This window comes from Tessaracoccus sp. (assembly GCF_016714275.1).
Taxonomy (GTDB): domain Bacteria; phylum Actinomycetota; class Actinomycetes; order Propionibacteriales; family Propionibacteriaceae; genus Arachnia.
Genome location: NZ_JADJNP010000001.1, coordinates 169,474 through 225,360, shown reverse-complemented (window position 1 = coordinate 225,360; position 55,887 = coordinate 169,474). Strand labels below are relative to the sequence as shown.

55 protein-coding genes and 2 pseudogenes (2 of these 57 cut by a window edge) are annotated in these 55,887 nt (G+C 67.5%); 31 read left to right on the top strand and 26 right to left on the bottom strand.

What is annotated here, in order from left to right; all coding sequences use genetic code 11:
• Window positions 1-381, bottom strand: partial view of a rhomboid family intramembrane serine protease gene (locus tag IPJ61_RS01090; RefSeq protein WP_297102174.1) — the 5' portion only. The gene continues 210 nt to the left of window position 1, outside the view; only the first 381 of its 591 coding nucleotides appear in the window; its start codon is at window positions 379-381; the stop codon falls past the left edge of the window.
• A 17-nt stretch (window positions 382-398) separates the two neighbouring features.
• Window positions 399-1,112: a FadR/GntR family transcriptional regulator gene (locus tag IPJ61_RS01085; protein ID WP_297102172.1), complete on the bottom strand. Its 714-nt coding sequence runs from the start codon at window positions 1,110-1,112 to the stop codon at window positions 399-401.
• Between the two features lie 108 nt (window positions 1,113-1,220).
• On the opposite strand from IPJ61_RS01085, the gene IPJ61_RS01080 reads away from it, so the two are divergent.
• From IPJ61_RS01080 to IPJ61_RS01060, 5 genes are all read left to right on the top strand, one after another.
• The gene (locus IPJ61_RS01080; RefSeq protein WP_297102171.1) at window positions 1,221-2,423 is read left to right on the top strand and encodes an aminotransferase class V-fold PLP-dependent enzyme; all 1,203 of its coding nucleotides are present in this window, start codon (window positions 1,221-1,223) and stop codon (window positions 2,421-2,423) included.
• Window positions 2,424-2,442: 19 nt separating this feature from the next.
• Window positions 2,443-3,750: an ABC transporter substrate-binding protein gene (locus IPJ61_RS01075; protein WP_297102169.1), complete on the top strand. Its 1,308-nt coding sequence runs from the start codon at window positions 2,443-2,445 to the stop codon at window positions 3,748-3,750.
• A gap of 3 nt (window positions 3,751-3,753) precedes the next feature.
• A complete protein-coding gene (locus IPJ61_RS01070; RefSeq protein WP_297102167.1) occupies window positions 3,754-4,698 on the top strand; it encodes a carbohydrate ABC transporter permease in 945 nt (314 codons plus the stop codon).
• A complete protein-coding gene (locus IPJ61_RS01065) occupies window positions 4,695-5,531 on the top strand; it encodes a carbohydrate ABC transporter permease (RefSeq protein ID WP_297102165.1) in 837 nt (278 codons plus the stop codon). Before IPJ61_RS01070 ends, IPJ61_RS01065 begins: the two co-directional genes overlap by 4 nt.
• A gap of 136 nt (window positions 5,532-5,667) precedes the next feature.
• Complete coding sequence (locus tag IPJ61_RS01060; RefSeq protein ID WP_297102163.1) at window positions 5,668-7,677, top strand: thioredoxin domain-containing protein; 2,010 nt, start codon at window positions 5,668-5,670, stop codon at window positions 7,675-7,677.
• Window positions 7,678-7,692: 15 nt separating this feature from the next.
• On the opposite strand, the gene IPJ61_RS01055 is transcribed toward IPJ61_RS01060, so the two are convergent.
• A complete protein-coding gene (locus tag IPJ61_RS01055; protein ID WP_297102161.1) occupies window positions 7,693-8,139 on the bottom strand; it encodes a MarR family winged helix-turn-helix transcriptional regulator in 447 nt (148 codons plus the stop codon).
• A 79-nt stretch (window positions 8,140-8,218) separates the two neighbouring features.
• Window positions 8,219-8,902 carry a PAQR family membrane homeostasis protein TrhA gene (gene trhA, locus IPJ61_RS01050; protein WP_459251243.1) on the bottom strand — a complete coding sequence of 228 codons (684 nt, stop codon included), beginning with the start codon at window positions 8,900-8,902 and terminating at the stop codon, window positions 8,219-8,221.
• Window positions 8,903-9,168: 266 nt separating this feature from the next.
• On the opposite strand from trhA, the gene IPJ61_RS01045 reads away from it, so the two are divergent.
• Both IPJ61_RS01045 and IPJ61_RS01040 read left to right on the top strand, forming a co-directional pair.
• The gene (locus IPJ61_RS01045; RefSeq protein WP_297102157.1) at window positions 9,169-9,969 is read left to right on the top strand and encodes an isoprenyl transferase; all 801 of its coding nucleotides are present in this window, start codon (window positions 9,169-9,171) and stop codon (window positions 9,967-9,969) included.
• Between the two features lie 13 nt (window positions 9,970-9,982).
• Window positions 9,983-10,543, top strand: a complete 561-nt coding sequence (locus IPJ61_RS01040) for a DUF4245 domain-containing protein (RefSeq protein ID WP_297102155.1) — start codon at window positions 9,983-9,985, stop codon at window positions 10,541-10,543.
• 1 nt (window position 10,544) lies between these two features.
• On the opposite strand, the gene IPJ61_RS01035 is transcribed toward IPJ61_RS01040, so the two are convergent.
• Together IPJ61_RS01035 and xseA are read right to left on the bottom strand one after the other, a co-directional pair.
• A complete protein-coding gene (locus tag IPJ61_RS01035; protein ID WP_297102153.1) occupies window positions 10,545-10,742 on the bottom strand; it encodes an exodeoxyribonuclease VII small subunit in 198 nt (65 codons plus the stop codon).
• Window positions 10,735-11,964: an exodeoxyribonuclease VII large subunit gene (gene xseA, locus IPJ61_RS01030; RefSeq protein WP_297102151.1), complete on the bottom strand. Its 1,230-nt coding sequence runs from the start codon at window positions 11,962-11,964 to the stop codon at window positions 10,735-10,737. Before xseA ends, IPJ61_RS01035 begins: the two co-directional genes overlap by 8 nt.
• Window positions 11,965-12,002: 38 nt before the next feature.
• Here xseA and IPJ61_RS01025 point away from each other — a divergent pair, with 38 nt between their 5' ends.
• Together IPJ61_RS01025 and IPJ61_RS01020 are read left to right on the top strand one after the other, a co-directional pair.
• The gene (locus IPJ61_RS01025; RefSeq protein WP_297102149.1) at window positions 12,003-12,836 is read left to right on the top strand and encodes a Cof-type HAD-IIB family hydrolase; all 834 of its coding nucleotides are present in this window, start codon (window positions 12,003-12,005) and stop codon (window positions 12,834-12,836) included.
• A gap of 10 nt (window positions 12,837-12,846) precedes the next feature.
• Window positions 12,847-13,815 (top strand): 4-hydroxy-3-methylbut-2-enyl diphosphate reductase, encoded by a 969-nt coding sequence (locus tag IPJ61_RS01020; protein ID WP_297102147.1) that lies wholly within the window; start codon window positions 12,847-12,849, stop codon window positions 13,813-13,815.
• Between the two features lie 4 nt (window positions 13,816-13,819).
• Here the strand turns inward: IPJ61_RS01020 and ilvA are convergent, their stop codons facing one another.
• From ilvA to IPJ61_RS00990, 6 genes are all read right to left on the bottom strand, one after another.
• The gene (gene ilvA, locus IPJ61_RS01015; RefSeq protein WP_297102145.1) at window positions 13,820-15,088 is read right to left on the bottom strand and encodes a threonine ammonia-lyase IlvA; all 1,269 of its coding nucleotides are present in this window, start codon (window positions 15,086-15,088) and stop codon (window positions 13,820-13,822) included.
• Window positions 15,085-15,435: a hypothetical protein gene (locus IPJ61_RS01010; protein WP_297102143.1), complete on the bottom strand. Its 351-nt coding sequence runs from the start codon at window positions 15,433-15,435 to the stop codon at window positions 15,085-15,087. The genes ilvA and IPJ61_RS01010 overlap by 4 nt, the downstream gene beginning before the upstream one ends.
• 62 nt (window positions 15,436-15,497) lie before the next feature.
• Window positions 15,498-16,136 (bottom strand): hypothetical protein, encoded by a 639-nt coding sequence (locus tag IPJ61_RS01005; protein ID WP_297102140.1) that lies wholly within the window; start codon window positions 16,134-16,136, stop codon window positions 15,498-15,500.
• A gap of 254 nt (window positions 16,137-16,390) precedes the next feature.
• Window positions 16,391-16,843, bottom strand: a complete 453-nt coding sequence (locus IPJ61_RS01000) for a hypothetical protein (protein WP_297102139.1) — start codon at window positions 16,841-16,843, stop codon at window positions 16,391-16,393.
• Entirely contained in the window at window positions 16,794-16,976 is a 183-nt protein-coding gene (locus tag IPJ61_RS00995) for a hypothetical protein (RefSeq protein ID WP_297102138.1), read from the bottom strand. The genes IPJ61_RS01000 and IPJ61_RS00995 overlap by 50 nt, the downstream gene beginning before the upstream one ends.
• Before the next feature lie 118 nt (window positions 16,977-17,094).
• A complete protein-coding gene (locus IPJ61_RS00990; protein WP_297102136.1) occupies window positions 17,095-18,615 on the bottom strand; it encodes a DNA recombination protein RmuC in 1,521 nt (506 codons plus the stop codon).
• A 78-nt stretch (window positions 18,616-18,693) separates the two neighbouring features.
• Here IPJ61_RS00990 and IPJ61_RS00985 point away from each other — a divergent pair, with 78 nt between their 5' ends.
• The 4 genes from IPJ61_RS00985 to efeB all read left to right on the top strand — a co-directional run bounded on the left by IPJ61_RS00985 (window position 18,694) and on the right by efeB (window position 23,404).
• On the top strand, window positions 18,694-19,947 hold the full coding sequence (locus IPJ61_RS00985; RefSeq protein ID WP_297102134.1) for a M18 family aminopeptidase: 1,254 nt from the start codon (window positions 18,694-18,696) through the stop codon (window positions 19,945-19,947).
• Between the two features lie 168 nt (window positions 19,948-20,115).
• Entirely contained in the window at window positions 20,116-20,967 is an 852-nt protein-coding gene (efeU, locus tag IPJ61_RS00980) for an iron uptake transporter permease EfeU (RefSeq protein WP_297102132.1), read from the top strand.
• On the top strand, window positions 20,964-22,136 hold the full coding sequence (gene efeO, locus IPJ61_RS00975) for an iron uptake system protein EfeO (protein WP_297102130.1): 1,173 nt from the start codon (window positions 20,964-20,966) through the stop codon (window positions 22,134-22,136). The genes efeU and efeO overlap by 4 nt, the downstream gene beginning before the upstream one ends.
• Window positions 22,133-23,404 carry an iron uptake transporter deferrochelatase/peroxidase subunit gene (gene efeB, locus IPJ61_RS00970; RefSeq protein WP_297102128.1) on the top strand — a complete coding sequence of 424 codons (1,272 nt, stop codon included), beginning with the start codon at window positions 22,133-22,135 and terminating at the stop codon, window positions 23,402-23,404. The genes efeO and efeB overlap by 4 nt, the downstream gene beginning before the upstream one ends.
• On the opposite strand, the gene IPJ61_RS00965 is transcribed toward efeB, so the two are convergent.
• From IPJ61_RS00965 to IPJ61_RS00950, 4 genes are all read right to left on the bottom strand, one after another.
• On the bottom strand, window positions 23,394-24,254 hold the full coding sequence (locus tag IPJ61_RS00965) for an iron ABC transporter ATP-binding protein (protein WP_297102126.1): 861 nt from the start codon (window positions 24,252-24,254) through the stop codon (window positions 23,394-23,396). The two genes, efeB and IPJ61_RS00965, sit on opposite strands and share 11 nt — an antisense overlap.
• On the bottom strand, window positions 24,251-25,282 hold the full coding sequence (locus IPJ61_RS00960; RefSeq protein WP_297102124.1) for an iron chelate uptake ABC transporter family permease subunit: 1,032 nt from the start codon (window positions 25,280-25,282) through the stop codon (window positions 24,251-24,253). Before IPJ61_RS00960 ends, IPJ61_RS00965 begins: the two co-directional genes overlap by 4 nt.
• Window positions 25,283-25,285: 3 nt before the next feature.
• Window positions 25,286-26,293 (bottom strand): ABC transporter permease, encoded by a 1,008-nt coding sequence (locus tag IPJ61_RS00955; protein ID WP_297102122.1) that lies wholly within the window; start codon window positions 26,291-26,293, stop codon window positions 25,286-25,288.
• Window positions 26,294-26,383: 90 nt separating this feature from the next.
• Window positions 26,384-27,400 carry a siderophore ABC transporter substrate-binding protein gene (locus IPJ61_RS00950; protein WP_297102120.1) on the bottom strand — a complete coding sequence of 339 codons (1,017 nt, stop codon included), beginning with the start codon at window positions 27,398-27,400 and terminating at the stop codon, window positions 26,384-26,386.
• Between the two features lie 373 nt (window positions 27,401-27,773).
• Here IPJ61_RS00950 and ychF point away from each other — a divergent pair, with 373 nt between their 5' ends.
• Both ychF and IPJ61_RS00940 read left to right on the top strand, forming a co-directional pair.
• Window positions 27,774-28,847: a redox-regulated ATPase YchF gene (ychF, locus tag IPJ61_RS00945; RefSeq protein ID WP_297102118.1), complete on the top strand. Its 1,074-nt coding sequence runs from the start codon at window positions 27,774-27,776 to the stop codon at window positions 28,845-28,847.
• Window positions 28,848-29,266: 419 nt separating this feature from the next.
• Window positions 29,267-29,518 (top strand): hypothetical protein, encoded by a 252-nt coding sequence (locus IPJ61_RS00940; RefSeq protein WP_297102116.1) that lies wholly within the window; start codon window positions 29,267-29,269, stop codon window positions 29,516-29,518.
• A gap of 267 nt (window positions 29,519-29,785) precedes the next feature.
• Here IPJ61_RS00940 and IPJ61_RS00935 read toward each other — a convergent pair whose 3' ends face one another.
• Complete coding sequence (locus IPJ61_RS00935) at window positions 29,786-30,472, bottom strand: hypothetical protein (RefSeq protein ID WP_297102114.1); 687 nt, start codon at window positions 30,470-30,472, stop codon at window positions 29,786-29,788.
• A 50-nt stretch (window positions 30,473-30,522) separates the two neighbouring features.
• On the opposite strand from IPJ61_RS00935, the gene IPJ61_RS00930 reads away from it, so the two are divergent.
• Complete coding sequence (locus tag IPJ61_RS00930; RefSeq protein ID WP_297102113.1) at window positions 30,523-30,966, top strand: GNAT family N-acetyltransferase; 444 nt, start codon at window positions 30,523-30,525, stop codon at window positions 30,964-30,966.
• Between the two features lie 39 nt (window positions 30,967-31,005).
• Here IPJ61_RS00930 and IPJ61_RS00925 read toward each other — a convergent pair whose 3' ends face one another.
• Window positions 31,006-31,506, bottom strand: a complete 501-nt coding sequence (locus IPJ61_RS00925) for a GNAT family N-acetyltransferase (RefSeq protein ID WP_297102111.1) — start codon at window positions 31,504-31,506, stop codon at window positions 31,006-31,008.
• 427 nt (window positions 31,507-31,933) lie between these two features.
• On the bottom strand, window positions 31,934-32,332 hold the full coding sequence (locus IPJ61_RS00920) for a hypothetical protein (protein ID WP_297102109.1): 399 nt from the start codon (window positions 32,330-32,332) through the stop codon (window positions 31,934-31,936).
• Window positions 32,333-32,560: 228 nt separating this feature from the next.
• On the opposite strand from IPJ61_RS00920, the gene IPJ61_RS00915 reads away from it, so the two are divergent.
• Window positions 32,561-33,010 (top strand): GNAT family N-acetyltransferase, encoded by a 450-nt coding sequence (locus IPJ61_RS00915; protein WP_297102107.1) that lies wholly within the window; start codon window positions 32,561-32,563, stop codon window positions 33,008-33,010.
• Between the two features lie 63 nt (window positions 33,011-33,073).
• Here IPJ61_RS00915 and IPJ61_RS00910 read toward each other — a convergent pair whose 3' ends face one another.
• Complete coding sequence (locus IPJ61_RS00910; protein WP_459251242.1) at window positions 33,074-33,385, bottom strand: VOC family protein; 312 nt, start codon at window positions 33,383-33,385, stop codon at window positions 33,074-33,076.
• A complete protein-coding gene (locus IPJ61_RS00905; protein ID WP_297102103.1) occupies window positions 33,333-33,509 on the bottom strand; it encodes a VOC family protein in 177 nt (58 codons plus the stop codon). Before IPJ61_RS00905 ends, IPJ61_RS00910 begins: the two co-directional genes overlap by 53 nt.
• A 54-nt stretch (window positions 33,510-33,563) precedes the next feature.
• Here IPJ61_RS00905 and IPJ61_RS00900 point away from each other — a divergent pair, with 54 nt between their 5' ends.
• Window positions 33,564-33,797, top strand: coding sequence for a ribbon-helix-helix domain-containing protein (locus tag IPJ61_RS00900; RefSeq protein ID WP_297102101.1), 234 nt, complete (start codon window positions 33,564-33,566; stop codon window positions 33,795-33,797).
• On the opposite strand, the gene arr is transcribed toward IPJ61_RS00900, so the two are convergent.
• From arr to IPJ61_RS00885, 3 genes are all read right to left on the bottom strand, one after another.
• Complete coding sequence (gene arr, locus IPJ61_RS00895) at window positions 33,790-34,215, bottom strand: NAD(+)--rifampin ADP-ribosyltransferase (RefSeq protein ID WP_297102100.1); 426 nt, start codon at window positions 34,213-34,215, stop codon at window positions 33,790-33,792. The two genes, IPJ61_RS00900 and arr, sit on opposite strands and share 8 nt — an antisense overlap.
• Before the next feature lie 38 nt (window positions 34,216-34,253).
• Window positions 34,254-35,636: an MATE family efflux transporter gene (locus tag IPJ61_RS00890; protein WP_297102098.1), complete on the bottom strand. Its 1,383-nt coding sequence runs from the start codon at window positions 35,634-35,636 to the stop codon at window positions 34,254-34,256.
• A gap of 84 nt (window positions 35,637-35,720) precedes the next feature.
• Window positions 35,721-36,473, bottom strand: a complete 753-nt coding sequence (locus tag IPJ61_RS00885; RefSeq protein ID WP_297102096.1) for a hypothetical protein — start codon at window positions 36,471-36,473, stop codon at window positions 35,721-35,723.
• A gap of 107 nt (window positions 36,474-36,580) precedes the next feature.
• Here IPJ61_RS00885 and IPJ61_RS00880 point away from each other — a divergent pair.
• A pseudogene (locus IPJ61_RS00880) lies at window positions 36,581-37,698 on the top strand (TIGR03364 family FAD-dependent oxidoreductase).
• A gap of 148 nt (window positions 37,699-37,846) precedes the next feature.
• Here IPJ61_RS00880 and IPJ61_RS00875 read toward each other — a convergent pair.
• Window positions 37,847-38,050: a cold-shock protein gene (locus tag IPJ61_RS00875; RefSeq protein WP_297102095.1), complete on the bottom strand. Its 204-nt coding sequence runs from the start codon at window positions 38,048-38,050 to the stop codon at window positions 37,847-37,849.
• Between the two features lie 126 nt (window positions 38,051-38,176).
• Window positions 38,177-38,596 carry a GNAT family N-acetyltransferase gene (locus tag IPJ61_RS00870; RefSeq protein WP_297102093.1) on the bottom strand — a complete coding sequence of 140 codons (420 nt, stop codon included), beginning with the start codon at window positions 38,594-38,596 and terminating at the stop codon, window positions 38,177-38,179.
• Between the two features lie 135 nt (window positions 38,597-38,731).
• On the opposite strand from IPJ61_RS00870, the gene cysE reads away from it, so the two are divergent.
• The 12 genes and pseudogenes from cysE to IPJ61_RS00810 form a co-directional block, all read left to right on the top strand.
• The gene (cysE, locus tag IPJ61_RS00865; protein WP_297102091.1) at window positions 38,732-39,550 is read left to right on the top strand and encodes a serine O-acetyltransferase; all 819 of its coding nucleotides are present in this window, start codon (window positions 38,732-38,734) and stop codon (window positions 39,548-39,550) included.
• A 275-nt stretch (window positions 39,551-39,825) separates the two neighbouring features.
• Window positions 39,826-40,443: a 50S ribosomal protein L10 gene (gene rplJ, locus IPJ61_RS00860; protein ID WP_297102089.1), complete on the top strand. Its 618-nt coding sequence runs from the start codon at window positions 39,826-39,828 to the stop codon at window positions 40,441-40,443.
• A 53-nt stretch (window positions 40,444-40,496) separates the two neighbouring features.
• Window positions 40,497-40,886: a 50S ribosomal protein L7/L12 gene (gene rplL, locus IPJ61_RS00855; RefSeq protein ID WP_297102087.1), complete on the top strand. Its 390-nt coding sequence runs from the start codon at window positions 40,497-40,499 to the stop codon at window positions 40,884-40,886.
• Between the two features lie 254 nt (window positions 40,887-41,140).
• Entirely contained in the window at window positions 41,141-44,614 is a 3,474-nt protein-coding gene (gene rpoB / locus IPJ61_RS00850) for a DNA-directed RNA polymerase subunit beta (RefSeq protein WP_297102085.1), read from the top strand.
• A gap of 80 nt (window positions 44,615-44,694) precedes the next feature.
• On the top strand, window positions 44,695-48,636 hold the full coding sequence (gene rpoC, locus IPJ61_RS00845; protein WP_297102083.1) for a DNA-directed RNA polymerase subunit beta': 3,942 nt from the start codon (window positions 44,695-44,697) through the stop codon (window positions 48,634-48,636).
• 285 nt (window positions 48,637-48,921) lie between these two features.
• A complete protein-coding gene (gene rpsL / locus IPJ61_RS00840) occupies window positions 48,922-49,293 on the top strand; it encodes a 30S ribosomal protein S12 (protein WP_077340453.1) in 372 nt (123 codons plus the stop codon).
• Complete coding sequence (rpsG, locus tag IPJ61_RS00835) at window positions 49,293-49,763, top strand: 30S ribosomal protein S7 (RefSeq protein ID WP_297102080.1); 471 nt, start codon at window positions 49,293-49,295, stop codon at window positions 49,761-49,763. Before rpsL ends, rpsG begins: the two co-directional genes overlap by 1 nt.
• Before the next feature lie 118 nt (window positions 49,764-49,881).
• Window positions 49,882-51,928, top strand: a pseudogene (fusA, locus tag IPJ61_RS00830) (elongation factor G).
• Window positions 51,929-52,180: 252 nt separating this feature from the next.
• Window positions 52,181-53,380 (top strand): elongation factor Tu, encoded by a 1,200-nt coding sequence (gene tuf / locus IPJ61_RS00825; RefSeq protein WP_297102078.1) that lies wholly within the window; start codon window positions 52,181-52,183, stop codon window positions 53,378-53,380.
• A gap of 94 nt (window positions 53,381-53,474) precedes the next feature.
• A complete protein-coding gene (locus tag IPJ61_RS00820; RefSeq protein WP_297102076.1) occupies window positions 53,475-54,041 on the top strand; it encodes an RNA polymerase sigma factor in 567 nt (188 codons plus the stop codon).
• On the top strand, window positions 54,020-55,177 hold the full coding sequence (locus IPJ61_RS00815) for a hypothetical protein (RefSeq protein WP_297102074.1): 1,158 nt from the start codon (window positions 54,020-54,022) through the stop codon (window positions 55,175-55,177). The genes IPJ61_RS00820 and IPJ61_RS00815 overlap by 22 nt, the downstream gene beginning before the upstream one ends.
• A gap of 263 nt (window positions 55,178-55,440) precedes the next feature.
• A protein-coding gene (locus IPJ61_RS00810) for a hypothetical protein (protein WP_297102072.1) crosses the window boundary here: on the top strand, window positions 55,441-55,887 show its start. Its footprint extends 468 nt past the window's final position; only the first 447 of its 915 coding nucleotides appear in the window; the start codon lies at window positions 55,441-55,443; its stop codon lies beyond the right edge, outside the window.

Genomic DNA, 55,887 nt, shown 5'->3' with positions numbered 1-55,887 from the left:
GGTCAGGTAGCCGAAGATCACGCCGGACGCGCCCGCGGTGATGCTCCCGGGCGGGGCAAGGAGCCACGCGGTGAGCCCGGACACGACGACCGAGATCAGCGTCGTCGCGACGAACCGGCCGGCGCCGCTCAGGTAGGTCAGCACGCCGAGCACGAGGAACGGCACGCTGTTGGAGATCAGGTGCGGCCAGCCGAAGTGCAGTAGCGGTGCCCAGAGGATGTTGGGCAGCTCGCTGAGTTGCCGCGGCTGGATGCCGAACGAGTCGAGGGCGTTCAGTGTCACGGCGTCCAGGGCCTCGAGGGCCCACATGACGGCCAGGATGCCGCCGACGACGAGCACGGCCGTGCCGAGCGTGGGACGGGCGGTCGCGGAGGTGCTCATTCCTCCAGTGTGCCCGATCAGAAATGTTGGAAAAGGACGGGCCCGGGACGGATCCCCTCCAGCCATGAGCGCGTCACGCGCACGTGGTGCATGGCCAGCGCCCGGGCCCCCTCCGGGTCGCGCCGCCGGATGGCCGCCGCGATCTCGATGTGGGCGTCGTCGCTCACGCCTTTCAGGTGGTGGTGGGCGGAGTCCTCGAAGATGCGGTAGTCGCGGCCACGCCGTCGGATGGTGTCGAGCAGCGCCGCCAGTACCTCATCGCCCGCGGCCTCGCTGATCTGGGTGTGGAACTGCGTGTCCAGGAGCTGGGCGCGGTCCGACGGCTCGCACTCGGCCAACTCGCGGGCCACGCGCAAAAGCTCGGCGGCCTCGTCGTCGCTCATCCGCGCGGCGGCCTGGGCGGCGACGTGACCCTCGAGGACCTCGCGAAGCGTGAACAGCTCGAGGTATCGCTCCAGGGGCAGCAGCGGGGCCACCATCTCCAGCCCGGACATCATCTGGCGCGCGGACATGTCGGAGACGGCTGCGCTGCTGCCCGGGCGCGCCACCAGCGCTCCGGCCACCGTGAGCATGCGCTGCGCCTCGCGCAGGGAGCTTCGTGACACCCCGAACCGCTCGCACAGCTCGGCCTCGCTGGGGAGGGGGGCTCCGGTGGCCAGCTCACCGGTCGCGATCAACTGACACAACCCCCGGCGTGCGGTCTCGACCGCGGAGACCGATGTCCTCTGCATGTGGCAATGATGCCGTATGTAACGATTGTCAGACAGAATGGACGAACTTCGACCCAGGTCTGGCGGAAATGACATATCTCCGTCAGGATTGTCCGACGAGGAGGACACGTGCAGCACACCCCAACGATCGATGACCCGCAGCCGCGGTGGTCCCTCGACGCCCAGGTACGGCACCTCAACCACGGCTCGTTCGGCGCCGTGCCCGTTGCCGTACAGGAAGAGCAGGACCGGTTGCGGCGGCTGATGGAGTGGAACCCCGTGCGGTGGTTCGCGGGCCTACCGGAGAGGATCGCTGCCGCGCGGGTCGAGATGGCGGAGCTGTTGCGCGTCGACCCCGCAGCGCTCGCCTTCGTCGCCAACGCCTCTGCTGGTGCCTCGGTCGTCTACCAGTCGTTCCTGGCACGAGGTCCGATCGACGTGCTGCTCACCAACCACGGCTACGGCGCCATCAGCATGGGCGCGCAGCGGCTCGCTGCGCGGACCGGCGGGCGAAGCCACACCGTCGATATCCCGCTCGCCGCGACCGCGGCCGAAGTCCTCTCCATGCTGACCGCCGCCCTGGACGCGGAGCGCCCGACGCTGCTGGTCGTCGACCAGGTGACCTCAGCCACCGCGCGCGCGTTCCCTGTGGACGAGGTGTGCCGGGCGGCGCGCGAGCGCGGGGTGCGAACGCTCGTCGACGGCGCGCATGCGCCCGGCGTGCTGGCCGACCCGGTCTGCCGCGAGGCCGACTACTGGGTGGGCAACCTGCACAAGTTCGGCTGCGCGCCGCGCGGGGCCGCGGTGCTCGTCGCCCGCGCCGGCGGCGAGGAACTCTTCCCGGTGATCGACTCCTGGGGCGCGAAGGAGCCGTTCCCCGCTCGCTTCGACCACGGGGGCACGCAGGACCTGACACCCTGGCTGACCGCGCCGTTCGCGTGGCGACACCTCGACGAGACGGTTGGTTGGGCGGTGGTCCGCGAGCGTTCTCGACGCGTCCTCGATGAAGGAGGCGCCGTCGTCGCGCAGGCCCTCGCCGCGATCGTCGACGACCCGCTGCCCGACGTCGGTCAGCCCGTCGGCCCGATGCGGCTGTTCCGCCTTCCCGGCGGACTGGGTCGCACCCGCGAGGAGGCCGACGCTCTGCGCGTCCCGTTCTGCGACACGACCGGCGCGGCTGTGTCGTTCACCAGTTTTGGCGGCTCCGGGTACCTCCGGCTGTCGTCACACGTGTACACGTCCGTGCATGACTTCGTCCACGTGGCCACGGTGGGGGTCCCCCTGCTCCACCAATGGTCGACAACCCAACTCGGGGGGAAACACGCATCATGATCGATCCAAAGGAGGAACGATGCGCAAGAAGCTAGTCGCGGCAGTCGCGACGGTGTCGGCACTTGCCCTGACGTTGTCCGCGTGCGGCAGCGGCGGGAGCGGCGACAACGGCTCTGCGGCGGGCGGCGACGTCACGCTGCAGATGGTCGAGAGTCTCACCAACCCCGGCCGCACCGAGGTGATCCAGAAGCTGCTCAAGGACTTCGAGGCAGCGAACCCCGGCATCAAGGTGAACCTCGTCTCGCCGCCGAGCGAGCAGGCAGACCAGAAGATCCAGCAGATGCTGCAGTCCGGGTCCGGCGTCGACGTTCTGGAGGTGCGCGACCTCACCGTCGGCCCGTTCAGCAACAACGGCTGGCTCTACGACATGGCGAACGAGACCAAGGCCTGGTCCGGGTTCGAGCAGCTCACCGACCAGGCCAAGAACGTCGCGGTCAACGCCGACGGCAAGTCCTGGTTCATCCCCTACGGCTTCTACGGGCTCAGCCTGTTCTACCGCACCGACCTGGTGAAAGAGGCGGGCTTCGACGGCGCGCCGAAGTCGTGGGATGACCTGATCACCCAGGCGGCCACCATCCAAGACCCGTCGAAGAACCGCTACGGCTACGCCTTCCGCGGCGGCAAGAACTCCGCGGGCCAGCTGATGAGCATCCTGCAGGCGTGGAACGCCGACAACCTCGACGTCACCAACGCCTACAAGGTGTCCAGCGGGGCGACGATCTTCTCGACGCCGGAGTCGCAGACCGCGCTCGACCGCTACATCGAGCTCTTCAAGACCGGCTCGCCCGAGTCCTCGGTCGCTTGGGGCTTCACCGAGATGGTCGAGGGCTTCACCAACGGCTCCACCGCGTTCCTGCTGCAGGACCCCGAGGTGATCGCCGTCGTCAAGGAGTCCTCGTTGACCGAGGATCAGTGGAGCGTAGGGACGAACCCCGTCGGCCCGACGGGCAAGGCCGCCTGGCCCATGGCAACCGCGGGGTGGGGCGTGACCGAGGCGTCGCAGCACAAGGCCGAGGCCGTGAAGCTGGTGCAGTTCCTCTCCGGCGATGCGTCGACGACGTTCGCCAAGGAGAACTCGCTGGTTCCGATTCAGAGCGCCGCGGGCGAGGATCCGTTCTTCAGCGAGGGTCCGTGGGCCGCGTATGTCGAGATGACGTCGAACCCCGACGTGTGGATCTCCGTCGAGGAGCCGCGCGGCGTCTCCTGGTGGACCGAGTGGATGCAGCGCTCTGAGGCCGACCTGCAGCAGGTGCTGATCGGCAAGAAGACGACCGCCGACCTTCTCGCGGGCTGGGATCAGTACTGGACCGAGAAGTGGGCCGGGTGACCGATGTCCACGGCCGCTAAGGCCGCCACGGGGACGGGCGGCACCACCGCCCGTCCCCACAAAAGGCGGCAGTTCAACTGGCGTACGGCGCTGACCATCTTCGCCTACCTGTCGCCAGCCTTCCTCTTCGTCATCATCTTCACCTATTACCCGCTGTTCGTGGGCGGCCGCATGGCGTTCCATCAGTGGACCCTCTGGGACCTGACGAACACGCCCTTCGTGGGCCTCGGCAACTTCGCGACGCTGATCGCGGATCCGCTGTTCCCGAAGGTGATGCTGAACTCGGTGATCTGGGTGGTCGGGTCGCTTGTTCCGCAGTTCGTGTTCGGCTTCCTCATCGCGCTGGCACTCAAGAAGAGGTTCCGGTTCCGGGGGCTTTACCAAGCTCTCGTGTTCTACCCGTGGGCCGTGTCCGGCTTCCTGATCGGCATCCTCTTCCGCTGGATGTTCAACTCGGAGTTCGGGGTCTTCAACGACATGTTGATGCGCAGTGGCATCACGCAGTCACCCATCCCGTGGCTCGCCAATCCCGACCTGGCGCTGGTCTCGGTGATCCTCGCCAACGTCTGGTACGGCGTCGCCTTCTTCGCGATGATGATCCTCGCCGCGCTCCAGTCGGTGCCCGACGAGCTGCACGAGGCCGCGGCGCTCGACGGCGCGGGTCGCCTCGGCACTCTCTTCCGCGTCACCATTCCCACCATCCGCACGACGCTCGTGCTGACGGTGCTGCTGCGGGTCATCTGGATCTTCAACTTCCCGGACATCATCTACGCCATGACCGGCGGCGGTCCCGCGAACCAGACCCAGATCGCCACCACCTGGATGATCCAGTTCACCCAGCAGGGCGACTACGGTCTGGCTTCGGCGCTCGGCTTCATCGTCATGGGCGTGCTCGTGACGTTCACCGCGGTCTACCTCACGCTGCTGTCGAAGGAGCGGGCCTTATGATCAACAAGATTCCCGCCTGGCTGTCCGCAGTGAAGGTGGCCGGCCTCGCGGTCTGGCTGCTGATCACGCTGTTTCCGCTCTACTGGATCCTGATCACGTCGTTCAAGCCGGCGAGCCAGATCGCGGAGTACCCGGTGCGGTACTGGCCGAAGGAGTTCTCGTTCGAGAACTACGAGAAGCTTTTCGGGCAGATGATGTTCGGCCATGCGATAGCCAACAGCGTCGTCGTTTCGCTGTCCGCTGCCGCCGTCGCGACGCTGATCGCCCTGCTCAGCGCCTACATCCTTTCCCGCTTCCAGTTCCGAGGAAAGGGCGCCGTCATGCTGGCGTTCCTCGTGACGCAGATGATTCCCGCGTTCATCGCGCTGGGTCCGCTGTATCAGATGTTCACCAACCTCGGCCTTGTCGACAGCCGATTCGGGCTCGTGCTGATCTATATCGCGATGACGATCCCGTTCTCGTCGATCATGCTGAGGGGCTTCTTCGACAATGTCCCGGACTCCTTGGAGGAGGCCGCGATGGTCGACGGCTGCTCGCGGATGACCGCGCTGTGGCGGATCATCGTGCCCGTCATGGGGCCTGGCATCATCGCGACGTTCATCTTCAACTTCGTCAACGTCTGGAACGAGCTCTTCCTCGCGGTCACATTGATCAACAGCAACGAGCGCAGGACGATCCCGACGGCGCTGAATGGCTTCATCTCGAGTTTCGCCATCGAGTGGGGGCCCATGGCTGCCGCGGCCGTGCTGACGATCATCCCGACGATGGCGCTGTTCGCCTTCGCGAGCCGTTGGATCGTCGAGGGCCTGACCTCCGGTGCAACCAAGGGCTAGGACCTGACCTTCACATCAGGTCCCAGGGCCTGTTACGGAAGCGGTGGCCGTAGCGAGCAGGGTAGTAGGCCATCTTCCGCTTTCGTAACAGGTCCTCGTTGGTTCGCCGGGACGGCAGGCCGGTAGGTTAGCCCGCATGGTCAACCGCCTGAGCGCCTCCGACAGCGACTACCTCCGACAGCACGCACACCAGCAGGTCGACTGGTGGGAGTGGGGCGACGACGCCCTTGCCAGCGCGCGGGACCTCGATTGCCCGATTCTGCTGAGCGTCGGTTACGCGTCGTGCCACTGGTGCCACGTGATGAGCCACGAGTCGTTCGACGACCCGGCGATCGCGGAGTTCATCAACACCCACTTCGTCGCCATCAAGGTCGACCGGCAGCAGCGCCCGGATCTCGACGCCGTGTTCATGACCGCAACTCAGGCCATGAACAACGGCGCGGGGGGCTGGCCGATGACCGCGTTCCTCACACCCGAGGGCCGGCCGTTCTTCACGGGAACCTACTTCCCGCCGCAGCCTGCGGGCGGGCAGCCGTCGTTCCGCCAGGTGCTGGAGGCCATGGCCGAGGGCTGGCGCGTCCGGCGCGACCAGCTGCGCGGCTCGGCCGACTACCTGGTGCAGGTCCTGACGGCGCGCGAGGACGTGGGGCAGACGGAGAGGCCCGATCTGGTGGCCGCCGTCGACGCGGTAGAGGCCGGTTTCGACCTCATCCACGGCGGCTTCGGCACCGCCCCGAAGTTTCCCGCCCCGACCCTGCTCGACGCGCTGTTGGTCAAGGGTGACCCTCGCACGCTCGAACTTGCCCAGCGCACGCTGGAGAGCATGGCTCGCGGCGGCATCTACGACCAGGTCGGCGGTGGCTTCCATCGCTATTCCGTCGATCCGGGCTGGGTCGTCCCGCACTTCGAGAAGATGCTCTACGACAACGCGCTGCTGCTCGGCACCTACGTTCGTGGCTGGCGTCGTACGGCGGACCACGACTCCGGGCTGCGTGCCCTCTTCGAGCGCACCGCCTACGGCATCGTCGAGTGGATCGAACGCGAGATGGTCTCCGAGGAGGGCGGCCTCATCTCCGCCCTTGATGCCGACTCCTGCGACATCCGCGGCGCCGTCCACGAGGGCATCTTCTACCTCTGGAACCCCCAGCTGCTCGACGACGCGCTGGGGGCCGAGCGGGGGGCCTGGGCTGCCGAGGTCTTTCATGTCACGCGCGGTGGCACCTTCGAGGACGGCCTCTCCACCCTGCAGCTGCGCGGCCGCCCCGACTTCGCGCGGCTCCAGGAGGCCGCGAACCTGTTGCTGGAGGAGCGGGCCACCCGGTTCCGCCCCGCATCCGACGAGCTCGTCGTAGCGTCGTGGAACGGCTGGGCGATCTCTTCTCTCGTCACCGGCGCCCTCATCTTCGACGAGCCCGGCTGGCTGGAGCTCGCGCTCCGCGCAGCCGATCACCTCGTGCGCGTGCACATGGCCGACGGCGACCTCCGCCGGTCCTCGCGCGACGGTCGCGCGGGCGACGCTGTGGGTGGCGCGGAGGACTTCGGCGCGGTCGCAGAGGCCTTCGTGGCGCTGTCCTGCGCCACAGGGGACGCGGCGTGGCTGCGGCGGGCGGAGGCGCTCGTCGATCGCGCCGCCGTGCTCTTCGCTCACCCGGAGGGCGGCTTCTACGACACCGTCGACACGGGACTTTTCGAACGCGCGCGCTCCCTGACCGACAACGTCACGCCCAGCGGCACGTCGGCGCTGGTCGCCGCGCTCCGCGCCGTCGGCCTCCTGGCGGAGCGCCCGGATCTCGTGGAGCGGGCGGACCGTGCGGCGCGCACCACCTGGGGCACGGTTGCGGAGGCGCCACGTTTCGCGGGAGCGGCGCTGTCCGATCTGCTGATCGCCGACGAGGCGCGGCGGGGGTTGAAGCCTGCGGTCGCCGTCGTCGTTACCGACGACCCGTTCGACGAATTGGCGCGTGCCGCTTGGCGGCTCGCCCCTGCGGGGTCACTGGTGGTGGCAGGCCCGCAGGGGACGCCGGGATTCGGCTCGCTCTTCGATGAGCGGCAGCCCGGTGCAGCCTACGTGTGCCGAGGCACGGTGTGCTTCGATCCCGTCACCGACTATGCGGAGCTCAAGACCCCGCTATGGTCACGGGTCTAGGCGACCCGGGGACGCTCAGGGAGCGGCCGGGTGAGTGATGGAGCCCGAGATCTTGCTGAACTCCTCCGTCATGTGACGAAGAGCGCTCGCCAGCGTCTCGGGATCCACTCCGCTGCTCGCGGTGATGTGATTCAGGACGGCGTCCAGTTCTTCCGCGATGGGGTCGAGGAGGCTCTTGCCCTTCCTCGTCAGCTCGAGGCGCTGGATGTTGCCGACGCCGCGCAACTGCGTGTCGACGACGAACCCCTGGTCGATCAGCCGGGTCACCGACTTCGACATGGACGAGGGCGTCACCAGGAGGAACGCGGCGAGATCCTTGCCGGTTACTGGGGACAGCGCGTCGATCGAGCGTAGGATCCGGAACTGGGTGTAGGTCAGCCCGTGAGGGCGGAGACGGTCGTTGGCTTTGTGGTCGATGAACCAGAGCAGTCGGTGCAACTCGTAGCCGAGCACGTGTTCCATATCATCCTATTCCGTGGCATGTGTGCTTCCGATCCAAGAGGGTACACCTGTACCCCCGAGCTCGGGCCTGTAGTTCACCTTAAGGCGTAAACACCGATATACCAATGGCGACTGCGTGAAGGATCGCCGCCACTATCGTGCACGCGTGGAACGCCTCGTGGAACCCGAACCAGACAGGGGAGAGTCTTGGACGTTTCGTAGCGTACGCGACCGCGCCTAGGGAGTAGACCAAACCGCCCAAGATGAGGAGGATGACCACCGCCGGGCCGCCCGCGGTCCAGAACTGGCCCATCCATCCGACGGCGGCCCAGCCCATTGCGACGTACAGCGCCGTGTACAACCAGCGCGGTGCGCCGAGCCAGGTCGTGCGGAAGAGCACGCCGAGGGTAGCGATGGACCAGATCAGGATGAGCAGTGTCCAGCGGGCAGGGCCGTCGAGCAGCGTGAGTGTCAGTGGCGTGTAGCTGCCCGCGATGAAGACGAAGATGTTGGAGTGGTCGATCCTGCGGAAGATCGCGTTCGTTCTGTCCGACCACGTGCCGCGGTGGTAGGCCGCGCTCGTCCCGAAGAGCTGCACCGCCGACAGTGTGTAGACCGCGCAGCCGATCCGCCCGGCGAGCGTCGGCGCGAGCGCCGTGAAGAGGAGCCCGGTGATCAGCATGACCGGGGCCATGCCGAAGTGGAGCCAGCCGCGGAGCCGCGGCTTGGCGAGGGGGAGGGTCGTGTCGACGCCTTGAGGGTGGGTCGTTGTGCTCACGAGCATACCTACGCTTCCGTAACTTACGCTTCCGTAGGTTAGCCGATGTCGGCGTCGAAACCAACACCGCCGGTCGAGCCGTCGTGATCGCGCTTCGCGCTGAACGCCTTCCGGGCCTCGGCAATTCGAGCGCTCGGTTGACCTCGGCCTTCGTTGCCGTGTCGAAACCAACGAACCCGACCCACTACGTCGACCGACGACAACGACGTCAATCGCCCGCATGGTGCCGCGTACCCCCGCATTTAGGTCCGACGGGCCACTAGGCTTCCCCCATGGCGTGGTGGGAGCGGGTGGTTGAGCGGTTCTGGCCGCCGCGGTGGATGTACGCCACCTATGAGCGTGGCGTGCTCGAGCATCTCGACCGCGCAGCTCTTCCCCGGCACGTCGCCGTCCTCGCCGATGGCAACCGTCGGTGGGCGCGGATGAACGCGCCGGGGGAGCCGCTCGTCGCCGGCTATCGCGCGGGCGCCGCGCGGCTCGTGGAGTTCGTCGAATGGTGCGACGACGCGGACCTCCAAGTCATCACCTTGTGGGTCCTGAGCACCGAGAACCTCCAACGCTCCGAAGCCGACGAACTGACCGACCTGCTCGGTGTCATCGACCAGCTCGTCGCGGATCTCGCCGCCACCGGCCGCTGGCGGGTCCAGGCCGTCGGCGCGTTGGAACTGCTGCCCGACGACGTCGCCGAGTCCCTGCGCCGATCCTCGGCCGCCACCGACGGCGTCCACGGCATGCACGTCAACGTTGCCATCGCCTACGGCGGCCGGATGGAGCTCCGCGATGCCGTCCGCTCGCTCCTCGCCACCCGCGCCGCCGAGGGAGCGACGCTGGAGGAGGTGGCGCAGACGCTCGAGATCGAGGAGATCTCGCAGCACCTGTACACCAAGGGACAGCCCGACCCCGACCTCATCATCCGCACCTCCGGCGAGCAGCGGCTGTCCGGCTTTCTCCTGTGGCAGTCCGCGCACAGTGAGTTCTACTTCTGCGAGGCGCTCTGGCCGGACTTCCGTCGCGTCGACTTCGTCCGAGCGCTGCGCGCCTACACGCAGCGCGAGCGCCGCTTCGGCCGCTAATAGGCTGTACCCCATGGCTCGCAACCCGAACGCCCGCTCGCGGGACATGGTCATCTCGATGGCTGTGATCGTCATCCCCGTGTTGCTTCTCGTGTGGTTCTTCTCTTCCCCGGGCGAGGAGGGGCCGCAGCGGGTCGATGTCGCGGCCCAGCTGAAGCGCGCCACGGTCGAGTCGCCGTACCCGCTGCTGGTCGCCGAGGGGCTGGGCGAGGGCTGGACGCCCGTGCGCGCGGCCTGGGCAAAGGAGGGGCAGCCGTGGATCACGAGCGAGCCCGCCGAGGCCAACTCCTGGCAGGTGGGCTATCTGTCACCCGACCAGATCTACTTCGGCCTCCAGCAGCGCGACGGCTCCGGGTCCGCGTTCGTCCGGGCCGCGACGAGGGAAGGCCACGCCGTCGGCGGTGAGGTCGACGCCGCGGGGCGCTCTTGGGAGCGCTACGAGAGTAAGGACGGACGCACGAGTTCGCTGGTGAGCAAGGGCGAGACCGACACCGCCGTCATCGCTGCCGACTCGGACTTCGTCGCGTTGGAGGCCTTCGCCGCGACACTGACGGAGGCGGCGCAGCAGGGCTGACTCAACCGGCTGTTTTCCGGGAGGAGGCAACCTGTTCGCGGGCGCCGTCGAGGAATCCCTGGCAGATCTCGGCGAGCTTCTCCCCGCGCTGCCAGAGCGCCATCGACTCGGCCAGCGACGCGCCGCCGGACTCCAGTTGTTGCACCACGCGCATGAGTTCGTCACGCGCTTGCTCGTAGGTGGGTTCCTGCTCAGCCACGGGGGACCTCCTTCACAGTAGTGCCGACGACATCGAGCGTGAGTTCGCCATCGGCAAGATACGCCTGGATGCGGGCACCTGCGGTGGTGTCGGCGATGCTGGACACGGAGTGGTGGGCGTCGTCGACGAGGACCGCGTAGCCGCGCTGGAGGGTGCGCTGCGGCGACAGTGCCCGAATGGTGCCGACCGCGGCCCGCAGCTCCGCCTGCTCGGTCTGGAGTGTGCGGTCGACGGCGGTGTTCAGCCGGTGGCGCAGATGGGCAAGGCGGTCGTAGTGGGCGGCGAACGCGCTGGTCGGGTCGACCATCACGGGACGGGTTCGGAGGGCGTCGAGCCGCTCCTGCTCCGCCGCGAGCAGGGTGTCGACGGCGCGCGCAAGGCGGGAGCGGGCGAGGACCAGCCCGGCGGACTCGTCGGCGTGATCGGGGACGACCCGCTTGCCCGCGTCGGTGGGAGTGGACGCGCGGAGGTCCGCGACGTAGTCGACAAGAGGCTGGTCGGCCTCGTGGCCGATCGCGGTGACCACCGGCGTGCGCGCCGCCGCGACAGCGCGGACCAGGCCCTCGTCGGAGAAGGCGAGCAGGTCCTCGAGGGAGCCGCCGCCGCGAGCGACGATGATGACGTCGACGGCCGGGTCGGCGTCGAGCGCGGCGAGCGCGGTCATCACGGACTCCGCGGCCGTCGGGCCCTGCACCAGGGCGTGCCTCGTCCTGATCGCCGCAGTGGGCCAGCGCCGGCTCACGGTGGTGACGACGTCGCGTTCGGCATCGGAGTCCTTGCCTGTGATCAACCCGATCGCACGCGGCAGCACGGGGAGACGGCGCTTGCGGTGGGGTTCGAACAGCCCCTCCGCTTGGAGCTTGCGTTTGAGCTGCTCCAGCTGCGCGAGGAGCCGGCCCTCGCCCGCGACCCGGATCTCAAGACACTCGAAGCTGAGCGATGTGTCGCGGTCCCACACTCGCGGGCGGATCCGCGCGGCTACCCGGGACCCCTCGGGAAGAGGCCCCGCGGAGTCGAGCACGAGCGACGACACCGTCACGCGCGCCGACATGTCGGCGAAGCGGTCGCGGAAGGTGAGGAACTGCGTGGGCGCCGCCCGCCGTTTGATCTCGACCACCTGCGCGTCGACCCAAATCTCGCCGCAGCGGCCGACCCAGTCCTTGATCGCGCCGATGACGCGTCCCAGCGGCTGCGGGTGCTCCGCCGAGCTGTCAAGGGCCATGGCGGGAACCCTACCCGCACCGGGATAGGGTCAGAACCGTGATCCGACTGATTGCCACAGACCTCGACGGCACGCTGCTGAACAGCCGGCACCGCATCCCGGCGCGGAACCTGCTCGCGCTGCGGGAGGCACACGAGGCCGGCGTCCTCGTCGTTCCCGCATCCGGACGCCAGCCTTTCTCGATCGAGGAGGTGGTGCGGGACACGTTCCTCGCCGACGGCGTGGTGCTCGGAGCCAACGGGGCGGTCGGCTATCACCTGGGAACGGGTGAGGTGCTGTTCGAAGACACCATCGCGGTGGAGGCGCAGCGCGCGCTGTTCTTCGGCTTGCAGGAGCTGTATCCGACCGTCCGCTGCGTGTCGGTGCGCGACGCCGGTGCCACGTTCCTGCCGCAACGCGGGTACGTCGGGCTGATGGATCCGGGCGATCACGGCCGACGCGGCGACGTCTCCGAGTTCGACCTCGACGACGTGCTGGCCGACGGCACGTCGAAGCTGGTCATCCGCGGCTCGGACGTGGCACCGGATGAGCTTCTAGCGGCCGCCCGCGACCTGGCCGTGCCCGGCTGCACGCCGACGACGTCGGGAGCACCCTTCCTCGAGGTTGCGGCGGAGGGTGTCAACAAGGCAACAGGAGTGGCGCGGATCGCCGACCGGTACGGCATCGCGCCCGAAGAGATCGTCGCGTTTGGAGACAACGAGAACGACGTCGAGCTCCTCGCATGGGCCGGGTTGGGCGTCGCGATGGGCAACGCGGGGCCCGGAGTGGCCGTCGTCGCCGACGAGGTCACGGCGACGAACGACGATGACGGTGTCGCCCTCGTCGTGGAGCGCCTCGCCGCGCAGGAATGGGCGCGGCCCAGCGCCTCGTAGACTGTTGCCCATGAGCACCGATTCGAAGCGAGTTGTCGTCGCCGCGCCCCGTGGTTACTGCGCAGGCGTCGACCGCGCCGTCGTTACCGTCGAGAAGGCGCTCGACCTGTACGGTCCGCCCGTCTACGTGCGCAAGCAGATCGTCCACAACAAGCACGTCGTGGAGACGCTCGAGTCGCGCGGGGCGATCTTCGTCGAGGAGCTCGACGAGGTGCCCCTCGGCGCGACCGTGGTGTTCTCCGCGCACGGCGTCTCGCCTGCGGTGCATGCCGAGGCAGCCGAGCGCTCGCTGAAGACCATCGACGCGACCTGCCCGCTGGTCACCAAGGTGCACCATGAGGCGAAGCGATTCGCGGGCCAGGGCACGCAGATCCTCCTCATCGGCCACGCCGGGCACGAGGAGGTCGAGGGCACGATGGGTGAGGCTCCCGATCAAACGACGCTCGTGCAGTCGCCGGCGGATGTCGACGACCTGGAGATCCCCGAGGGCACCAATCTCGCGTGGCTGAGCCAGACGACGCTGTCGGTGGACGAGACCCTGGAGACCGTGGGCAGGCTGCGGCAGAAGTTCCCGCTGCTGATGGATCCGCCGTCGGACGACATCTGCTACGCGACGCAGAACCGACAGCTCGCGGTCAAGCAGATTGCCCAGGGCGGCTGCGACCTCATGATCGTGGTCGGTTCACGCAACTCGTCGAACTCCGTGCGCCTCGTCGAGGTCGCGCTCGAGGCAGGCGCGAAGGCGTCCTACCGTGTGGACAACGCGGGCGAGATCGACCCGACCTGGCTCGAGGGCGTCTCGAAGGTGGGCGTCACCAGCGGCGCATCGGTCCCCGATGACCTCGTCCAAGGCGTGCTGACCTTCCTGGAGGAGCGCGGGTTCCCCGCCGCGGTCGAGGAGCGTCTGACGGAGGAGACGTTGACGTTCGCGCTCCCGCCGGAGCTCCGCAAGGACCTCCGCCGCGCCGTCAAGCACTGACCCGCTACACCAGGAACTGGAAGTACGGGCTGTCGTAGGCGACCTCTTCCGCCTTCATGCCGCACTCGCCGATCCGCTCCAGCAGGAAGCGGTAGTCGCCCGGGTTCCCCAGCTCGACGCCGACGAGCGCCGGGCCCGTCTCGCGGTTGTTGCGCTTGACGTACTCGAAGTAGGTGATGTCGTCGTCGGGTCCGAGGACGGAGTCGAGGAACATCCGTAGCGCGCCGGGCTGCTGCGGAAAGTCGACGAGGAAGTAGCGTTTCCTGCCCTCGTGGATCAGGGAGCGCTCGACCACTTCTGCATAGCGGGAGACGTCGTTGTTGCCGCCGGAGACCAGCACGAGCACACGCGAGCCGGTGGGTATCTGGATGCGTGGACCGGGGCCGCCGCTGGGAAGCGCCGCGGCGGCGAGCGCGCCGGCGGGCTCGGCGATGATGCCGTCGGTCTGGTACATGGTCAGCATTTCGCTGCACACCTGGCCTTCGGGCACGCGCATGAGCTCCACATTGGCCTCGCGGATGACCTCGAACGTGTAGTCACCGGCGCGGCGGACGGCTGCGCCGTCGACGAACGTGTCGATGTTCTTCAGGGTGACCGGGCGGCCCGCCGAGAGCGCGGCTGCGATGCACGGGGCACCCTCGGGCTCGACGCCGATGACGCGTACCTCCGGATGCGCCGTCTGCAGCCACGCGGCAACCCCCGCGAGGAGGCCGCCCCCGCCGACAGGAACGACCACGATGTCTGGCACGAACCCGAGCTGTTCGATCGCCTCCACCATGACGGTCGCCTGCCCGGCGGCGGTGCGCGGGTCGTTGAATGCGGGGACAAGGACCCTGCCGTCCTGTTCCGCCATGCGGGCGGCCTCGTCGGAGGCCTCGTCATAGGTGGCGCCGTAGAGCACGAGGTCGACTTGGCCGCGGCCGAGGTCCACGATGCGCTGCCGCTTCTGCCGTGGCGTCGTGTGAGGCACCACAACGGTCGCGTGCATGCCGAGCGCCGCAGCCGAGTACGCGACGCCCTGCCCGTGGTTGCCCGCGGACGCGCAGACGACGCCCGCGGCCTTCGCATCCTCAGGCAGCTGCGCCATCAGGTTGTAGGCCCCACGCAGCTTGTAGGAGCGCACGGGTTGCAGGTCCTCGCGCTTCAGCCAGATCTGCGCCCCCGTCGTGGTCGACAGTCGCTCGTCGAGGTGAACCGGGGTGCGGCGCGCAATGCCGGCCAGTCGGCGGACGGCGTCGGGGACTTGTGCGGCGAGCTCGGACAGGGCGGTCATGGATGCAATTGTGCACCCCGTTGCCCACCCCGTCGCCAACTGAGATACACGCCCACCGGCGCCATCCAGAGGGCGAAGAACCCGACGGCGAGGACCACCATCCATAGGGCGACCAGGCTGGGTTCGATCAGGAACGCGGAGACAACCGCGAACGCGCACAGGGACACCAGCTGCATCGCCGCCAGTCGGGCCGTGACGCCCGCGACGGCATAGACCACGCCCCATCCCCCGCAGAGTAGGACGACGGGGAGAGGGACAAAGAACTGTGAAGCTGCAAGCAGCCAGACGGCCAGCCCCCAGGCCGTGACGATGAGACCGAGGACGAGGCGATGTCTTCGTTCATGCATGCCTCAGCATAGCCCTCTCAGCCGTCGGGTTCCGGCGACGGGTGGGCCCACATGGGCGGTGGCTAGCGGTTGGCGATGAGGACGGACTGGAGCTCGCCGACGCGCATGGGTGCGTCCCTGCTGAGTTCGAGAGGGATGGTGCCGGACTCGCCGGCACCGGACCAGGCGACGTGCCAGTGGGCGGTGGCGGTCACGGTGTAGCGGCCCATGGCCTCGTACATGTATCCACAGTTCGGGGAAGGGATGTTCCGGCCGCCGTCGGTACGAGTCGAGGTCCAGGGGGTGCCCTTGCCGCAGGTGGCGGTACCGCCGTCGCCCATGTCCCAGACGACCTTCTCGACTTCGGCGGTCAAGGTCACGGTGATCCCGGACTCACTGCGGGACGCCGATATCGGTCCCCACTGGTTTGAGTTGGGGGTTTCGGACCACAGCCACATGTTCCAGCCGACGAAACCCATGTGCTTCTCTGAGTCGCCTTTGGGGAACATTCCCATCTTCGGGGCGTCGAGTTGGAGTTCGGCGAGGATCTGGCGAGCGAGCTCTTCGGGGTCGGGCGGCGTCGCGTCGGTGTCGGGGAGCCAGATGTAGTAGACCATGCCAGGATCGGGGATGAGATTGCCGTTGGGGCGGAGGCACTCGGCGATGTAGCCGTCGGTGTTTCCATCCCAGGCCCAGAAGTCCTTCGGGGGTTGGGGCGCCATGGGTTTGCACCAGGCGCTGCTGTGGTTGTTCCAGGTCATGTCGCGGTAGCGACACTTGATGGCCTGGCCCTGGAACAGGCACTGTCTCGTCCCGGACTTGCCAGGAGCCCCGTCTGAATCTCCAGAACCGCCCTCTGGGCAGACGACTCGGCACTTCTTCGTGACCTTGCTGCATTTGCTGACGCAGTTGGCCCAACTCGGCATCGCTGTTTGGTGCAGAAGGAGGGCTACCAGCAGTACGAGCAGAACCCGTCTCAGCATTGCTGAAACACGCTTTCATAGAGCGCCGCACGCCATGTCCCGTCGGGAAGCAGATGCATGGTCACCCGAGAGGCCAGAGTGTCTTGCGCGGTCCTGACAACCGGCTCTCCTGTGCTGGTGTCTACAAGATCTAGCTTCGAGGGGTCCTCGCAGTAGCTCACCACCGCGCTGCGAACTCCGTCGCTACCAGTCTCGGGGGTTCCGATCTCCACATCCCGGAAGATAGCGTCGCCCAACTGCTTAAGGTTCATCTCGCGGGCCTCGGAGATATCGGCGATCGCTCCGGGTCGTTCGTCTCCGGTGGTTGTCCTGCCGAGGGCTTCCCAGTCTGTGAGGTCTGGGTCGCGGTAATACATGTCCTTGGCGGACTCGTAGGCCTCCCAGCCGGCGCGGATGTCAGCGATCTCGCCCTTCTCGGATGGGGGAGCGGGCGGGAACGACTCCACCGCCGTCGGCGACGGCGAGGGGCTCGGTGAGGGAGACGGGCTCGGCGTCGGGGTGGGGGAGGGTGCGGATGACGTGGAGGGTGGAGGGGATGGTGGCGTCGAAGGTGTGCACGCGGCCAGCAGCGCGAGACACGTCAGTCCGGTCACGATGCGCATGGATGCCTCCCAAGTCCAGCGAGTGTCGCTATTCAACCAAAGCGCGCGCACGGGCGCGAGCGGGTCTCGGGAATCTGTGGATAAGTCGAGACGGCTCAGCCAGCGGTGCCGGTGCCGTCGCGGCGGAGCTGACGGACGGCAGAGGTGTCGTCGGCGAAAAGGGTGCGCTCGCGGTCCTCGGTGAAGAGCGTGCGCTCGCGGTCGCGGTCCTCCGCGTAGGTGATCATCTCGGCAACGGCGGGCTGGCGCGTGGTCTCAGCGAGGGGGTCAAGCTGGGTGAGTTCCTCGTTGGTGACCTCAAGGTCGCGGAAGCGGCGGGCCGAGACCATGACGCGGCTCTCCAGCGTGGCGACGGCGCTGTTGTAGGCCTTCACGGAGCTGGTGAGCGAACGACCGAGCTTGTCGAAGTGGGAGCCGAGTGTGGCGAGGCGCTGGTGCAGCTCACGGCCCAGCTTGGAGATCTGCCCGGCGGTCTCCGCCAGCGCGACCTGCTTCCAGCCGTTGGCCACGATCTGCAGCTGCGGGATCAGCAGGCCAGGAGAAGAGAGGACGATGTGCTTGCGCGTGGCGTAGTCGTGCAGGTCGGGCAGGTGTTCGAGCGCCAGGCGATAGATCTCGTCTGACGGCAGATAGAGAACCACGAACTCCGGCGAACCGAGGTCGAGCTGCCAGTACCCCTTGTCCGAGAGCTGATCGATGTGAGCGCGCACGTTACGCGCGAAAGAAAGGAAGTGCGCGCGCTGCTGCGCCTCGTCCTCGGTGTTGTACGCCTCAAGGACGGCGGCCAACGGCACCTTCGAGTCGACAAAGATGACTTTGCCCGCGGGGAGGTTGACGCGGAGATCCGGACGGAAGCGGCCGTCGTCGGAGACGTAGGTCTGCTGCGTGTCGAAGTCGCAGCGCTCGGTGAGCCCGGAGATCTCGACGATGCGCTTCAGGCTGCGCTCGCCCCAGGCTCCGCGCACCTGGGGGGTGCGCAGCGCGTTGGACAGACTGGTGGTCTCGCGGCGGATGGCCTCGCCGGAACGCTGTACCGCCGCGACCTGTTCGCTGAGCTCCGCCGCCATCCGCGCTCGGTCGAGTTCCACCAACTGCAGCTTCTCCTGCATCTGCCGCAGCCCATCCGTAAGCGGCGCGACCAACTGCTCGGTGGCCTTCAGCCGCTGCTCCGTCGCGGCGTCCGCCTGCCTGCCCTGCCGCTCCAACGACTCGGCGCTCAGCACCTTGAACTGGTTCAGCAGCGCCTCGCGGTCCGCGGCCTGCTCCTCCGCCTTCTGCACCGCCGCGTCACGCTGCGCCGTTGCCGCGGCAACCTGCGCCGCAACCCGCACCGTCTCGCCCCTCGCCTCGGCGACCAGTCGCTGCGCCTCGGCCACCGTCGTCCTCAGCTCCGCGGCCTCCAGCGACTGACGCGTCGCGTCAGCCCGGACGGCCGCCAACTCCTCGCGGACACGTACTGCTTCGGCACGCGCCGTCGATGCCTCCTCCTGCACAGCCGTGAGGGCGCGCGGGTCAGCATCAGTCTGCGGCTGGGCCGCAGCACCGGTGGCGCGGGCCACCCAGAAGCCGGCGGCGGCACCCAGGATGAGAGCCAGGAGAAGCAGGAGGAGATCCATACGGACAAGCTAATCAGGGCCCACCGACATTTTCCGCGCGGCTCCCCGGCGAGTGCCGATCTGGCTACCCTGAGGCTCATGTCCAGCCCGCACATCGAGCAACTCGCGGCGTTCGTCACGGCGTCGCCCACTAGCTACCACACAGCCGCGGAGATCGCCCGGCGGCTGGATGCGGCGGGGTTCCGACGGGTAGATCCCGCGCGACCGTTCGACGCCCCGAGTGGACGCCGCTACCTGCAGCGCGACGGCGCCGTCGTCGCGTGGATCGCACCGGAGGACCTGACCGAGGACGCGGGGTTCCGCATCGTCGGCACGCACACCGATTCGCCCGGGTTCAAGGTGAAGCCGGGACCGCCGCCGCAGTCGGCCGGGTGGACGGGTGTCGGCGTCGAGGTCTACGGCGGACCGCTGCTGAACTCCTGGCTCGACCGAGACCTCGGCATCGCGGGTCGCATCGTGACGATCGACGGCGCTGTCCACCTGGTCAAGAGCGGGCCTATCGCGCGCATCCCGCAGCTCGCCATCCACCTGGACCGCACCGCCAACGAGGCGCTGAAGCTGGATCGGCAGGCGCACACGCAGCCTGTTCTCGCCGTCGAGCTGCGCGGCTCGCTCCTCGAACACCTCTGCGGGCTCGCCGGCATCGACGTCGGCCAGGTCGCCTTCCACGACCTCTTCACGTTCGACACCCAGCCGTCGACGGTCGTCGGCCTCGAGCAGGAGTTCCTCGCCTCCGCGCGGCTGGACAACCTGCTCTCAACCCACGCGGCGTTGGCTGCCATCGAGGCCGTTGAACAGACCCGGGACATCGTCGTCTTCGCCGCGTTCGACCACGAGGAGGTCGGCTCCGACACGGCCACGGGCGCGGGAGGACCCGTTCTGCAGGATGTCCTGGAGCGGATCGCCGCCGGCTACGGGCTGAACCTCGACGAGACCCGCGCGATGTTCGCGCGATCCAGCTGCGTCTCGGCGGACTGCGGGCACCTCGTCCATCCCAACTACCCGGGCGTGCACGATCCGATGAACCGCCCGCTGCCCAACCGTGGCCCGTTGCTGAAGATCAACGCCAACCAGCGGTATGCGACCGACGCTGTCGGCGCCGCGATCTGGCTCCGGGCCTGCGCGTCAGCCGATGTCCCCACGCAGGCGTTCGTGTCGAACAACGCGGTGCCTTGCGGCTCGACGATCGGCCCGATCACCGCGACCCGTCTTGGCATCACGACTGTCGACGTCGGCGTAGGTCTGCTGAGCATGCACTCGGCGCGCGAACTCTGCGGCGTCGACGACCCTGAGTACCTCGCCCGCGCCGTGCGCGCGTACTGGGAGGGCTAGGTCGGCCTCGCTGGACCGTGCGGCGGCTCCGGCCGGATTGAGCCGGCCCTGCGCGAAGCGCCGGGGCCGTGTCGAAATCAACCAGTGGCCATGGCCACTGAGCGGACGGATTTTGCGTCGGCGGGTCGGAGAGGTCTACTCTCGCCTTGAATAGATAAGGCAAGGCGCATGTTAGCAAATTTCCTGATCGGGCTCCGGGAGGGACTCGAGGCCGCGCTGATCGTCAGCATCCTGCTGGCGTACCTCGTCAAAGCCGATCGTCGTCACGATCTGCGCTACATCTGGGCGGGCGTCGGCATCGCTGTCGGCATCTCGCTGCTCTTCGGCGCCATCCTCACGTACGGGCCGAAGGGGCTGACGTTCGAGGCGCAGGAGATCATCGGCGGCACGCTGTCGATCGTCGCCGTCGGCTTCGTCACGTGGATGATCCTCTGGATGGCGACGGCGGCCCGGGGGCTGAGCGCGACCCTGCGCAGCTCGGTCGACGGCGCAACAAAGCCATGGTCGCTCACCGTCGTCGCGCTGCTCGCCGTTGGGCGTGAAGGCCTGGAGACGGCGCTGTTCATCTGGGCCGCCACCCAGGCGGCCGCCCGCGACACCGGCGCCACGTTCCAGCCGCTCCTCGGGGCGTTGCTGGGCATCGTCGTCGCCGTCGTCCTCGGGTACCTGATCTACCGCGGCGCGCTACGGATCAACCTGTCCAAGTTCTTCACGTGGACGGGCGCGTTCCTCATCGTCGTCGCCGCGGGCGTGCTCGCCTACGGCGTCCACGACCTGCAGGAGGCGGGCGTTCTGCCGGGCCTGCACACGATCGCCTTCGACGTCAGTCACGTCATCACGCTCGACAGCGTCCTCGGCACCGTCCTCAAGGGCGTCTTCAACTTCTCGCCGGTCACGACCGTGCTCGAGGCCACCGTCTGGGTGGCCTACGTGGTCGTCGTCGGCGGCCTCTTCATCCAGCGCAATCGCGCCGCGCACCGGCCGGCGCCCACCCCACTTCCTCAAGGAGCAACCCGATGATCCGCCGCCTTCTCCTCCCGACGATCGCCGTCGGCCTGCTCGCCGCCACGGCCTGCACCGACAACGCCCCCGCCCCTGCACCGGGCGATACCGAAGCCAATGCCCGCGTCCTCACCGTCGCCGCGTCCGACACCGAGTGCAAGGTTTCGGCCGCGGAGGCGCCGTCGGGCACCATCACCTTCAAGGTCACCAACGAGGGCACGAAGATCAACGAGTTCTACCTCCTCGGCGAGGACGGGCTCCGGATCATCGCGGAGATCGAGAACGTCGGCCCCGGGCTCACCCGCGACCTGGTGTTGACGGCCCCTGCGGGCACCTACTTCACGGCCTGCAAGCCGGGCATGGTCGGCGAGGGCATCCGTGGCGGCTTCACCGTCACCGACTCGGGCGAGCCCGTCGGTCCCACCGGCGAGGACGCCGACCTGGTGAAGGAAGCGGACACGCAGTACGCGTCCTACGTCCGCGACCAGGTCGACCAGCTGCTGGTCAAGACCCAGCAGTTCGCGCAGCTCGTCACGGAGCGCAAGGACGACGAGGCGCGTGCCCTTTACGCCGACGCCCGCGTCCACTGGGAGCGCGTCGAGACCGTCGCCGAGAGCTTCGGCGACCTCGACCCGCAGATGGACGCCCGCGAGGCGGACCTTGAGGAGGGCGACGCGTTCACCGGCTGGCACCGCCTTGAGAAGGACCTCTGGCCCCAGCGCGCCGATGGCTACACCGCGATGACCGATGCCGAGCGCACCGAGATCGCCGACAAGCTCGTCGCCGACACCCAAACGCTCTACGACCGCACCCGCGACATGGCCTTCAGCGCCTCCGACATCGCCAATGGTGCAAAGGGCCTGCTCGACGAGGTCGCCACCGGCAAGGTCACCGGCGAGGAGGAGTACTGGTCGCGCACCGACCTCTGGGACTTCCAGGCCAACGTCGACGGCGCCCGCGTCGCCTGGGAGGGCCTGCGCCCGCTGCTGCAGCGCAAGGACAAGGCCCTCGACGACCAGATCGCCAAGGCGTTCGATGAGCTCCAGACGCTGCTCGACGCCCAGCGCAAGGGCGACGGCTTCGTCACGTACGACCAACTGACCGACGAGCAGGTCAAGCAGCTCTCCGACGCCGTCAACACGTTGAGCGAGCCGCTGTCGAAGATCGCGGGTGTGATCCTGGCATGAGCGACGTCAGTCGGCGCGGCCTCTTCGGCGCCGCCGCGGTCGGCGGTGCTGCGGCGGGGGCGCTGGTGCTCGCCAACGTCGCATCCCGATCCGGCGAGCCCGCGTCGACGTCCGGCGCCGAGCGCGCCTACCCGTACTTCGGCGAGCACCAGGCGGGCATCGTCACCCCAGCACAGGACCGGATGCACTTCGCGGCGTTCGACGTCGCGTACGGCGTCGATCGCGACGGGCTGATCTCGCTGCTGCGCGACTGGACCGACGCCGCGGCCCGCATGACCCAGGGGAGCTCGGCAGGCGAGCTCGACCCCATGTCCGGCCCATACGACGCCCCGCCGCAGGACACCGGCGAGGCCTATGGACTGCCGCCGTCGGGTCTGACGATCACGTTCGGCTTCGGCCCTACGCTGTTCGTCGACGGCCGCGGCAAGGACCGGTTCGGGATCGGCGAGCGCTGCCCGGAGGCTCTTCAGCGTCTGCCCCACTTCGTCGCCGACAACCTCAACCCGGCCGTCTCCGACGGTGATCTCTGCGTTCAGGCGTGTGCCGACGACCCGCAGGTCGCGGTGCACGCCGTTCGGAACCTCACCAGGATCGCGTTCGGCCGCGCCGTGCTGCGCTGGTCACAGCTGGGGTTCGGAAGGACGTCGTCGACGAGCATCACGCAGGAGACGCCCCGCAACCTTTTCGGGTTCAAGGACGGCACGATGGGGCTGCGCGGCGAGCAGACGGACCTGATCGACGAGCACGTCTGGGTGCCGTCGGGCGCGGACCCTGCGGCCGAGTGGCTCGCGGGCGGCTCGTACCTGGTGGCGCGCAAGATCAAGATGCAGATCGAGACCTGGGACCGTTCCGCGATGCGCGAGCAGGAGACGATCGTCGGGCGCACCAAGCGCGAGGGAGCGCCGCTGTCCGGGGGACAGGAGTTCGACCAGCCCGACTTCGCGCTCCTCGGACGAGAGGGGACTCCGATCATGGATGTTGACTCGCATGTCGCGCTTGCACACCCCGACCACAACGACGGCGTGCACATGCTGCGCCGCGGCTACAACTACGTCGACGGCAACGACCAGCTGGGCCGGCTGTCCGCGGGCCTGTTCTTCATCGCCTTCGTGACCGACCCGCGCACGCACTACATCCCGATGCAGTCGCGGATGAGCCGTAACGACCTGATGATGGAGTATCTGCAGCACATCGGCTCGGGTCTCTGGGCCGTCCCCCCAGGCATTCGTGAGGGCGACTTCGTCGGCAAGGCCCTCTTCACTGGTTGAGTGTCAGCGGCACGGAGCCGTCGACCACGGGGACGCCGTCGAGGCAGCACCCCCTACCCGGCTGCTTGTGGCAGCGCTCGCACACCGGCACGGGCAGGTAGAAGTGGGCGATGCGACGGCCGCGGTACTCGGCCACCTCGATCTCCAGGTCGAACACCTCCGCGAGTAGCTCCTGCTGCACGATCTCCGACGGCGTCCCGATCGCCACGATGCCGCCGTTCTTCATCGCCACGATCTGGTCCGCCCAGCACGACGCGTAGTTGATGTCGTGCACCACGATCACGACGGTCTTGCCCAGCTGGTCGGCGGCGCGGCGGAGCGTCTGCAGCATCGCGTGCGAGTGCGACACGTCCAGGTTGTTCAGCGGCTCGTCGAGCAGCACGTACTCGGTGTCCTGGGCCAGCACCATCGCGACGTAGGCGCGCTGCCGCTGGCCGCCGGAGAGCTGGTCCAAGTACCGACTCTCCAGCCCGCCGAGGTCGAGGAAGTCGATGGCCTGGCTGATCTTCTCCTCGTCGTGCGGTGTCAATCGTCCTTGCGAGTGGGGGTAGCGGCCGAACCCGACGAGTTGGCGCACGGTGAGCCGCGTGATGAAGTGGTTCTCCTGGCGGAGGATCGACACGATCTTTGCGAGATCCTTCGACTTCGTTGTGGCGACGTCGTAGCCCGCGATTTCGATGGCGCCGGCGTCCATGCCGAGCAGGCGTCCAATCATCGTCAGCAGCGTCGACTTGCCTGCGCCGTTCGCCCCGACGAGCGCGGTGATGCCGCCCTCCGGGATCTCCAGGTCCACGGGGCCGATCGCGACCTCGCTGCTGTAGGTCTTCAACACCCCTTTGAGCGTGATCACAGGCGTCCCTTTCGGAGGAGGACCAGCAGGAAGATGCCGCCGCCGACCAGCTCGATGATGATCGAGACGACGCCCTGGGCGTAGAAGACGTGCTTCATGATGAAGTACGAGCCGGTCAGGACGATGAAGGCGGTGGCCACCGACATCGGGAAGATGTAGCGGTGGTCGTAGGTGTCGGCGAGCTGATAGGCGAGCGTCGCGACGAGGAAGCCGAGGAACGTCATCGGACCCACGAGGGCCGTGGAGACGGCCATCAAGATGGAGACGAAGAACAGCGTCACCATGGTCTGGCGGCGGTGGTTGATGCCCAGGCTGATGGCGGCGTCGCGGCCCAGGCCCAGCAGGTTGAGGTTCTTGGCGTTGAGCCAAAGCCCTGCCCCTGCGACGGCCGCGAGCGGAATGGCGTAGGGCAGGTAGGCGGCGTCGGCCTGGCCGATGCTGCCGAACAGGCGCGCGGCCAGTACGTCGAACTCGCTGGGCGTCAGCAGGCGCTGCATGAACGTCGCTATGGACCCCAGGCCCGCGCCGAGGATGATGCCCACCAGCAGCATGACCTGCAGGTTGCCGTACTTGCCGGACAGCAGCCAGCCGTACAGCAGCAGGGCGAAGCCCACCATGAGCGCCACCTGCAGCAGGAACTGGGGGACGCCCCGGAGGGCCGTGATCCCCGCGATGCCGAGGAAGTACACCGAGGCGGTCTGCACCGCGCGATAGAGCGACTCGAAGCCCATGATCGACGGCGTGATGATGCGGTTGTTCGTGGCGGTCTGGAAGCTCACCGTCGCGATGGCCTGGCAGAACGCCACGATGAGGATGACGACGACGCTGGTGGCCCGCATCTTCGCGATGGTCCAGAATCCCTCCGTGCCCATCGGCATGGGGTTGTCCCAGGCGAGGAGGCCGAAAGCGAAGAGCAGGGAGAGCGCGAGCAGAGCGATCAGCAGCGTCCAGTAGCGCCGTCGGGCCTTGCCGGGGGGAAGGGCGTCGGAGGAACGCGGGAGCGCGGGCTGGAGTCCCGGTTGGAGCATGGGTCACGCCCTCCTGCGCTGCCGCAGCAGCAGGGCGATGAACACCGCGGCGCCGACGACGCCGAGGATCAGGGAGACCGGCACCTCGAACGGCATGATGATCGTTCGCCCGATGAGGTCGCACACCGTGACGATCGCGATGCCGAGCAGGGCCACCCAGGGCAGGTTGGAGCGCAGGTCGTCGCCGCGCACCATGGAGACGATGTTGGGCACGATGAGGCCGAGGAACGGCAGGTTGCCGACGACGACGGTGACAACGCCGGTGGCGATGGCGATCAATCCGGTGCCGAGCAACATGACGCGCTGGTAGTTGAGGCCGACGTTCGTGGCGATGTCCTCGCCTAGTCCCGCGAGCGTGAACCGGTCGGCGACGACGAAGACCGCGATCACGACGATCAGGACGATCCACAGCGGCTCGTACTGACCGCGGATCACTGAGGTGAAGCTCCCGGCGAACCACACACCCAGGTTCTGCAGCGCGTTGAACTGCAACGCGAGGAAGGTCGAGACGGCTCCGACCACGGCGCCGAGCATGATGCCGATGATCGGCACGATCAGTGAGGCCTTCAGCGATACCCGCCGGATGAAGGCGAAGAAGATCATGGTGCCGACAAAGGAGAAGGCGACGGCCACGACCATCTTGGTCATGAGGCCCGCCGTCGGGAAGAAGATCAGGACCGTCAGGAGTCCCAAGCCCGCCCACTCCGTGGTGCCGGTGGTGGTGGGTTCGACGAAGCGATTCTGCGTGAGCAGCTGCATCACGAGGCCCGACATCGCCATCACGGCGCCGGAGAGCACGAGCGCGATGGTGCGGGGAACGCGGGTGATCTGGAACATCTCCGCGCCGTCCTCGGCGCCGAATGTGTCGTACACGCCGGTGAAAAGCGAGAGGACGAGCAGGCCGGCGACGACGAGGACGCCGACGATCAGCCAGGGGTCGAAGAGTCTGCTTCTGCGCGCAGGAGCAGACGATGCCCCGTCGGGACCCGTCGTCGTCGCGGTCATGGCCATGTGCTCGTCTCCGTCGCTAGACGCTCCGATGGGGTGGGGCGCATCGGTTGATGCTCCCCACCCCATGTCAGAGTGTCGGGTTCTTCACTCTCAGCTCTTGCCCTCGAGGGCGTCGGCGAACTGGTTGAAGAACTTCGTGTAGGTCTGGATGCCCTCGTTCAGGTAGGTGTCCGGCGGCATGATCACTACGTGGCCCTCCTTGATGGCGGTCACGTTGGCCAGGGCCTGGGAGTTCGCCAGCAGGTCTGCGGCGGGCTGGAAGTTCGGATCATCAGCGGCGACGCCCGCGTCGCGGTCCATCACGAGGATCCAGTCCGGGTTCGAGCCCGCGATGGCCTCGACGGAGATGTCGTCGCCCTGGTGGTCGTCGGTGCCCTCCACCTCAAGCGCGGGCGTCAGGCCGAGGAGGCCAAAGACGGGGCCGAGCGTGCGGCCGACACCGGGGGCGAGGTAGCCGATGTTGCCTCCGGAGGTGTTGACGGCCATCACCTTCGCGGAGGGATCGTAGGCGGCCTTGGCGCGCGCGATGGCGGCGTCGAGGTCGTCGTTCAGCTTCTTCGCCTCGGCCTGCTTGCCGAAGATCTCGCCGAGGACCGTGGTCTGGCGCTTCAGCTCGGCGTCGAGGGGCTGGTCCTCGCGGGGATCCAGGTTCAGAACGAGGGCGTTGGGCACCAGCTGCTGGAACTGTTCGGCGAACTGGGTGAAGCGCTGGCCATTGACGATGAGGTCCGGCTGGACGGCGACGACGGCCTCGAGGTCGGGCTCGCCGTGGGTGCCGAGGTCGATGATCGACTCGTTGGCCGCGTAGGAGACGGTGTTCGGCATGAGGGCGCGGGCGGCGGCCTTCAGCTCGATGCCCCACTCGTCGAGGGTCTGGAACGTGCGGTTGTCGGTGGCGACGACGGCGGTCGGCGGCACCGTGACGGTGTGGCTGCCGTTGTTGTCCTCGATGGTCACCGTCGATGCCGCCGGCGCCGGGGCGCTGGAGTTCTGGGCGGGAGACTTCGAGTCCCCGGGGGCGGGGGTGGTGGTGGAGCCGCAGCCGACAAGGGCGAGCGCGGCGCTGAGGGCGAGGGCGGCGGGAGCCAGGGTCCTCTTGATATGCATGGGGATTCTCTTCTGTGCGGGTGCCCCGTCCCGACAACGCGTGTAGCGCGCCGAGCGGTAGGGCGGGGCGTGTACTTCGTGCAAGTCGACGAGCCCCCGTCGCGATCGGGCGCTCGACTTAGCTGAGCCTAACCAGGCCAATTATGGAAACGCAAACCTTGCTCAAAATGCGGGACGCTGGGCCGCGCCCGACGCCCGGCTGTGCCGGGGCTGGGGGATGACCGCTGGTTGAGCCGGGGCTGGGGGATGACCGCTGGTTGAGCCGGACCCCCGCGCGAAGCGCCGGGTCCGTGTCGAAACCAATAGCCCCGACCACGGCACCCGCACCGGCCCGGTTCGAGCGAGGAGCTGGGGAAAGGTAGGCTCACCCCTCGTGGCACTCACCATTGGAATCGTCGGGCTCCCCAACGCCGGCAAGTCGACCCTTTTCAACGCGCTGACGCGCAACAACGTGCTCGCGGCGAACTATCCGTTCGCGACGATCGAGCCGAACGTCGGCGTCGTTGGCGTCCCTGATCCGCGGCTTCCTGAGCTCGCGAAGGTGTTCAAGTCGGAGCGCATCGTGCCGGCGACGGTGAGCTTCGTCGACATCGCCGGCATCGTGAGGGGCGCCTCGCAGGGTGAGGGCATGGGCAACGCGTTCCTGGCGAACATCCGCGAGGCCGACGCGATCTGCCAAGTAACACGCGTGTTCGATGACGAGGACGTCACGCACGTCGACGGCAAGGTCGACCCTGCTTCTGACATCGACACCATCACCACCGAGCTGATCCTTGCCGACCTCGCCACCGTCGAGAAGGCGCTGCCGCGCATCGAGAAGGAGGCGCGGATCAAGAAGGAGTCGCAGCCGAAGGCGGCCGCGTTCAAGGAGGCGAAGGAGGCTCTGGAGTCCGGCAAGGGCGTTCGTACGGCAGGCCTCGACCTCGACGCGTTGTACGAGCTCCATCTGTTGACGGCCAAGCCGTACCTGTACGTGTTCAACTGCGACCAGGACGAGCTGGGCGACGAGGACCTGAAGGCCCGGATGCGCGAGTTGGTCGCGCCCAGCGAGGCCATCTTCCTGGATGCGAAGTTCGAGTCCGAGCTGGTCGAGATGGAGGAGGACGAGGCGCGAGAGTTCCTCGCTGAGATGGGCGTCGAGGAGCCCGGCTTGGATGTTCTCGCGCGCGTCGGTTACGACACCCTCGGCCTGCAGAGCTACCTGACGGCAGGGCCGAAGGAGGCCCGCGGGTGGACGATCAAGAAGGGCGCCACCGCCCCCGAGGCGGCCGGTGTGATCCATACCGACTTCCAGAAGGGTTTCATCAAGGCCCAGGTGATCAGCTTCGACGACCTGATCGCCGCCGGCTCCGAGGCCGCGGCGAAGGCAGCGGGCAAGGTCCGCTTGGAGGGCAAGGACTACGTCATGTCCGACGGCGACGTCGTCGAGTTCCGGTTCAACGTCTGACGCCCGCGCCCGCAAAGAGCTTCTCGCTTTCGGTACCTCCCTGGCGGGGCGAAGCCACGGCAGGGAACGAACCGCCGCTGCGGATGTATAGACCTCCAGTTTCTCCGAGCATTAGGCCCCCGTGCGTCATCAGCAGATCTTCGGTAAGCCTGCGGCGGGCGCATCGGCTCCGACGGCGCGAGACGAAGTGCGGATGCTGGTGCAGAAGAGCTTCTACTCGGCGAAGCACCGGGGGCTGGAAGGCGCTCAGTACGCTGACGTCGTTCCCGCCACAAAGGAGCGGTGGCACTTCGCGCTGGAAGCGGCGGGCCCGGAGCCAGACGCAGCTGAGAGCGATCGGATGGACGCGTACAAAGCCGCGATCATCCTGGCTACCGCGTTGCACGAAGTCGGATTTGGTCGATTCCGAGCTGACGGAAATGGCCGACGACGCGCGAGGCCATCACGTTGACTACTGGCATCTGAACCAGGAGCTGAAGTTCGGGAAGGGGACGGTTCGCACGGCGTCGCCGCAGATCCAGCATGAGCTGTTCGAGGCCGTGCGCGCGCTTGAGGCAACGTTCGGGCATGGGGCGAACTCCGTCGACATCGCCTACGCGAGCCTGTTCGTGAGGATCGCGGCGTGGGAGCACGAGCACCTCGACGCTATTGAGGACGACTTCTACGCGTAGGTGCCCCGTTGAGCAAAGATCGCCCTCGGTGAGTGTGGCGACCGTCGACCGCGGCCGCGATGCGGACCGCGGGATCTCGGTCACGAGAACGGTGCTGTGCCTTGGCCGACAGTCTCACCGTCGGCCAGGTCAAATCTGTTCAGTTGCCCAGCGATCCGGGGCTAGCCATGTTGGATCCGTCAGCATGCTGACGGATCCAACATGGCTATCGCCGTGAGGCGTAGGTCGCTGACGGAATGAGCCTCGTTGGCGATCAGTCCTGACGATTCAGCCTGGAGGAGCGAGCGCGTCGTCGGCACGTCGTAGTTTGTCGCGGAGCGCCTTACGATCCGCTGGCTTCCAAGGGCCGGAGTCGGCCAGCGGGATCTCAGTCATGAAGCGGCGCTCGTTCTCGGGGATCAGTGCGACGACCCGGTCGGGGTCGCTCTCGGCCGTCGCGTACAGGTCTGGGCCGTCGGCGTAGTAGGGGTGGGTCAAGACGAGCCGACCGCTCGTGGTCTGCATGACGTTCGACGGATTGGTGTCCAGTGGACCGCACCAGGGCAGCTCGCGGACGGCGTCGGCGTGGACGCGGGCGACGACTGCGGTCAACTCGGCGAAGTCCGCATCGACGGCCAGCCGGGTGAGGAAGTCGACGGCGTCGGAAACGGGCACGGGGGCCAACCTCTCCATCACTTGGAGGTCACCGCCCCCGGCGAGCCGGCGATGCGCGAACAGCCTGGGTACCCTCCCGGTCCCTGCCGCCTCCCGGTAGAGCCGGGCCGTGTGGGGGCCGACGGGGTCGAACGGGCTGATCCGGGCGACAACATCCCCGTCGGGAGCCGCGAGCGCGAACGCCCAGTCCCCGGCGCCGCACCACGCCCAGCCTTCGCGCCGCAGGAGGCCTTCGACGTCGTGGTGGGTGGCGTCGAGGCCTAGCCCGTCGAAAGCCGGGAGGGGCTGGAGCGCGGTCATGGGACGAGCCTACGGCCCCGGCTGGGCGCGATCTGGTTACGATGCCCGACATGCCCTATACAGCCGTTGATCGGGTTCCGACCATTGCCGAGCATCGCCAGCTAGCCGACCTCGTCGGATGGCAGGACTCCTTCCGGTGGGAGGCGATGGCGGGTTCCTTGGAAGGGTCTTGCTGCGGAACGGTCGTCTTGGACGACGACGGAGCCGTCGTGGCGATGGGGCGTGTCGTCGGCGACGGCGCCTTCTTCTTCTACGTCCAGGACGTTGCCGTTCATCCGCGCCATCGTCGACGCGGTCTCGGGAAGCTGGTCGTGGAGCGGCTCGAGGCGCAAGTGATCGCGTTGGCGGGTGGGACCGCGTTCCTTGGGCTGTTCTCAACGCCGGAGGCCGAGTCGTTGTACCAGGGCACCGGGTTCGAGGTGCGGCCTGGCCTTGCTGGAATGTGGCAGGTCCTGCAGGCGGGGCTCCAGCAACCGGAGCCGCTGCAGGAGTGACAGGAGGCCTTCGGTAGAGCGACTCCCCGTTCGGAGCACTCAGTCCTGACCGGGTGCGACGGCGGGCGGTCGTTCGCGGATCACTTCGCCACCGATGACCTCGCCCGTCGGCCGGAACCCGAGAGAGTCGTAAAGGTGGGCGGCGACGGCGTTCTCCGGGTGATGGCCGAGCCTGATCACTCGGCGTGGATGGTCGTGGTCGAACCGTCGGAGGAAGGCCTGGAGCGCCTGTCGGCCCAGCCCCTGCGCCTGGAACCGGTGGTCGATCATGAACGTGATCAACCAGTACTCGTCGTCGTCGGGATCGATCCCGTAGACGAGGAAGCCGACGGGCGTGTCGCCTCTCGAGATCAGCATGGGACGGAAGTGGCCTTCGAATCGCGACTCGGCAAGCCAGTACACGACGGGCGCGGAGGAGTGGGCGATCTGCTCCGGCGCGACGCTCAGCTGCGTCGCCGCGAACCAGGTGTCTCGGGACACCTCGGCAATGGTCAGCGCGGCGGTGTGGGCTGGTACGGGAACGGAAGCGGGATGGATCAAGGTTCTCCTCATGGTGCGTCTGGAGCATCGCTGCCAAGCCCGCATAGCTTAGTGGGGAGACTCTGCGTCGACGGTGACGAGGCTTGAGCCGGGGTTCTCCGTGCGCTCTGGGAACGCGGGGCGCGAGGCCGTTCGCAGGCCCCGGTTGTTGCTCATGCCGGTTGAGCACCTGACTCCGGCAATAGAGGACCTACGGCGAGCATGGGCACGGACGGTCCGTGCGACTCCCGTCCTCAGCGAGGCTGAAAACGTTCGGTTGCCCAGCGTGTGCGCAACAGCCGGGTTGCGGGCGTCAGCATGCTGGCAGATCCAACCTGGCATCTCGAGAAGGCGCGGTGACTGAACGGAATTGACCTCGGTGAGACCACTGTCGGCATTGATTCACATTGGCTGGCGGCGCTGAACTGAGCCCGGCGGTCCAGCCCGCCTAGGCCAGGGCTGAAAGCCTGACAACGGGCTTGCCCTGGGAATGGGCATAGGCGACCTCGCGGCTGGTCGAGTCGCCGACATAGCCCCCGGGATCGACGACGAGCACGGCATCGGCAAGGTCAATCTTCCTGAGGTGAAGCGCGTCCAGACCAGCCTTCTGCTCGTCGGTGATGATGTCTCCTCGGTGCTGGAATACGGCCGGGGCCAGCACGATCGCGCCGGCGAGCGTCAGCCGTCGGTTCGCGTCCGCCATCTCATCGCGGAACCTCGTCGAGCCACAGATGCACACGATCCGCGGCCGATCGGCGGTTGGCTCGCATAGCACAGCCGGCATCTGCCGCCCGGGTCGGTGGGTCGGTGCCTGCCTCGGGTCGGGATCTGGGATGTCGTCCTCCATGGTGCTCCTTCTCGGCAAGACTACGTGCTCCAATGTCAGTGCAGGTTCCAGCGCCAGGCCTGATGGCGGGCTCCGGGCGTGAGCTCTTACTCGATGACGGGCATGTCGTAGAACCGAAGGCCCGGGAGGTGGCCTAGGCGACCTCCGAGTGATAGCCGTCAGGACCGTGCTAAAGAGCGGTGTAGGCTCCCGAGCGACGCGGTGGCGCGTTGGGGAGAGGACCGTGCGATGCCTGAACGAGACGACGGCGTCCGTGTCGCCAGCGTGGATGACGTCGTCTTTCTGGTTGCGAACGACCGGCACGTCCGAGGTGGCAACCTGGCGGATCTGGTGGCGACCGGTCGCATCCTGCTCGCCGAGGAAGAGGGAAGCGCGGTCGGGTGGCTGCGATGGGGTCTCTTCTGGGACGAGGTGCCCTTCATGAACATGCTCTTCGTGCTCGAGCCCTTCCGCGGAAGGGGGTGGGGCGACCGTCTGGTGAAAGCGTGGGAGGCCGGGCTGCGGGCTGACGGACACGACTACGCGCTGACATCTACCCAGTCCGATGAGGACGCGCAACACTTCTACAGGAAGCGCGGATGGGTCGACTGCGGTGCGCTGCTCCTGCCGGGGGAGCCGACGGAGATCGTCCTCCGCAAGGACCTGACGACTACCGAGCCCGTCGTCGCGTCACCCTGACTACCGGGCACCTCCGTCATGGACCATGCCAAACGCCCGAGGGCGAGCTTGGAACGGCGGTCGTCAGCTGAGTTCCTCAGCGAGTCCGATCAGGATGCCCTCGGGGCTGCGCACGTAGCAGAGCCGGTAGGCGTCCCCGTACCGGACCACGTCGTCGCTGACCAGTTCCGCGCCGCGTCTGTGCAGCCAGGCCAAGGTCTCGTCGATGTCGCTCACTTCGAACATGACGCGCAGGTAGCCCAACGCGTTCACGGGAGCCGTCCGGTGATCAGCGACGACCGACGGTTCGAGGAAGCGCGAGAGCTCGACCCGACCGTGTCCGTCAGGGGTGCGCATCATCGCAATTTCGACGCGCTGCTCGCCCAAGCCGGTCACGCGCCCACCACTCGTCCTCGACCATCGCCTGACCCTCAAGCTCCAGTCCGAGTTCGCGGAAGAACTCGACCGCGGCGGCGAGATCTTCGACGACGATGCCGACGTTGTCCATCCTCACGCTCATGGCGCCATTCTACGAAGGCGGTTCTCCGGCGCGACTTCGCCGTAGCCTTTCGACATGACCGAGAGGATTGCGATCAGCCTCCCACCGGAGCAAGTAGCAGCTGCCTGCCGCGCAGTCGAAGAGGGGCGCGCGGCGTCTGTTTCCGGGTTCATCAGCGAGGCCGTAGCCCGTTCTCAGCGCGAAGGCAGCCTGACCAGGTTGCTTGATGATCTCGATCGGGAGTTAGGGCCTGTGAGCGACGCGGATCTCGCTTGGGCCGACGCAGCGCTGTGTGGCGGCGTCAGTTGATGATCTCCGCATTGCTCTCACGCAGTGCGGCGAGCCGCTCCCGCCAGGTGTCCAGGGCCTCGGGCGTCAAACGGGCCCAGTCGGTCACCTCATCCACGACGAGGAGGGGCACGCTCGTCCGGTAGGAGCGGGTGGGGTTTCCGGGGAACTTCTTGTCAGTGACGTTCGGGTCGTCCTCGAAGGGGCCGGTAGGCTCAACGAGGTAGACGTGCGGTTCCGCACCATCCGGGCCGAGCATGGCCGCGATCTCCGCAGCGAGGCCCGCCCCCTCGCGTAGCGCGGTGAAGTAGACGTGATTCATGATGATCTCGGACCGGTAGTTCGAGGCATGACCAGCGGTCAAGTGTGACCCGCGTGGAAGCTCGGCGCGCGTCCCATGGAAGAAGGGCCCTTCATCCAGCTGCCGCGTTCCCGTCATGCCGCCATTGTTCCAGGCGCCGGAGAGCGTGTTTGGGCTCAGCTCGCGCGCACGAGTTCGGTGGGTGGCGTGGAGGCGAGGGCCTCGGCCTGCAGCGCGATCAGCCTGCGGCGGTGCCCGAACCACGAGATCACGAGTGGAACCAGCGCGCCGACCCAGGCCAGGGGGCCGGCCAGCGCGACGCCGAGGAAGCCGAGCGGGCCCACCAGCAGCAGGCCGGCGGCGGCGCGGAACACCAGTTCCATGAACCCCGCGACCGTCGGCATGAGGGTTGCACCGAGGCCTTGAATCGCTTGCCGCAGCACGAACAGGCTCGCCAGCACCGGATAGAAGAATGCCTGGACCGTCAGGTAGTCGTGCGCGAGCCTCACGATGCCGGGCTCGCTCGTACCGATGAAGAGTTCGGCGATCGGGGTTCCGAAGGCGACCAGCGTGACGCCAAGCACCAACGAAAGACCCCAGGTCACCAGACTGATCTGCCACACTCCGCGACGGATCCGAGCCCACTGCCCTGCGCCCTGGTTCTGCGCGACGAACGTCACCATGGCGACGCCGAAGGACGACAGCGCCGCGATCGCGAGCTGGTCGATGCGCATCCCCGTGGTGGCCGCGGCCACGGCGTCGGGGCCGAGTCCGTTGACAGCCTGCTGCAGCACGATGGCGCCGATCGCGATCACCGACATCTGGAAGCCGAGCGCCATGCTGGGACGGACGGACTCGGAGGTCTCGCCGTGGACCGGTGTCCAGTCGGCGCGGGTGAGACGCAGCGCGGGCGTGCGGCGCAGCACCCACCAGGCGCACCCGACCGCCGAGGCAAGCTGGGCGACGGCGGTAGCCAGGGCGGCGCCCCGGACGCCGAGGCCTGCGGCGCCGATGAAGAAGAACACCAAACCGGCGTTGAGCACGCTGCACGCGATCAAGAAGACAAGCGGCGTCCGGCTGTCGCCCAACGCCCGGACGGCGGCGGTCACGTAGTTGAAGGCCATCGTCGCGGGTGCCGCCCAGAATGAGGCAACCAGGAAGGAAGTCGCGTCCGCCATCAACTCGGGCGGGATGCGCATGAGGGTCAGCAGCGGCTCCGCGAACAGCGTTCCGGCGGCGGTCACCGCCACAGCGACTGCTGCTGAGACCAGAGCGCCGAGCGCGACGAACCGGCGGGTAGCGGCCAGGTCTCCTGACCCGAACGAACGGGCTACCGGGATGGCCATGCCGCCCGCCGCGCCGAAGGTGAACCCGAGCAACAGGAAAAGGACGCTGCTCGTCGATCCCACGGCCGCCAGCGCATTGACGCCAAGCAGGCGTCCGACGACGACGGCATCGGTGAAGTGGTAGATCTGCTGGAACACGCTGCCCAGCAACAGGGGGATTGCGAACAGCACAACTACACGGACGGGCGAGCCGACCGTCAGGGTCTTGGTCATGAAAGATACTCTCCGGGCGCGCGGGCACGCCTGGTCGTGAGCGGATGAAGGGGAAGTCCGGCAGCGCCGGGCGAGCCCACCAGCTTACTCCTGGTCTGCCCCCGCACGCACATCCGCGGACACCTGCCTCAGCACTGGATCGGCCAGGATGCGTGCGGGGGTGCAGAGCGTCTGTCCGAGACGGGCGAAGAGCTCATCCCGGCTGCCGAAGTAGCCCTGATCTGCAGTGACGAAGCACGAAAGGTCGTAGGCGCTCGCTGGGGATCGGCCGGTCCAGTCGACGGCGCACCGCCCGGCGGCCTCGAAGAGGGTCTCGTCGCCAGCGTTGGTGAAAGCGGGCCCGCCACGGCATCCGATCGGGCCGAAAAGCTCCGAGGGGGAGCGCCAATCATCCACGAGGAACTCGGGCCACGCGAGAACGATCTGGTCGGGAAGGAAGCCCCCGATGCGCGGGAAGCGCGGATACCAGAACGAGCGGTCGATGAGCAGTGCCCGAACGCGAGTTGCGACGCCGACCGTTCGGGCAACGCTCTCCAGGATCGCGAGTCGCTGACTGCACGATCCGAAGCCGCGCGCGAGCGTGCGCGACGTCGGCGTCGCCTCGTTCAGCGCGTAGACGGGGCGTACCTCGTCGCGAATGATCGCATGTGCGGAGGCCAGCGTCGCGAGTTCCCCCGGCTCGCCGGCGAGATGTCGCGACCTGCTTACGAGGCGCTGGATCTCGTGGGCACGATAGTCGAGGATCGGTGTCGCGGCCGTCGATCCCGGGTGATCCGCGGTCCCCGCCGCCGATGCATCACGCCGATACCAGGGCGTGAGGAGCGTCGTGAACGGCATCTCCAGATCATGCCTTGTGCAGCAGGCTCCTACGAGTGAGTCCAGGGGAGCGGTCCGCGAACACCGGACGGCTCCTCGCCGGGTCTGTCTGTGCCACAGTGGGCGGCATGGTCGAACACGCATCCCGTCCTGCTAGCCGTAGGGCTGTCGCCGACGATGAGTACGACGTGGCCGTGGTCGGCGCGGGCATCGTCGGCCTAGGCCTCGCCGCGGCCGCGCTCGCGCGTGGGCTCCGGGTCGTCGTCGTCGAAAGGGCCGGTGTCGTCCAGGGCGCGAGTGTCCGGAACTTCGGTCATGTCGGCGTGACGATCCACGGGGGGAGGCCGCTGCGTTCGCGCGGCGGAGCCGCGAACTGTGGTTGCGGCTGGGGGAGCGAGCCGGGTTCTGGCATCGGGCCTCCGGGGCGGTGATGGTCGCCCGCCACGAGGACGAACTCGCGGCGCTGCGCGAGTCGGGTGTGGGGCGGCTGCTCAGCGCTGCCGAGACCGCGGACCTCGTTCCCGTCGCCGACGCCGTCGGCGGGGCGCACCTGGCCGACGACCTCCAGGTGGACCCCCGTGAGGCGGCGCCCGCCGTCGCGAAGCATCTGGCCGCCGAAGGAGTCGCGTTCCACTGGCGCACCTCCGCTCTGGGAATCGAGCCCGGCATTCTCCACACGTCGCGCGGCGAGATCCGGGCGGCAACCATCGTCGTGGCCGTCGGGCACGACGTCGACCAGCTGTATCCGGTGATCGCCGAGGGCGAGGGCATCCAGCGGTGCGCGCTCGACATGATGCTGGCCGACGGCGTAGGTCTGGGCCTGCCGCTGCTCACCGGCTCGTCGATGCTGCGCTACTCGGCCATCGCTGGCGCGCCGTCGGCCGCCGACATCCGCGCGCGGCTGGAGCGGCAGGAACCCGGCGTGTTCGCGCACGACGTCAACCAGATGTACACCCAGCGCCCCGACGGGACGCTGATCGTCGGCGACACCCATGACGTCGGCGTCGCGGTCAGTCCCTTCCAAGATGAGAGGGCCTTCTCGCTGCTCGAGCGGCTGAGCGCCGACCTGTTCGGCCACCCACTGCGGATGCGGCAGCGGTGGCAGGGCGTGTACGCGAAGGGGCCCGGAGACTTCCTCCGAGTCGCGCCTGCCGACGGTGTCCGGATCGTGTCCGTCACTACCGGCATCGGCATGTCCACGGGCCTGGGCCTTGCGGAGTCGATCATCGCCGACCTCTGGGGCTAGGGCCCGATACGAAAGCAGAAGATGGCCTACGACGGACCAGGACACTGCTCGCTACGGCCCCCGCTTTCGCAACAAGCTCTAGCCGCGTCGTCGTGGGACGCACGAACGCCCCGGCCGAAACCGGGGCGCTCGTGCGTGAGATCTGGGGTCAGAGTGCGGTGACGTTGACCGCCTGCGGACCCTTGTCGCCCTGCTCTACGTCGAACTCGACGCGCTGCGCCTCTTCGAGGCTGCGGAAGCCGCGAGCCGTGATGGAGGTGTGGTGGACGAAGAGGTCCTTGCCACCATCATCGGGAGCGATGAAGCCGAAGCCCTTTTCGCTGTTGAACCACTTGACGGTTCCTTGTGCCATTGCTGTGTATCACTTTCTTCAGGCGGTGCGGCCCAAACTGCGACCGCACACCCCTACTGTTTCACATTTGGGCGCAAACGGAAGAGTCGAGGGCGCGTCGCGCGGTAAAACGGTGCAGCGAGCGGGCTAGTCGAACCGGACGAACGCGCGGATCGGATGCTGCATCTTGCGGATCTCGGTGAACCCCATCCGCTGGTAGAACGCCTGCTGGCGCGGCTCGTCGTCGGTGATCAGCACCTTCTGCCGCACGCTCAGGAACGGCTCGAAGACGCGGTCGAAGAGCCGCCGGCCGATCCCCGCGCGCTGATACGACGGTGCCACCAGGATGTCCTGCAGGTAGACGATGGTGAGGCCGTCTCCGACGACGCGGGCGAGGCCCATCAGGTTCCCGTCGTCGCGCGCACTCACGACGCGGAGCGAGCGGGCGACGGCGTCGTGCAGCAAGGCCGGGTCGCGCGAGTAGATGGTCCAGCCGACACTGCTATAGAGCGCGGCGAGTTCCTCGGCCGCGGGCAGGTCGTGATCGGTCAGGGCGATGTCTGCCATGTCCTGATCCTATGCAACGGTTGCGGACGAATCTGTCTTGACGCTGTCGGCTGAGCGCGAAAGTGGCGCGGACCAGGTTGGGAGCGCACCCGGCCGGTGAGTACCCTGGGGCCGAGCACCGCCCAAGGAGAGCCCATGGATCCCGCGCGCATCGTCCCAGACGACCAGGTCTGGATGGCCATCAAGTCCGAGTGCGCCCGCGCGGCCGAGCGGGAGCCGCTGCTGGCCGGTTTCCTTTACGCGACGGTGCTGAGCCAGCCGGACATCGAAGAGTCGCTGAGTTACCTGCTCGCCAGCAAGCTCGACAACTCGACGCTGCCGGCGCTCGGCGTGCGGGACATCATCCTTCAGGTCCTGAGTGAAGACGAGTGCATCCAGCGGGCGATCCTCGCCGATCTGCAGGCCGTTGTCTCGCGCGACCCCGCCTGCCCCGGATACGCCAATCCGCTCCTGTACTTCAAGGGCTTCCAGGCCATCCAGGCATACCGCGTCGCGCACCACTACTGGCTCCAGGGCCGCAAGCCGCTGGCGTGGTACCTCCAGAGCCGCATCTCCGAGGTGTTCGCCGTCGACATCCATCCCGGTGCCCGGATCGGGAAGGGCATCATGTTCGACCACGCCACCAGCGTCGTGATCGGTGAGACCGCGGTGGTCGAGGACGACTTCTCGATGCTGCACGAGGTGACGCTCGGCGGCTCCGGCAAGGAAGGCGGCGACCGTCACCCCAAGGTCGGCCGCGGCGTGATGATCGGCGCGGGCGCGAAGGTGCTCGGCAACATCCGGATCGGAGAGGGAGCCAAGATCGGTGCCGGCTCGGTCGTCCTGAAGGACGTCCCGGCGCACACGACGGTCGCGGGCGTTCCCGCGAAGGTCGTCAACGTGCCGCCGTCGTCACTGCCGGCGTTCGACATGATCCAGACCTTCGACGAGGACTCCTTCGACCCCTGCATCTGACCTGCCGGGGTCACGCCACGAGGGGAGTGCCGGTCGCGATTTGGCCGACGGCGCCGACGTCGGATAGCGTGTGCTCCGCCGAAGACCGCAGGTGACGCAAGTCATAACGCCGAAAGGCACCCGCGCAGGTGATCGTGAGCCAGTCCCGTGGCGACGCAAGTCGGAATGGGTTGAGCCCCGCGCCTGCCAGCGTGGGGCTTTTTTGTGTGCCGGTCCGAGGTCCTTGGGCCTCCCTCTGGGAGGGTCGAGGTGTTCAGAATCGGAAGGAGACCCACATGGCGAGGCCGGATAAGGCTGCCAAGGTCGCGGAGCTGAAGGAAGAATTCAGCACCTCCGCGGCGGCAGTGTTGACCGAGTACCGCGGTCTCACCGTCAAGGACCTGCGCACCCTGCGCCGGTCCCTCGGTGAGGACGCCACCTACGCCGTTGCGAAGAACACCCTTGCCGCGATCGCCGCCAAGGAGGCGGGCATCGAGGGGCTCGACGAGTCCCTCACCGGCCCGACCGCCATCGCGTTCGTGAAGGGCGATATCGCCGCTGCCGCAAAGGGGCTGCGTGACTTCGCAAAGGCCAATCCGTTCCTGGCAATCAAGGGTGGTGTGCTCGAGGGCAAGTTCCTCGACTCCCAGGCCGTTCTGAAGCTGGCCGACCTCGAATCCCGCGAGGTCCTGCTGGCGAAGATGGCTGGTGCGCTGCAGGCCAACCTGGCCAAGGCCGCCTACATGCTGGCTGCCCCGCTGTCGCAGGGCGCTCGCGTCTTCGGCGCGCTGCAGACCGCCGCTGAGGCAGACCCCTCCCTGATCGGTGGCGCCGGCTCCGCGCCTGCCGCCGAGGCCACGGACGAGACCCCCGCCGCGGATGCGGCAACCGAAGCAGCACCTGCTGCGGAGTGATCCGTTTGCAGCGCCCGCTGCTGACACACACTTAAGTGAAAGGAACGCCCATCATGGCGAAGCTCACCAACGAAGAGCTCCTTGATGCCTTCAAGGAGATGACCCTGATCGAGCTCTCCGAGTTCGTCAAGCTGTTCGAGGACACCTTCGGTGTCACCGCTGCCGCGCCCGTCGCCGTCGCCGCTGCCGCCCCGGCCGCCGCTGCCGAAGAGGCTGCCGAGGACGAGGGTTCCGGCAAGGTCGACGTCATCCTGACCTCCGGTGGCGACAAGAAGATCGCCGTCATCAAGGAGGTGCGCGCGCTCACCTCGCTCGGCCTCAAGGAGGCGAAGGACCTCGTCGAGGGCGCCCCGAAGCCGGTGCTCGAGCAGGTCGACAAGGAGACCGCCGAGAAGGCGAAGGCTGCCCTCGAGGCTGCCGGCGGCTCGGTCGAGGTCAAGTGATCTCGGTTCTCTAGATCCGACGGCGAGGCCCGCCCCCTGCGGGGGAGCGGGCCTCGCCGCGTTTCCGGTGCCGGCGCGGACGCGTCTGGCGTGTCGGGTTGCCCCGCAGCGCGGCGCGGCTACCATGGTTTGCTTCCCAGGGTCGCTTGCAGTAGAGTGGTTGTTTGCCCAGCTATGCGTTTGTCCCGTGATTTGACACGGGTCATTCGCCGTGCACGGATTACAGCTTCAAGCGTTCTTGGAAGGACCGTATCTTGGCCGCCTCGCGCTCCGCGATGAAGAACACCAATGTCGTCTCGTCCACCGGTCGGATCTCGTTCGCGAAGATTCACGAGCCGTTGGAGGTACCCAACCTCCTGGACCTGCAGATCGACGCATACAACTGGCTGATCGGTAACGAGACCTGGCGCGCCTCCGTGGAGGCGCAGCTGGCCGCGGGACGCACCGACGTCAACACCCGCTCCGGCCTCGAGGAGATCTTCGCCGAGATCTCGCCCATCGAGGACTTCAACGAGACGATGTCGCTGTCTTTCCGCGACCACCGCTTCGAGGACCCGAAGTACACCATCGAGGAGTGCAAGGACCGCGACGTCACCTACGCAGCTCCGCTCTTCGTGACCGCCGAGTTCGTCAATAACGACACGGGCGAGATCAAGTCCCAGACCGTCTTCATCGGCGACTTCCCGCTGATGACCGACAAGGGCACTTTCATCATCAATGGCACCGAGCGCGTCGTCGTGTCGCAGCTCGTGCGTTCGCCCGGCGTCTACTTCGAGCAGACCCCGGACAAGACGTCGGACAAGGACATCTTCTCCTGCAAGGTGATCCCGTCTCGCGGCGCGTGGCTGGAGTTCGAGATCGACAAGCGCGACATGGTGTTCGTGCGCCTCGACCGCAAGCGTAAGCAGAACGTCACCGTTCTGCTGAAGGCGCTCGGCTGGTCCGAGGAGAAGATCCTTGAGGAGTTCGGCGCCTACGAGTCGATGCGCCTGACGCTGGAGAAGGACTCCGTCCGCACCCAGGACGAGGCCCTGCTCGACATCTACCGCAAGCTGCGCCCGGGCGAGCCGCCGACGCGTGACGCGGCGCAGCAGCTGTTGGAGAACTACTACTTCAACCCGAAGCGCTACGACCTCGCGAAGGTCGGCCGGTACAAGATCAACAAGAAGCTGGGCCTTGAGCTGCCGTTCGACCAGCAGGTCCTGACCATCGACGACATCGTCGCGGCCATCCGCTACGTCGTCGCGCTGCACGAGCACCTTGAGACGCTCGACGGCCTGCCCGTCGAGGCAGACGACATCGACCACTTCGGCAACCGTCGCCTCCGCACCGTCGGCGAGCTGATCCAGAACCAGCTGCGTACCGGTCTCGGCCGCATGGAGCGCGTCGTCCGCGACCGCATGACGACGCAGGACATCGAGGCGATCACGCCGCAGACGCTGATCAACATCCGGCCGGTGACCGCGGCACTGAAGGAGTTCTTCGGCACCTCGCAGCTGTCGCAGTTCATGGATCAGAACAACCCGCTCGCGGGTCTGACCCACAAGCGGCGCCTTTCCGCGCTCGGCCCCGGCGGCCTCTCCCGCGACCGCGCCGGCATGGAGGTCCGTGACGTTCACCCGTCGCACTACGGCCGCATGTGCCCCATCGAGACCCCTGAAGGCCCGAACATCGGTCTCATCGGCTCGCTGGCGTCGTTCGCGCGTGTCAACGCCTTCGGCTTCATCGAGACGCCGTACCGCAAGGTCGTCGACGGTCACATCACCGACCAGATCGACTACCTGACCGCCGACGAGGAGGACCGTTACTCGATCGCGCAGGCCAACGCCGCCGCGGACGAGGACGGCCGCCTGACGGAGGAGCGCGTGCTCGTCCGCCTGAAGCACGGCGACGCCGACGAGGTCCCCGTGGCCGAGGTCGAGTACATGGACGTGTCCCCGCGTCAGATGGTGTCCATCGCCACCGCGCTGATCCCGTTCCTCGAGCACGACGACGCGTCGCGCGCCCTCATGGGTGCCAACATGCAGCGCCAGGCGGTCCCGCTGATCCGCAACGAGGCCCCGTTCGTCGGCACCGGCATGGAGTACCGTGCGGCGGTCGATGTCGGCGACGTCACCCTTGCCAAGAAGCCGGGCGTCGTCAGCTCCGTCTCCGCGGACCTCCTTGAGGTGGCCAACGACGACGGCACCTACATCAGCTACAAGCTGGACAAGTTCGTGCGTTCCAACGCCGGCACCTGCATCAACCAGCGCCCGCTGGTCGGCCCCGGCGACCGCGTCGAGGTCGGCACCCCGCTGGCCGACGGCCCCTGCACCGACCAGGGCGAGCTCGCGCTCGGCAAGAACCTGCTCGTGGCGTTCATGCCGTGGGAAGGCCTGAACTACGAGGACGCGATCATCCTCTCTCAGCGCATCGTCCAGGACGACGTGCTGACGTCGATCCACATCGAGGAGTACGAGGTCGACGCCCGCGACACCAAGCTCGGCGCCGAGGAGATCACCCGCGAGATTCCCAACGTCTCCGACGAGATGCTTGCGGACCTCGATGAGCGCGGCATCATCCGCATCGGCGCCGAGGTCTCGGCCGGCGACATCCTTGTCGGCAAGGTCACCCCGAAGGGCGAGACCGAGCTGACGCCGGAGGAGCGCCTGCTGCGCGCCATCTTCGGTGAGAAGGCGCGTGAGGTTCGCGACACGTCGCTCAAGGTGCCTCACGGCGAGTCCGGCACGGTCATCGGCGTGCGCGTCTTCAACCGCGAGGACGATGACGAGCTGCTGCCCGGCGTCAATCAGCTGGTTCGCGTGCACGTCGCGCAGAAGCGCAAGATCTCCGACGGCGACAAGCTCGCCGGCCGCCACGGCAACAAGGGCGTCATCTCGAAGATCCTTCCCGTCGAGGACATGCCGTTCCTCGAGGACGGCACCCCCGTCGACATCGTGCTGAACCCGCTGGGCGTTCCCTCGCGAATGAACGTCGGCCAGGTGCTGGAGAATCACCTCGGCTGGATCGCCAAGACCGGCTGGGACGTCACGGGCATCCAGGAGGCGTGGGCCGAGCGCCTGCGCGACGTCGGCCTCGGCCGCGTCGAGGGCAACGCCAAGGTCGCGACCCCGGTGTTCGACGGCGCCAACGAGCGCGAGATCGCCGGCCTGCTGAACAACTCGCTCACCACCCGCGACGGCGATCGTCTGATCGACGCCACCGGTAAGGCGCGCATCTTCGATGGCCGCACCGGCGAGCCGTACGAGGAGAAGATCGGTGTCGGCTACATGTACATGCTGAAGCTGCACCACCTCGTCGACGACAAGATCCATGCGCGTTCGACGGGCCCGTACTCGATGATCACCCAGCAGCCGCTGGGCGGAAAGGCGCAGTTCGGCGGCCAGCGCTTCGGTGAGATGGAGGTGTGGGCGCTCGAGGCCTACGGCGCCGCATGGGCGCTCCAGGAACTGCTCACCATCAAGTCGGACGACGTGCCTGGTCGCGTCAAGGTCTACGAGGCCATCGTCAAGGGCGAGAACATCCCCGAGCCGGGCATCCCTGAGTCGTTCAAGGTGCTCGTCAAGGAAATGAAGTCGCTGTGTCTGAACGTCGAGGTCCTCTCGGACGACGGCCGGGTCATCGACCTGCGCGAGTCTGAGGACGACATCCGGGCGTCCGAGGACTTCGGGATCGACCTCGGTCGGCGCCCGGGCGCGGACAACTTCATGGACGTCGGCGAAGTCTGAGTCGAAGCGCTCAGTCAGAAACCTAGAACTCAGACTTTTACGGCACCTACTGCCCTAAGTAGGGGAAAGAGAAGCAAAACGTGCTGGACGTGAACTTCTACGACGAGCTGCGGATCGGCCTGGCGAGCGCCGACCAGATCCGCGAGTGGTCGCACGGCGAGGTCAAGAAGCCGGAGACCATCAACTACCGCACGCTCAAGCCCGAGCGCGACGGCCTCTTCTGCGAGAAGATCTTCGGTCCCACGCGGGACTGGGAGTGCTACTGCGGCAAGTACAAGCGGGTCCGCTTCAAGGGCATCATCTGCGAGCGCTGTGGCGTCGAGGTGACCCGCTCCAACGTGCGTCGCGAGCGCATGGGTCACATCGAGCTGGCCGCGCCCGTGACCCACATCTGGTACTTCAAGGGTGTGCCCAGCCGCCTCGGCTACCTGCTGGACATCGCGCCGAAGGACCTCGAGAAGGTCATCTACTTCGCCGCGCACATGATCACCGCCGTCGACGACGAGGCCCGCCACCGCGACCTCTCGTCGCTGCAGGCCAAGGTCGAGGTCGAGACCAAGCAGGTCGCGGCCCGCCGCGACGCGGACATCGAAGAGCGCATGCGCAAGCTGGAGGAGGACCTCGCGCAGCTTGAGGAGGAGGGCGCGAAGGCTGACATCAAGCGCAAGGTGCGTGAGGCCGCGGAGAAGGAAGCCGGCCTCATCCGTACCCGCACGCAGCGTCAGCTCGACCGCATCGATGAGGTGTGGTCGCGCTTCAAGACCCTCAAGGTCCAGGACCTCGAGGGCGACGAGACGCTGTACCGCGAGATGAAGCGCAAGTACGGCAAGTACTTCGAGGGCTCCATGGGCGCCGAGGCCATCCAGAAGCGTCTCCAGACGTTCGACCTGAAGGCCGAGGCCGAGAACCTGCGTGAGATCATCGCCACGGGCAAGGGCCAGCGCAAGACGCGCGCGCTCAAGCGCCTGCGCGTCGTCAGCGCGTTCCTGAACGGCGAGAACCACCCGTCGGCGATGGTCCTCGACGCGGTTCCTGTCATCCCGCCGGACCTGCGCCCCATGGTGCAGCTCGACGGCGGCCGGTTTGCGACGTCGGACCTCAACGACCTGTACCGCCGCGTCATCAACCGCAACAACCGCCTGAAGCGCCTGCTCGATCTCGGCGCGCCCGAGATCATCGTGAACAACGAGAAGCGCATGCTGCAGGAGGCCGTCGACTCGCTGTTCGACAACGGCCGCCGCGGCCGTCCCGTCACGGGTCCCGGCAACCGCCCGCTGAAGTCCATCTCGGACATGCTGAAGGGCAAGCAGGGCCGCTTCCGTCAGAACCTGCTCGGCAAGCGCGTCGACTACTCGGGCCGTTCGGTCATCGTGGTCGGCCCGCAGCTCAAGCTGCACCAGTGCGGCCTGCCGAAGGCGATGGCGCTCGAGCTGTTCAAGCCGTTCGTGATGAAGCGCCTCGACGACCTCAACCACGCCCAGAACATCAAGGCGGCAAAGCGCATGGTCGAGCGCCAGCGCCCCGTCGTGTGGGACGTGCTGGAAGAGGTCATCGCGGAGCACCCCGTGCTGCTGAACCGTGCACCCACCCTGCACCGCCTCGGCATCCAGGCGTTCGAGCCGCAGCTGATTGAGGGCAAGGCCATCCAGATCCACCCGCTCGTCTGCACCGCCTTCAACGCGGACTTCGACGGCGACCAGATGGCCGTGCACCTGCCGCTGTCCGCTGAGGCCCAGGCCGAGGCGCGCGTGCTGATGCTGTCGACGAACAACATCCTGAAGCCGGCCGACGGCCGCCCCGTCACCATGCCGACCCAGGACATGGTCATCGGCCACTACTTCCTGACGCAGGATCGTCCGGGTAAGGGCGAGGGGCGCGTGTTCTCGTCGGTCGCCGAGGCGATCATGGCGCTGGATCTCGGCGAGCTGGAAATCGGCTCCAAGGTCCGCATCCGCATGACCGGCATCGTCGTTCCGGGCGCCGAGCCCCGCGCCGACGGCTCGATCCTGCTGGAGACCACGCTCGGCCGCGCCCTCTTCAACGAGGCGCTGCCGGACGACTTCGGCTACGTGAACGGTGTCGTCGGCAAGAAGGTCCTCGGCCAGATCATCAACGATCTCGCCGAGCGGTACCCGAAGGTCGTCGTCGCCGCAGCGCTGGACGCGCTGAAGGACATGGGCTTCCGCTGGGCGTCGCTCTCGGGCGTGACGGTGTCGATCTCCGACGTCCAGACTCCGCCGCAGAAGGCCGAGATCCTCGAGGGCTACGAGCGTCGTGCCGCGAAGATCGACCGTCTCTACGAGCGCGGCTCCGTGACGGAGGACGAGCGTCGCCAGGAGCTGATCGCGATCTGGACCGACGCGACGGCCGAGCTGACCGAGGCGATGAAGGAGAACTTCACCACCGACAACCCCATCTTCATGATGGTCGACTCGGGTGCCCGCGGAAACATGACGCAGATGCGCCAGATCGCCGCCATGCGAGGCCTCGTGGCCAACCCGAAGGGCGACATCATCGCGCGGCCGATCAAGTCGAACTTCCGTGAAGGCCTTTCGGTTCTCGAGTACTTCATCTCGACGCACGGTGGCCGTAAGGGCCAGGCCGACACGGCTCTTCGCACCGCGGACTCGGGCTACCTGACCCGTCGTCTCGTCGATGTGTCGCAGGACGTGATCATCCGCGAGGAGGACTGTGGCACCGAGCGCGGCCTCACCAAGGTGATCGCCGTGTGGAGCACGCCGGGCACCGACGAGGAGTCGGGTCGCCCGATCCGGGTTCCCGCGCAGCCGTTCGCCGACGGCGCGACCGTCGAGACGTCCGGCGACGTCGAGACCGCCGTGTACGCGCGCACCCTCGCCGTCGACGCCGTCGACGCGGAGGGCAACGTCCTCGTCGCGGCGGGCACCGACCTCGGCGACGCGGAGATCCGCACGCTGGTGGATGCGGGCGTGACCGAGGTCAAGGTCCGCTCCGTGCTCACCTGTGAGTCCGCGGTCGGCACCTGCGCCATGTGCTACGGCCGCTCGCTGGCCTCCGGCAAGACGGTGGACGTCGGCGAGGCCGTCGGCATCGTCGCGGCCCAGTCGATCGGCGAGCCCGGCACCCAGCTCACGATGCGTACCTTCCACACCGGTGGTGTGGCCGGCGACGACATCACGCAGGGCCTGCCGCGCGTCACCGAGCTTTTCGAGGCCCGTCAGCCCAAGGGCAAGGCCCCGGTCGCCGAGGCCGACGGCGTCGTGCGCATCGAGGACGGCGACCGTTCGCGCAAGATCGTCATCGTCCGCGACGACGGTGGGGAGGACCTGGAGTACCCGGTCGCCCGCCGCACGCGTCTCGAGTTCGAGGATCACAACGGCATCCGCATCCACATCCGCGACGGCGTTCGCGTGGCCATCGGTCAGCAGCTGACCGCCGGCCAGGTGGACCCGCAGGACGTGCTGCGCATCCGCGGCCTCCGCAAGGTGCAGGAGCACCTCGTCGAGGAGGTCCAGCGGGTGTACCGCACGCAGGGCGCGCCTATCCACGACAAGCACATCGAGATCATCATCCGGCAGATGCTGCGCCGCGTGACGGTCATCGACTCCGGCGACACCACGATGATGCCGGGCGAGCTCGTGGACAGGGCCAGCTATGAGGCGTTGAACCGCAAGGCGCTGGCTGAGGGTGGCAAGCCCGCGGAGGGCCGCCCGGTGCTCATGGGCATCACGAAGGCGTCGCTCGCGACCGAGTCGTGGCTGTCGGCGGCCTCCTTCCAGGAGACCACGAAGGTGCTGACCGATGCGGCCATCCAGGGCCGGAGCGACTCGCTCGTCGGTCTGAAGGAGAACGTCATCCTCGGCAAGCTGATCCCGGCGGGTACCGGTCTCGACCGCTACCGCAACATCCGGGTGGAGCCCACAGAGGAGGCCCGCGCGAACGCCTACACGATGAGCTACGACCCGTACGACTACTCGTTCGGCTCCGACGTCATCGGCCCCGCCGTTCCGCTCGACGAGATGGACTTCGGCGAGATCCGCTGATTCGATCCCTGACAACGGGGCGTCCGCATCGCGCGGGCGCCCCGTTTTGGTCGCTGGTCGCGCGTGCGGTAATCTTTGTCACCGTGCCCGAACCCTCGGGCCCCTTGTGCGTGCCTTGGCATCACGGATCGCTCTTGACGTTGCGGAGAGCGAGACGTGCGTACAGTTCGCACGGCAGTGATTCACTTCACCACAGTCCGGTAACGGTGTTCCGGTCGGTGGCGTGGAGAAGCTGCGCCAGGGAAGGTAAACGCACACAGACAACGAAGAAAGTGATACCAGCAGGTGCCAACAATTCAGCAGCTGGTCCGAAAGGGCCGGACCGACAAAGTCTCGAAGAACAAGACCCCCGCGCTGAAGGGTTCCCCTCAGCGTCGCGGCGTGTGCACGCGTGTGTACACCACCACGCCGAAGAAGCCGAACTCCGCGCTCCGTAAGGTCGCGCGCGTGCGTCTGAGCTCCGGCATCGAGGTCACCGCCTACATCCCGGGCGTCGGTCACAACCTGCAGGAGCACTCGATGGTGCTCGTCCGCGGCGGTCGTGTGAAGGACCTGCCGGGCGTGCGCTACAAGATCATCCGTGGCTCGCTCGACACCCAGGGCGTCAAGGGCCGCAAGCAGGCTCGCAGCCGCTACGGCGCGAAGAAGGAGAAGTAATGCCTCGCAAGGGTCCCGCGCCGAAGCGCCCCGTGATCGCCGATCCGGTCTACGGCTCCCCGCTGGTCTCCCAGCTCGTGAGCAAGATCCTCCTTGACGGCAAGAAGTCCGTTGCCCAGTCCATCGTCTACGACGCCCTCGAGGGCACCCAGGCGAAGACCGGGATCGACCCCGTCATCACGCTCAAGAAGGCACTTGACAACGTCAAGCCGTCCATTGAGGTCAAGTCCCGCCGCGTCGGCGGCGCCACCTACCAGGTGCCGATCGAGGTCAAGCCGGGTCGCCAGACCACGCTCGCCCTCCGCTGGCTGGTCAGCTTCTCCCGCGCTCGCCGCGAGAAGACGATGACTGAGCGCCTCGTGAACGAGATCCTCGATGCCTCCAACGGCCTCGGTGCTTCCGTGAAGCGTCGCGAGGACACCCACAAGATGGCCGAGGCCAACCGCGCCTTCGCGCACTACCGCTGGTGATTCGACGCCCCCGCGCCCTTCACGGGCCGGGGGCTCTCACCTGTGAACTTCCTTTACTTACACACTGCATAAGGACAGCACAGTGACCGACCTGAACAAGGTTCGCAACATCGGCATCATGGCCCACATCGATGCCGGTAAGACCACCACGACCGAGCGCATCCTGTTCTACACCGGCAAGAACCACAAGGTCGGTGAGACCCACGACGGCGCCGCCACCATGGACTGGATGGAGCAGGAGCAGGAGCGCGGCATCACGATCACGTCGGCCGCGACGACGTGCTTCTGGCACAACACCCTCATCAACATCATCGACACGCCTGGCCACGTCGACTTCACCGTCGAGGTGGAGCGTTCGCTCCGCGTCCTCGACGGTGCCGTCGCCGTGTTCGACGGTGTCGCCGGCGTCGAGCCGCAGTCGATGACGGTGTGGCGCCAGGCCACCAAGTACGGTGTCCCGCGCATCTGCTACATCAACAAGCTGGACCGTACCGGCGCGTCGTTCGACCACGTCGTCAAGACCATCCGCGAGCGTCTCAACACCGATCCGGTGCTGCTGCAGCTCCCGATCGGTGCCGAGGGCGACTTCCTCGGTGTCGTCGACCTCGTGGAGATGCGCGCGCTGACCTGGCGCGGCGAGACCAAGATGGGCGAGGACTACGACGTCGAGCCGATCCCCGCGGATCTGCTCGAGGCCGCAGAGGAGGCGCATGCGACCCTCGTCGAGCGCGTCGCCGACGTCGATGACGACATCATGGAGATGTACCTCGAGGGCGAAGAGCCGTCGGTGGCACAGGTCAAGGCCGCCATCCGCAAGGGCGTCATCACGAACACGTTCACCGCGGTCGTCTGTGGCACCTCGTTCAAGAACAAGGGTGTGCAGCCCCTGCTCGACGCGGTCGTCGACTACCTGCCTTCGCCGCTCGACGTGCCCGCCATCGACGGCTTCAAGCCGGGCGACGAGTCGGTCCACCTGGAGCGTCAAGCCGTCCGACGACGAGCCGCTGTCGATCCTGGCGTTCAAGGTCGCCGCGGATCCGCACCTCGGCAAGCTGACGTTCGTGCGCATCTACTCCGGCGTCCTGCATGCCGGCTCGCAGGTGCTGAACGCGACCAAGGGCCGCAAGGAGCGCATCGGCAAGATCTACCAGATGCACGCGAACAAGCGTGAGGAGATCCCCCAGATCGGCGCCGGCATGATCTGCGCCGTCATGGGCCTCAAGGACACCACCACTGGTGAGACCCTGTGTGATCCGAACAACCCGATCGTGCTCGAGTCGATGACCTTCCCGGCCCCCGTGATCGAGCAGGCTATCGAGCCGAAGACGAAGTCCGACCAGGAGAAGCTGGGCACCGCGATCCAGCGCCTGGCCGAGGAGGACCCGACCTTCCGCGTCCACACCGACGAGGAGACCGGCCAGACCATCATCGCCGGTATGGGCGAGCTCCACCTGGATGTCCTCATCGACCGCATGCGGCGCGAGTTCAAGGTCGAGGCCAACATCGGCAAGCCGCAGGTGGCGTACCGCGAGACCCTCCGCCGCAAGGTGGAGAAGGTCGAGTACACGCACAAGAAGCAGACCGGTGGTTCGGGCCAGTTCGGCCGCGTCATCATCGACCTGGAGCCGACGGAGGCGGGCTCGGGCTACGAGTTCGTCAACGCCGTCACCGGTGGCCGCATTCCCCGCGAGTACATCCCCGCGGTGGACCAGGGCATCAAGGAGGCCATGCAGTTCGGCGTGCTCGCCGGCTACCCGGTCGAGGACATCAAGGTGACCCTGACCGACGGCGCGTACCACGACGTCGACTCCTCCGAACTGGCGTTCAAGCTGGCCGGCGCGCAGGCCTTCAAGGAGGCCGCCCGCAAGGCCGACCCCGCCATCCTGGAGCCGATGATGGCCGTCGAGGTGACCGGTCCCGAGGATTACCTCGGCACCGTGATCGGCGACCTGAACTCGCGCCGTGGCCACATCCAGGCCATGGACGAGCAGCATGGCAACAAGGTTGTCCGTGCGCTGGTGCCGCTGTCGGAGATGTTCGGCTACGTCGGCGACCTGCGCTCGAAGACCTCGGGCCAGTGGTCGTACTCGATGGAGTTCGACTCCTACGCCGAGACGCCCCGCAACATCAGCGAGGAGATCGTCGCCAAGGCAAAGGGCGAGTGAGCCGATAGGCCACCGCTCACGACCGGCCGGGAGGTTCGCCTCCCGGCCGGTCCTTTTCGCTGGTTGAGCCGTGCCGTGAGGCGCTAGCCGAACGCACGAGTCGAAACCAATGAGCCCGGTTTGACTGTGAATCCCGGATCGCTACGATTGGTCAGGTATGGCTCCGGGCGGTAAGCTCGGTCGCCGGACCCTCAGTGAGGAAAGACCACACGCCGCGCAATCCCGCACGGCGAGATCCAAGAAGGAGCCCTCGTGGCAAAGGCCAAGTTTGAGCGGACTAAGCCGCACGTAAACATCGGCACCATCGGACACGTCGACCACGGCAAGACCACTCTGACCGCGGCGATCACGAAGGTGCTTCACGACCGCTACCCCGAGTGGAACGCTGTCTCGGCGTTCGACCAGATCGACAAGGCGCCCGAAGAGCGCCAGCGCGGCATCACCATCTCGATCGCGCACGTCGAGTACCAGACCGAGAAGCGCCACTACGCGCACGTTGACTGCCCCGGCCACGCCGACTACGTCAAGAACATGATCACCGGTGCCGCTCAGATGGACGGCGCGATCCTCGTGGTCGCCGCCACCGACGGCCCGATGGCTCAGACCCACGAGCACATCCTCCTGGCCCGCCAGGTTGGCGTGCCGGCCATCGTCGTCGCCCTCAACAAGTGCGACATGATCGACGAGGCCGACGCCGACCTGATCGAGCTCGTCGAGATGGAGCTCCGCGAGATCCTCTCCGCGCAGGAGTTCGACGGCGACAACCTGCCGATCATCCGCGTTGCTGCCTTCCCGGCGCTGAACGGCGACCAGCAGTGGGCCGACTCCATCATGGAGCTCATGGACGCTGTCGACGAGTACATCCCGCAGCCGGAGCGCGACACGGACAAGCCCTTCCTGATGCCCGTTGAGGATGTCTTCACGATCACCGGTCGTGGCACCGTCATCACCGGCCGCATCGAGCGCGGCATCGTCAAGACCGGCGAGACCGTCGACATCATCGGCATCCGCGAGACCAAGCAGTCCAGCACCGTCACCGGTGTCGAGATGTTCCGCAAGATCCTCGACGAGGGTCGCGCTGGCGAGAACGTCGGCCTGCTGCTCCGCGGCACCAAGAAGGAAGACGTCGAGCGCGGCATGGTCGTCATCAAGCCGGGTTCGACCACCCCGCACACCGACTTCGAGGCCAACGTCTACGTGCTGAACAAGGAGGAGGGTGGCCGTCACAAGCCGTTCTTCTCGAACTACAGCCCGCAGTTCTACTTCCGTACGACGGACGTGACCGGCGTCGTCCAGCTCCCCGCTGGCACCGAAATGGTCATGCCCGGCGACAACACGGAGATGACCGTGCACCTCAACAAGCCGATCGCCATGGAGGAGAACCTCAAGTTCGCCATCCGTGAGGGCGGCCGCACCGTCGGCGCCGGCAACGTCACCAAGATCCTCAAGTGATCTGACTGACGAGCTGAAGCTCTAGAAGAGGGCCGGGTGGTTTCCACCCGGCCCTCTTCGTCGTTGGTGGGCGGCGTGCTGGTAGCCTCGCCACATGTCCATCCTCAATCTTCGCCGGGTCCCCGACCGGCACGAGCTTGAGGCACGATTCACGGCGTTCTACCGGGCGCACCGGGCGGACGCGCTGCGGTTCGCGCGGTTCCGGGCGGCGGGCTGCGATGCTGAGGCGCTGGTCGTGGACGCGTTCCTGCTCGCGTGGCAGCGCCTCGCGGCCAGCGGCGAGCTCAGCCCTGGCTGGCTGTACCAGGTGTTGCGGAACAAGATCGGCGACTACTACCGCTCCGCGAGCCGGCGCACCGCACCCGTCTCGCCCGAGGAGCTGCCCGACGACGCGTGGTTCCCCGATCCTGCCGACGACCTGGCGTGCCGCGCGGACGTGCGCCGGGCGCTGCGCTCGTTGTCGACGGCGCACGCCGAGGCGCTGCTGCTCGCGTACTGGTGCGACCTGAGCGGAGCCGAGGCCGCGCGGGCTCTGGGCCTCCGCGAGGGCGCGTTCCGCGCGCGGCTGCTGCGCGCCAAGCGTGCGTTCGCTGAGGCGTACGACGGCAACCCCGTCGCGGAGCGGGAGGGGGTGCTGGCATGGATCGCATCGAGCGACTGATCCGCGGCGCCAAACCGCCCGAGGAACTGAGCCCCCGCGCGGAGGAGGCCCTCGCGCGTATCCTCGCAACCCCCGCGGAGGTCCCGTTCCGTGAGTCGGCCGGGCATCAGCCGAACGCCACCCCGCCGTTCCTTGAGCCGGCCGTGAGGCGCCAGCCGAACGCCACCCCATCGTTCCTTGAGCCGGCCGTGAGGCGCCAGCCGAACGCCACCCCATCGTTCCTTGAGCCGGCCGTGAGGCGCCAGCCGAACGCCACCCCATCGTTCCTTGAGCCGGCCGTGAGGCGCCAGCCGAACGCCGTGTCGAAAGGTCCCGTCCTCGCGGGCATAGCCGCCGTCCTCGTCCTCGGCTTTGCGCTGTTCCTCAGCCCGCTCCTGGGAAGTGGTGGTGCGACGGCGGAGGCCGCGACGGTCCTGGACGCCGCCGCGCGCGCCGTTGACGATCAACCGACCCGTGCGGACCAGTACTGGAAGATCACCACACGCGGGGTGTACCCGCAGATCGTGGGGGACGGGGAGATGGACGCCCCCGACGCGGTCTACGCGCTGCAACCCGAGGTGCAGATCCGCTATGTGGCGGTCGACGGATCGCGCCCGGGATGGCTCGTGCAAATGTCGCTGCCGTACCTGCGCCAGGTGAGCGGTCCGCCGACGACGCTGCCGTCCAAGACGCCCAGGCCTGAGTCGTTCGTCGTCGAGGCGCCTGAGCCCAACTACCGGCTGGGCGAGCTGTCGCTCGACCCGGACGAGCTGCGCGACCAGCTGTACGAGCGCTCCGCGGGGCGCGGCAACTCGCGCCACGGGGCGGCGCTGGAGGAGGGCGCGACGATCCTGCGCGTCGGCTACGCCTCGGCAGACCTGCGGCGGTCGCTGTTCGCCGCGATGAAGTCGATCCGCGGGGTGTCCGTGCTGGAACACGGCGAGACGGAGGACGGGCGCGCCGTCGTCGTCCTCGGCCACGACGAGCGCCGCACGGGCGAGCGCACCGAGTTGCTGTTCGCGGAGGACACGGGCGAGTACGTCGGGGAGCGCACGCGCTCGGCGCGCGAGCCGTGGCGTGTCTCCGAGGCGACGTACGCCCGCGAGCTCGTTGACCGGATCGACGACGACCCCGCGCAGATATTGACCGCTCGTTGATTTCGACACAGGCCTGGCGCTTCGCGCAGCGGCCTGGCTCAATCCGGTGGAGCCGGGAATACCGCTGGTTGAGCCGACGCGCGAGCCCTAGCGAGCCGTCGTGTCGAAACCAATAGGCCGACCCAATTGGTTTCGACACAGGCCCGGCGCTTCGCGCAGAGGCCTGGCTCAACCAGCGTAAGGGCCGCGTAACAAAACCGCCCGCTCGTCCAAAGAGCCGGATAGGCGAGGCCACTGACTCCTCGCCGGGAGCGGAGGCGAGGATGAGACGAGCGGTGGCGGCGGGCCTGCTCTTGGTGGGTGGGTGCGCCCCGGACGCGGCGCCGGGGCCGGTGTCGGAGCTGACCGCGGAGGAGCAGGCGGCCTACCGGAGCCTGGCGAGGGTCTACGAGACCTCGAGCGACCTGCGCCGGGTGGAGGACGAGCTGATCCGGCGCTGCATGGCGGCGAAGGGGTCGCCCTGGCTGTCGTTCTCGCAGGAGGACTACGTCTGGGCTCCGTACAAGGCGCTGACGGTGGAGACCGCCGCGGAGTACGGCTACAGCATGGTGGCGTCGACGCCAGAGTCGAAAGCGTTCGACGAGAAGCACCAGGCGCACGAGGACTCCTTGACCGAGGCCGAGCTGGCCAAGCAGGCCGCGGACCTCAACGGCGGCCCCGGGGACACCAAGACGGTGGTGCTGAAGAACGGCGGCGAGCACACCTATCCC

Coding starts and splice junctions, on each gene's coding strand:
- IPJ61_RS01085 (WP_297102172.1), bottom strand. CDS start 1,112: ATGCAGAGGACATCGGTCTCCGCGGTCGAGACCGCACGCCGGGGGTTG.
- IPJ61_RS01075 (WP_297102169.1), top strand. CDS start 2,443: ATGCGCAAGAAGCTAGTCGCGGCAGTCGCGACGGTGTCGGCACTTGCC.
- IPJ61_RS01070 (WP_297102167.1), top strand. CDS start 3,754: ATGTCCACGGCCGCTAAGGCCGCCACGGGGACGGGCGGCACCACCGCC.
- IPJ61_RS01065 (WP_297102165.1), top strand. CDS start 4,695: ATGATCAACAAGATTCCCGCCTGGCTGTCCGCAGTGAAGGTGGCCGGC.
- IPJ61_RS01060 (WP_297102163.1), top strand. CDS start 5,668: ATGGTCAACCGCCTGAGCGCCTCCGACAGCGACTACCTCCGACAGCAC.
- IPJ61_RS01055 (WP_297102161.1), bottom strand. CDS start 8,139: ATGGAACACGTGCTCGGCTACGAGTTGCACCGACTGCTCTGGTTCATC.
- trhA (WP_459251243.1), bottom strand. CDS start 8,902: ATGCTCGTGAGCACAACGACCCACCCTCAAGGCGTCGACACGACCCTC.
- IPJ61_RS01045 (WP_297102157.1), top strand. CDS start 9,169: ATGGCGTGGTGGGAGCGGGTGGTTGAGCGGTTCTGGCCGCCGCGGTGG.
- IPJ61_RS01040 (WP_297102155.1), top strand. CDS start 9,983: ATGGCTCGCAACCCGAACGCCCGCTCGCGGGACATGGTCATCTCGATG.
- xseA (WP_297102151.1), bottom strand. CDS start 11,964: ATGGCCCTTGACAGCTCGGCGGAGCACCCGCAGCCGCTGGGACGCGTC.
- IPJ61_RS01020 (WP_297102147.1), top strand. CDS start 12,847: ATGAGCACCGATTCGAAGCGAGTTGTCGTCGCCGCGCCCCGTGGTTAC.
- ilvA (WP_297102145.1), bottom strand. CDS start 15,088: ATGACCGCCCTGTCCGAGCTCGCCGCACAAGTCCCCGACGCCGTCCGC.
- IPJ61_RS01010 (WP_297102143.1), bottom strand. CDS start 15,435: ATGCATGAACGAAGACATCGCCTCGTCCTCGGTCTCATCGTCACGGCC.
- IPJ61_RS01005 (WP_297102140.1), bottom strand. CDS start 16,136: ATGGCGCCCCAACCCCCGAAGGACTTCTGGGCCTGGGATGGAAACACC.
- IPJ61_RS00990 (WP_297102136.1), bottom strand. CDS start 18,615: ATGGATCTCCTCCTGCTTCTCCTGGCTCTCATCCTGGGTGCCGCCGCC.
- IPJ61_RS00985 (WP_297102134.1), top strand. CDS start 18,694: ATGTCCAGCCCGCACATCGAGCAACTCGCGGCGTTCGTCACGGCGTCG.
- efeU (WP_297102132.1), top strand. CDS start 20,116: ATGTTAGCAAATTTCCTGATCGGGCTCCGGGAGGGACTCGAGGCCGCG.
- efeO (WP_297102130.1), top strand. CDS start 20,964: ATGATCCGCCGCCTTCTCCTCCCGACGATCGCCGTCGGCCTGCTCGCC.
- efeB (WP_297102128.1), top strand. CDS start 22,133: ATGAGCGACGTCAGTCGGCGCGGCCTCTTCGGCGCCGCCGCGGTCGGC.
- IPJ61_RS00960 (WP_297102124.1), bottom strand. CDS start 25,282: ATGCTCCAACCGGGACTCCAGCCCGCGCTCCCGCGTTCCTCCGACGCC.
- IPJ61_RS00955 (WP_297102122.1), bottom strand. CDS start 26,293: ATGGCCATGACCGCGACGACGACGGGTCCCGACGGGGCATCGTCTGCT.
- IPJ61_RS00950 (WP_297102120.1), bottom strand. CDS start 27,400: ATGCATATCAAGAGGACCCTGGCTCCCGCCGCCCTCGCCCTCAGCGCC.
- IPJ61_RS00940 (WP_297102116.1), top strand. CDS start 29,267: ATGGCCGACGACGCGCGAGGCCATCACGTTGACTACTGGCATCTGAAC.
- IPJ61_RS00935 (WP_297102114.1), bottom strand. CDS start 30,472: ATGACCGCGCTCCAGCCCCTCCCGGCTTTCGACGGGCTAGGCCTCGAC.
- IPJ61_RS00930 (WP_297102113.1), top strand. CDS start 30,523: ATGCCCTATACAGCCGTTGATCGGGTTCCGACCATTGCCGAGCATCGC.
- IPJ61_RS00920 (WP_297102109.1), bottom strand. CDS start 32,332: ATGGAGGACGACATCCCAGATCCCGACCCGAGGCAGGCACCGACCCAC.
- IPJ61_RS00915 (WP_297102107.1), top strand. CDS start 32,561: ATGCCTGAACGAGACGACGGCGTCCGTGTCGCCAGCGTGGATGACGTC.
- IPJ61_RS00905 (WP_297102103.1), bottom strand. CDS start 33,509: ATGAGCGTGAGGATGGACAACGTCGGCATCGTCGTCGAAGATCTCGCC.
- IPJ61_RS00900 (WP_297102101.1), top strand. CDS start 33,564: ATGACCGAGAGGATTGCGATCAGCCTCCCACCGGAGCAAGTAGCAGCT.
- arr (WP_297102100.1), bottom strand. CDS start 34,215: ATGACGGGAACGCGGCAGCTGGATGAAGGGCCCTTCTTCCATGGGACG.
- IPJ61_RS00890 (WP_297102098.1), bottom strand. CDS start 35,636: ATGACCAAGACCCTGACGGTCGGCTCGCCCGTCCGTGTAGTTGTGCTG.
- IPJ61_RS00885 (WP_297102096.1), bottom strand. CDS start 36,473: ATGCCGTTCACGACGCTCCTCACGCCCTGGTATCGGCGTGATGCATCG.
- IPJ61_RS00875 (WP_297102095.1), bottom strand. CDS start 38,050: ATGGCACAAGGAACCGTCAAGTGGTTCAACAGCGAAAAGGGCTTCGGC.
- IPJ61_RS00870 (WP_297102093.1), bottom strand. CDS start 38,596: ATGGCAGACATCGCCCTGACCGATCACGACCTGCCCGCGGCCGAGGAA.
- cysE (WP_297102091.1), top strand. CDS start 38,732: ATGGATCCCGCGCGCATCGTCCCAGACGACCAGGTCTGGATGGCCATC.
- rplJ (WP_297102089.1), top strand. CDS start 39,826: ATGGCGAGGCCGGATAAGGCTGCCAAGGTCGCGGAGCTGAAGGAAGAA.
- rplL (WP_297102087.1), top strand. CDS start 40,497: ATGGCGAAGCTCACCAACGAAGAGCTCCTTGATGCCTTCAAGGAGATG.
- rpsG (WP_297102080.1), top strand. CDS start 49,293: ATGCCTCGCAAGGGTCCCGCGCCGAAGCGCCCCGTGATCGCCGATCCG.
- IPJ61_RS00820 (WP_297102076.1), top strand. CDS start 53,475: ATGTCCATCCTCAATCTTCGCCGGGTCCCCGACCGGCACGAGCTTGAG.
- IPJ61_RS00815 (WP_297102074.1), top strand. CDS start 54,020: ATGGATCGCATCGAGCGACTGATCCGCGGCGCCAAACCGCCCGAGGAA.